The sequence below is a fragment of the Bacillus yunxiaonensis genome (assembly GCF_037104695.1).
Taxonomy (GTDB): Bacteria; Bacillota; Bacilli; order Bacillales; family Bacillaceae_G; genus Bacillus_A; species Bacillus_A yunxiaonensis.
In genome coordinates, this window is the sequence record NZ_JBAWSV010000004.1 from 230,686 (window position 1) to 288,356 (window position 57,671).

Below are 57,671 nucleotides of genomic sequence, written 5' to 3' on the forward strand. Positions count from 1 at the left end.
AATCCAAGAGCTTGGTTGGAAAATAGATACCGTAAAAGAATATATTATACGTTTGAAAGACGAATTGAGAGAAACAGGGGCACTTCATCGCACCATCTATATGATGCATCATGAAGTGATGATGCTTAGTCAAAAAGAACGAGATAAAACATTAACAAAAGAAGAACGTCAAAGAAAAATAGCATTAGATTACTTGCATCTTAAATTTGAACCACTTGATTACGTACCGTATGAAGAGGAAAGAGAACAGTACCTTTTATTGATGCAAGATGCATTAGTAGTGTCAGAGCGAAAATTACATAAGTGGGAAAAAGAAAAAGAACAATATGAAACATACTATTCTGCAAATATAGAAACACGTATAGGTATGTTCATTTTGTATGTGTTATTACTTGCAATACTTGGATATGCCACATATCAAGGAAATATTATCTTACAAGATCAACTTCCGACACGTAATTTGTAGAAAAACGTTGTCGAAATGGTAAGAACAGTTTATACAGGAATCCCTACTTCTTTGTAGAATATTACAAATATTATATTTTATAGAAATAAATGTAATATTTACATAAAGAAAAGGAGTAGGGTGTATGAAAAAAATGTGGAATATACTTGGAATTCTTATTTTCATGGGAATCACTAGTTACGGTTTAACCAAATTTTTTGTACACTATGCGAGTAAGCCGGTTGGTGTAGCGGCAATGCCGAAAGTAGAAGAAGTCAATGAGACGAAAGAAGTGCTACAATTTATTCGTACGACACACGAAAGTTATAACAACTTTTTAAATTATGGAAAAGCAGAAAAATATACAGATGGAGATTGGAATCATTTCATTAAATGGTTTCAAGAACAGGAACATTCTTTAAAAGATGTTGAGACAAAAGTGAAAAACAAGCAAATAAAACGAGATGTGAAACGAAGTTATGAAATTTTGAAAAAAGGGGTAGCAGCTCGTAATATTGAATATATCACTTATGCGCATCGTGTATATCATGACTTAGATATTATTGTAAATAAATATACAGGTGAAACGAATATTTGGGGGTATACAGAGTTTGGAAATGGGAAAGATGTGAAAGTAATAGAACAGGCATTACAAGCGCAGTAAAAAAGGCATACTTAGTATGTCTTTTTATTATTGATGTTACTTTAATATACAGTAACATTCTTCTCAATCCTACGAGGAATTTCTTAAAGGAGATAGAGGGTGTCATTTATCCCGCTATTCGGGGGCAGGAAGACCTCATCTCAAGATGGAGAGACAAGTACAGAAGATAGGGGAGGGGACACTGATTAAAGTTTCCTTAATGACGTTTTTCACAAAACCATCATGTTTATAGTGATTAAAATCACAACTCATATCTTTGATATCGTATACAATGGAAATAGTTAAGGAAATAGAGGAGTGGATAGTATGTTAAGTCCAAAAACAATTGAAATTGTAAAATCAACTGTACCGTTATTACAAGAAAAAGGTGTGGAGATTACAACACGTTTTTATCAAATTATGTTTTCTGAGCATCCGGAACTATTAAATATTTTTAACCATGCAAATCAAAAACAAGGGAGACAGCAGCAAGCATTAGCAAATGCAGTATACGCAGCTGCTAATTATATTGATAACTTAGCGGTGATCATTCCAGTTGTAAAACAAATTGGACATAAACATCGTAGCTTAGGTATTAAAGCAGAACACTACCCAATTGTTGGTAAATGCTTGCTACAAGCGATTAAAGAAGTAGCTGATGCCCCGCAAGAAGTATTAGATGCTTGGGGAGAAGCTTATGGTGTGATAGCTGACGCATTTATTGGTATAGAAGCAGAGATGTATGAAGAAGCTGCTGAAAAAGCAGGCGGCTGGAAAGATTTCCGTAATTTTATCGTTGTGAAAAAAGAAAAAGAGAGTGATGTGATTACATCCTTTTATTTAAAACCAGAAGATGGGGGAGCGCTATCTTCATTCTTACCAGGACAATATGTAAGTGTACAGTTAAATATTGAAGGAGAAACATATACACATAACCGTCAGTATAGTTTATCAGATGCACCTGGAAAGGATTATTACCGTATTAGTGTAAAACGTGAGAAAGGTGCAGAAGGTCTAGATGGAATGGTATCGAATTATTTACATGATCATGTAAATGAAGGAGATATTTTACCGTTAAGCGCACCAGCAGGAGATTTTGTACTGAATACTGATTCACAGTTACCAGTTGTATTGATTAGTGGTGGTGTAGGAATTACACCAATGATGAGTATGTTAAATACATTAATTGAGCAATCGTCAAACCGTAATGTATACTTTATTCACGGCGCGTTAAACAGTGATGTACACGCAATGAAAGACTATGTTGCAAATGTAGCAAAAGAGCATGAACAAGTAAAAGTATATACTTGCTACTCTAATCCAACTGAGCAAGATAAGAAAGTAAAAAATTATGATAAAGAAGGCTACATTGATTTAGCGTGGTTACAAACTATTATTCCTTCCAGCGAAGCGGATTTCTACTTCTGTGGACCGGTGCCATTTATGAAGCATATTCATGCAGCTTTGACAGAATGGGGCGTGACACCAGAGAATATTCATTTTGAATTCTTTGGGCCAGCAGCTAGCTTACAATAATGAAAAAAAACGAGGTGTTAACTCACCTCGTTTTTTGTTTGTTCTCGAAGTAGACGATTTACAGTTTCACGGCGGATGCCAATGAGTTGACCGATTTCTGTTTGGTTTAAAATTTCATAGATTGGAATGTCTCCTAAATATGTTGTAAACCATTTTTGTAAACGAAGTAGCCTCTCTTTTGGAGAAACGGTTGTAAGCTGATCAATACGCTCTTGCATCATTCGTAATTTTGTTTGCAGCTGAAGGGCGATATCGGCATAAGATTCGGGATTTGCATGTAATTGTTCATACCATGCGTTGCATAAAATTGGCTCTACTTCTGTCTTAATTAAAGCGATTGCAGTTCCATGATATTCTTTTGGAGAGATTAAAGAGTGGTGAGGGATCGTTTCACCTGGAACAATAATATTAAATAAAAAAGACGTGCCGTCTTCTTGGAAGCGAACTACTTTTAATAGACCGCTTTTTATAAAATATAGAGGGCCTTCCTCTCCTTGACGAAATAGTATTTCTCCTTTATGTAAAATCAATGTAAGCACCTCTTTATATATTGCTTTTCATTTTATTATAGAGGAATTGTTTGTATAAGACTATTTTTGTGAAATGCAGAAGCAATGTTATAGCTTTATTTTGCAATTTAGTAATCTCTTGCTAATGGAAATGTCAATTTATCTAAAAGAGCATTTCACATAAAGTCCATCAATTTTATTGACGAAATATATCATATTACAGTAGTATACTGTTTAGTGTGTATGTGTAAGGACGGTACTAGAAAGGAATATTTTTTAGGGGGCATACCATGTTAGATGAAAAAATGACTGATGTGAAGATTTCAACAGATGCAGTGATACATGTGGAAGAAATGAAGGGTGGAGTTGTTCTATCGGTCGAAATAGATGGACAAATCATTTATACGATGGCTTATGATGAAGAAACAGATAGTTATGCAGAATTATATGATAGAAACGATAAACGGGCAAGAAAAGTCCATGAAGATTTTATGGGATGGTCGCTTGTACACTGACGGAAATATAACAAGCCGAGAAATGCTTCTCTTTATTTAGGAGAGAAGCATTTCTCGGCTTGTTTTTTGTTTACCCGGCTAAGAGATCGCCACCTCAAGATTGAGAGAAAATCGTTGTCCAGCTCTAGCGGCTAGAATCTCCGGTCGTTTCGCCCCCTCGGACGAGGCAAAAAGCGCCTATCTGCCTTGGGTTCCAACGTTCTGCGGTTCTGGGCGAGCCGCTTCCGCTTTTCTACAGAAGATAGGTGGGGGATGGCAAAATCCCCACGGATGAAAGTTCCACTTTATAAATGTAAAACAATGAAATTGTATATATAATGTAATAATTACATATGATTTGCAACATTCACTTCTATATTGTTAGGGCATTGTAAATGTATATGTTGCTTTTTTTCGGTATGATAAAGCAAATGGGATTCTCCATCCCCTGCTAATGGAAGTTTCGCTTTAAGACCTCCACCTCAAGATTCAGGGAGGATCGTTGTCCAGCTCTAGCGGCTAGAATCTCCGGCCGTTTCGCCCCTCGGACGAGGCAAAAAGCGCCTATCTGCCTTGGGCGTGGGCGTCCTGTGATTCTGGACGAGCCGCTTCCGCTTTTCTACAGAAGATAGGTGGGGGGAACTGCTGGCATGCGCCCGATTGGTGACGGAAGTTTCACTTTATTTTTATCTACTAAATTCAGGATGAGTCTTACTGTACGTTAGAGTAGGATAAAATACAAAAGATGTAACAAATATAGGAGTGATTATCTTGAGGAATTTACGCATTTCTAACTTTATCTTACTTTGTGCCTGCTCATTATTATGTATTATGTTAGGAGTGTTTTTTTACACATGTATATAAAAGAAACGCATTCTAAAAGAATGCGTTACAAAATGGAACTAATAATCATACGTGCACCGAGAATGATTAAGGTAATGCGTAATAAATTGATAATAGCCTTACCGCTTAGTTTTGTATTAATATAAGCCCCAATTTTCCCGCCAATCCATGCTCCGGGGATTAACACAAGGGCATAGAGCCAGCTTACATTACCAAGTGAAATATGAGTTGCTGAATTTACAATTGCAGATAAAAAAACAATAAACATTGATGTAGCGACAGCGATTTGGGCTGGAAAGGCAAAGAGAAGCATCATCGCTGGGACTAATAGGGCACCTCCACCAATTCCAAATAAACCAGAAATAAAACCTACACCAAATGAAATAATGGTAGCAAGAAAAGGTGGAAACTGATAAAACATGGTCTCTCCTTCAGAAGTTGTAAAGGAGCGTTTAATAACAGAACTGTTTGAAAGGGAAAGGGGCTTCATTTTATCTTTTAGCATCAGTAAAATGGATACGAAAATAAGAAAAATTCCAAAGTATAAAGAGAAAGAATCTTGATTTAAAAATTTATTTGCCCATGATCCGATAATTCCTCCAGGACCACTCCCAATAAATAAAATAAGGCCACTTTTGTAATCAATTCGCTTATGCTTCATGTATGTGAGGGTAGAAGCCAAACCTGTAAATACAACAGTAACAATTGAAGTACCAACAGCCAATTGGGGAGAAAGAGTATGTAAGCTAATCAGTAGCGGAACGATAATGATTCCCCCACCAAGACCAACTAGACTTCCGATTGTACCTGCTAATAATCCAACAAATAATAGCATAATATATTCCAACTGTAACAACTCCTCTTTTGCAACAAATACATCATATATTATACAATGTTTTGAATCAGAATGACGTGAGTTCACAAAAAAGTCGTCTTCTACATAAGAAGACGACTTTTCTTTAGAACATAAGGTTTAATACGTAATAGCATAAAGCAGCTAATGAAGCTGAAATTGGGAGTGTAATAACCCATGTAATTAACATGCGTTTTGCTGTTCCCCACTTTACACCTTTTACGCGATGTGAAGAGCCAACACCTAAAATAGAAGATGAAATAACGTGTGTTGTACTTACCGGTAAATGAATGAAAGTTGCACCGAAAATAACAATTGATGATGATAAATCAGCAGCTACACCATTTACAGGGCGAATTTTCATAATTTGTCCACCGACGGTTTTGATAATTTTCCATCCACCAATAGAAGTACCAAGACCCATTGCAGTCGCACACGCCAATTGTACCCAAAAAGGGATATCTGTTGAAGTATGATAATTATTTGCGATAAGGGCCATTGTAATAATACCCATCGCTTTTTGAGCATCGTTTGTGCCATGTGTATAAGATTGCAATGCGGCTGTAAACACTTGGAATAAACGGAAATTTTTATTTGTTTTCGTCAGATTGAAATTTTTAAAGGAAACTTTAAAAATACTATATACGATAAAACCAATGACGAAAGCGATAATCGGTGAAATAACTAAAGCTTCAATAATTTTAATGAAACCTTTATAATTTAATGAACCAAAACCAGCAGCAGCGATAGCTGCCCCAGCAATAGAACCGATAATTGCATGAGACGAACTACTTGGAATTCCATAGTACCAAGTAATTAAGTTCCATGCGATAGCAGCAATCAGCGCTGCTAAGATAACGACACTACCATTTGGTAATGTAAATGGATCGACAATATCTTTTGTAATAGTTTTTGCTACACCCGTAAATGTCATTGCACCTAAAAAGTTCATAATAGACGCCATAAGAATGGCTTGTCTTGGCTTTAAAGCCTTTGTTGAAACAGCTGTTGCGATAGCATTTGCTGTATCATGGAACCCGTTAATAAAGTCGAAAGCTAGAGCACAAATGACAACTAAAACGGTTAAAATCAAGAGTGTATCCATGATCAAACTCCTTATGCGTTCTTCATAATAATTGTTTCTAAAACATTTGCTACGCTTTGACAGCTGTCAGCAACTTCTTCTAATTCTTCGTAAATTTCTTTGTATTGAATAATCTTAATTGGATCTTTCTCACGAGAGAATAGATGCTTAATAGCATGTCTACGAATATCATCACATTTTGATTCGTAATCTTTAATTTTGATCGCATTTGTACGAATATCGAGTAGTTTTTTATTGGACATCAACTCAATAGACGATGCAATTTCAATCGCACACTGATTAATTGCATCAACGAATTTAATCATGTATTCGTCTGCTTCTGTAATAGAATACATTTCAAATAGACCTGCACTATGATCTAATCCGTCTAATACATCATCCATACTCATTGCAAGTTGTAAAATGTCTTCACGTTCAATTGGAGTGATAAATGCTTTGTTTAATTCCATAATGATTTCGTGAATAAATGAGTCACCTTTTGACTCATACTCTTTCATGCGCATGGAGAATTCTTTTAAATCACTTGCGTTTTTAATTTTATACTCCACAAAAAATTGTGCGCCTTCTTTTAAATTTTCAGAGATATTCGTTAGCATTTCTGAAAATTTGTCTTTTTTCGATTTGAAAACCATATTGTTACCCCCACCAAAGAATAGTTATGTAAAGCATATTGGCTAGTTCATTCTATCAAAAAGCTGTCGGTTTTTAAAACATTTTATCGAAAAGTTTACAAAAACTTAACATTAGACAAGTTGAAAAATTAGTAATGTTAACACTTTTTTAGTAATTCTTGTACTTATAGAATGTCCTTTTCATACAAAAAGTATGAAAAGGACAGCTTAGACTTGACGAACTATAACGATATCAGAGAAAATTTGTAAAGATAAAGATGTTACTCATATATACATTTGAAAGTAAGGTAGAGGAAGTGAATGAATGAAGTTGAACAGCACTCAATTACAAAGTATACGAGAGTGGTTCAAAACAAGAAAAAAATTGCGAATAGTATTGTTGATTTTAGGAAGTTTTGGCTTATCTTTGTTTATCTTTGTAAACATTATGATTACAATTCAAGATATATCGGCATTAAAACATGCAGTACCTCAGCCAACAGTGATTTATGATGCAAATAAGCAAGTAGCAGCAAAATTGTCTTCTTCGAAAATGGAGGGAATTAAACGTAAAGATATCCCAGACGTTATGACTCAAGCTGTTGTTGCAGTAGAAGACCAAAAATTTTATAAGCATCGCGGCATATCTTATAGCGGAATTTTTAACGCTATCATTAAAAATATAACAGCAGGAGAAGTTGTTGCTGGGGGCAGTACAATTACACAACAGCTTGCTAAAAACGTATTTTTAACACAAGATCGCACGTTTTCAAGAAAATTCAAAGAGTATTTTATTACAAAGAAAATTGAACGCACATATACAAAAGATGAAATTATCGAAATGTATTTGAATCAAATTTATTTTGGTGAAGGAGCTTGGGGAATTAAAAAGGCTGCGAAGACGTATTTTGATAAAGAAGTCAAAGACCTGACGATTCCTGAAGCTGCCACCTTAGCTGGATTAATTAAAGCACCGTCTACGTATTCACCGTTTAAAAATTTTAATAAATCGATTACAAGAAGAAATGTTGTTCTTTCTTTAATGAAGGAACAAGGATATATTACAGACAAACAATTTCAAGTAGCGAAAGATGAAGGGCTTTCGCTTCACCGTGGTGTCGAAAGTCAATATAAGGGGAAATATCCTTACTATGTTGACTATGTTGTTCGTGAGGCAATGAACAAATACAACTTGACACAAAATGAAATTTTATCAGGTGGTTATCATATTTACACAGAATTAGATCCAAAGATGCAACAAGCGGCAGAAGATGTTGTGAATAATGATCATTATTTTCCAAAGACTACTTCTGATCAGATTATGCAAACAGGTGTCGTACTCATGAATCCCAAAACGGGTGGTGTTCCGGCGCTTGTAGGAGGACGAGGACCGTATCAATTTTTACAGTTTAATCATGCATCGCAATTAAAACGCCAGCCAGGTTCAACATTAAAACCATTAGCAGTGTATACACCAGCATTGGAACAAGGATATGAGGTTTATGATGTATTAAAAGATGAACCACTAGACATTAATGGATATTCACCGAAAAATAGCGGCAATATATACCATGGTAATGTGACGATGTATGAAGCACTTGCTAACTCCTATAATGTACCCGCTGTTTGGCTATTAGAGCAAATTGGTCTGGAAAAGGGATTGAAGTCTTTAGAACGTTTTGGTATTCCGCTTCAAGATAATGATCAATCTTATGCGTTAGCGCTAGGAGGGATGAGTGAAGGAACATCTCCACTTGTCATGGCACAAGCGTATGCGACCTTTGCAAATGATGGTGTACAAATGGAAGCACATGCGATTCGGGAACTTCAAGATAGTGAAGGGAATACAGTAGGGAAATGGTACAAAAAGGAAGTTCATGTTACTGATGAAAAAACGGCCCAAAAGATGACGTATTTATTACAAGGGGTTGTAGAGAAAGGAACGGGAGAAAAGGCAAAACTTAAATCTGTAGAGACTGCTGGGAAAACGGGTACAACACAACTTGTAGATGGCCCGAGCAGCGGTGCAAAAGATTCATGGTTTGTTGGTTATACACCAGAATTGGTTGCATCCATTTGGGTTGGCTACGATAAAACAGATAGCGAACATTTTGTTCCTGGTGGTAGTCAAATAACGACGACGATGTTTCAAGATATTATGAAAAAAGCAATTGGGCAGCCAAGTCAAAAAAACTTTGATTTGTCGCTTATACCAGAAGCTGAGTATACAAAACAGTTACAAACCATTGAAGAAGAAAAGAAGCGAAGAGAAGAAGAGAAAAAACGACAAGAGGAAGAAAAGCAGAGAAAAGAACAACAGGAAAATTGGATGAATAAAATAAAAGAATGGATTCCATTCTTTTAAGGAGTAAATCCCAGATTATAAAATGAGTAATCTGGGATTTACTTATATTTTTATTTTCTAGTACATGAGCCGTTATCGTCTTAACGGCGTTTTTTGCAACGTTTGCATTTCTTTTTTTGGTTGTTATCGCTATCGCTATAGCTATTGCGTGTTTCATTATCATCATTTTTATTATCATTATTGTTATTATTGTTATTGTTATCATTATTATCATTATTATCATTGTTATCATTATTATTGTTATAGTTCCAACGCATACTTTGAACATGGAACGTTGGTACATACGTAACCTGACCATCAACCTCAAGTAGAATATGATCTCTAGTACGACCGACAATAGTTCCTTCTATTTGTTTCGGACCTTGATTGAATTGAACTGTTTCTCCTTTTAGACGGTTAATAACACTTCCAAAACGGTTTCCGCTCACAATGATAGGGGCTTCATATTGGTTATTTTGGTTATTTTGATTGTTGTTTTGTTCATTATCATCTGATTCTTCAGAGTCATCTTCATATTGCTCGGCAAAGCCATTAATGTGGTGTAACGGATAGTAAACAACACCATCGTCATTTTGTACGACACAAAAATCATTTTGAACTTTTAATAATGTTCCCTCTGCTTTTTCTGGACCTCCTAAATTAACCTGAACGTTTGTGCCAATTAAATTTTTGTAATTTCTCATCGCATTTCGAGAATAATACGACTGATTGAACTGATTGTATGGATACATCATACATAATTCCTCCTTAATGTAAGTTCTCTCTCTTTAAATCATTTGTCGATATATGATATTCATCTTTGCAGGACAAGACCTAGGATACTTGACTAATTTATAAAAAATGTGCTTATACATAGAAACAAGCACCCTTTTAGATTAAGGGTGCTTGTTGAGTTGAATATTTATATTTTTATTTATACTGTGCTCGGTTTCGGTTAACGGTGTATAGGAGATGACGATGTTTCCTTTAGCGGTTGGCTCATAAGCAAGATCGTCATAGTATTGACCATTATTTTTATTATGGATTGTAAGTTCAATTGAATCGAGTTTTGCTTGTGCATATCTTTCTTTGATTTGCTTCGCAATTATTTCTAATTGTTTATACGAAGTGGCATCGGTAATCACCATCCCCTTCATAACAACCTTCTCTTTATGCGTATCATGCATTAGGGGTATATGATTTTGTTTTGTATATAGGATGTCATAGGGTACGGTACCTTCATTTGAGGCTGCTTTTGGTTTATTGTATTCTCCAATTAAAAAGAGTGCAAAACATAGCGTTATACATGACATAAAAATAATCCAAAAACGGATAGATGATAATACTTTCATCTGCATTCACCCTCGTTTCGTATAAGTTCTTACATATGTAGTATACAAAATGAGCGTTAAATTAACGTTAAGCTGCGGTAAAGAAAAGTAAAGAAAGAGAGTTTTGTGTGTAGAAAAACTTTTTTTCGGTTTGTTATAGTAGATTAAGAAGTTATAGGATGAAATTGTTAAGATTGTAACCGTATTTATAAAATGAGGCTTCTATCAGTGTGTGTAGAGTACTGCCGGCTAATGATGGACAATTAAATAACTCTGTAAGCCATATATCATAATATGTTTTTGAAATTTAGAGGTGGACAGGAGATGATATTCGGATGATTTCTATTGGGTTAACAGGATGGGGAGATCATAACGCTTTATATAGGGATGCATATGAAATGAAGCATAAACTACAAACATATAGTGAGCATTTTCCAATCGTAGAAGTAGATAGTTCTTTTTATGCGATGCAGCCTGCAAGAAATTATGAGAAATGGGTTTTAGAAACACCGCCAAATTTTTCATTTATTGTGAAAGCTTATCAAGGAATGACAGGGCATATGCGCGGAGAGACCCCCTTTGCAAATATTGAAGATATGTTTCATGCATTTAAAGAGTCAATAGTTCCTCTTCAAAAAGCAAATAAGTTAAAAATGGTTTTATTCCAGTATCCACCTTGGTTCGATTGTCAAAAGAAAAATGTGGACTTATTACGCTATACGAAAGAAAAGATGAGGGATATACCATGTTCATTAGAGTTTCGTAATCAGACTTGGTTTTATCCAGAATTTCGTAATCGAACATTGCAATTTATGAAACAAGAAGGTTGGATTCATACTATTTGTGATGAACCACAAGCAGGAATTGGTTCTATTCCAATTGTACTAGAAGCAACGCATGAACAGATGACCTTAGTTCGATTTCACGGGCGCAATGTACATGGGTGGCTGAATACAGGAGAGAATTGGAGGGCAGTCCGCTGTTTATATCGCTATAACAAACAGGAATTAGAAGAATGGATAGAGAGGTTACAAGAATTAAAAACAAAAACAAAGGAAATTTACCTTTTATTTAACAATAACTCTGGCGGAGATGCGGCAGATAATGCAAAACAAATGATGGATATGCTTGGAATTACGTATGGGGAACCAAGGCCTGAACAATTAAATTTATTCGATTGAAGTGAAAGAGTAGTAGGATAAAGTAGCATTTCTATTAAGTGGCTTCATCCTTCATTGATTGAAAGGCCTAATTAGGATAAAAAAAGAAAAACACTGTACAAACAGGGGGGAATGTACAGTGTTTTTCTTTATGAAAAAAGAGGGGTAACAATGTTACTGAGCGTTTGGTTGATTCATCAATTGTTGGCTTCGTAATAAATGATAATGGTTATCATTATCATTGTCAATGGTTTTTGTATCTTTTATCTTAAAAAATTTAAAGTTTACAAAAGGTTAATTTAATAATAACAGCGTTTACGTGATAATCATTATCAGTATTATTAAAAGGGGAGGGAATAGATGAAAAAACCATGGAAAATGATGACAACAGTTGCTGTTGTTTTTTCTGCTCTAATAATCAGTAAAACTCCCACCTAAATGAAAGAAGAGAGGTGGGAGTTAACTTTCCATAAGAGCTTGATTGATTCAACTAATAATCAGTGAAGAAAACGCTTACTAATCAAAGTTGAACTTTATCGCTGCTCTTTTTGTTGTACATATTTCTGTAAATCAAACGGTGTAATTTCTTGAATAAATTCTCTTGAAATAAGAGATTGAATGAGTGTGCTTTCGGTAACGACAGCACCTGTTTTCTGTTTGTGAGCTTGTTGTAATAATTGCAGTTTTTCCAATGTTTCTTTAGGTAATTCAATTGTTAGTGTGTTCATATTTCTCCCCCCTATTACTAGAGTATCACTAGAAGATAGGAGAAACAAGACAAGAGATAGATATATAAGATGGTAAAGAAAGCGACAGAGTTTCTCCTGCTACTTTAGGGCAGTAAGACTCCCAACTCAAGATTCTAAAAAAACAAGGAAGAGAGGTGGGAGATAACTGCTGGCATGCGCCCGATTGGTGAAACTTCCATCAGTGGGGGATGAAGAAAAAACCCCCACTGATGGAAGTTTCACTTTATTGGATTAAAAAAAGGTAACTATTCACAAAATAGTTACCTTTTTTTATATATTTACATTTTGTATGACTAAGCAATACCGATGTATTTTAAAGTTTTGGATGGAGTACTATGATCAAAAAAGTGTTGTAAAAATGCAATATCTACACCAGATTTGTAAGCACAGTATCCCCATGTCTTGCGAAGTGTATGTGAGCTAATCCCTTCTAAACCAACTTCTTTTGCTGCTTTGTTTAAAATGTACCAAGCATGTTGTCTTGTAATAGACTTTGTTCCTTTTTGAGATTTTAATAATGGTTCGTTTCGTTTCCATACTTTTCGCTCTTTCATGTATTGTTCGATAGTATGTTGTAATTCTTCACTTACAGCGAACCATTTATGCTTTTTCATTTTGTCATTATAGAACAAAATAGAATGACGAACATGTTCGTTTTCATCAATAACATCGCCAACTTTTAATTGTAAAATCTCGCTTACTTTTAATCCTGAATTCACAGCTAATACGAATAATAAAGCATCACGCTTCGATGATAGTAATAGTATATCTTTGATTTTTTCTAATTGTTTTTCATTTTGAATTGGTTGTCCTACTTGTTTCATTTCACGCACTCTCCTCTTTTATATGTGTAAAGGAAAGGATTAACTAGTTATTACTATAAAGGGAGTATGTGAATTTCATGTGAACTCCTCGTGAAATTAGAACAAATTATTTGACTTCTTTTGCTTTTTGTAAGTCGAAATAAAAGACAACACCATTTTCTTTATTATACACACCGTAATCGGCATGATGAAGTTCTAAAATATTTTTTACAATGGATAAGCCTAGACCTGTTCCGCCTGTATGACGGCTACGCGATGCGTCTAATCGATAGAAACGGTCCCATATTTTATCTAAGCTTTCTTCAGGAATCGGCGTACCGTTATTTTCAATTTCTATTTTTACCGTTTCTTCATACTCAATGACAGATAGCTTTACTTGTTCCCCAGTTGGTGCGTAACGAATTGCATTACTTAATAGATTGACGACAACTTGTTCAATGCGATTGCGATTTGCTTGCACATAAATAGTTGGATCTAATGCAAGCTCTACGTGTAATTTTTTTTCTTCGATACTAAATAATAGCTTTGTATAAACTTGTTTGATTAATTCTCCAATTGAAAAAGCTTCAATTTCTAATTTATATGTGCCAGATTCAAGTTTTGCAAGTTCTAGCATTTCGACAATAAGGCGGTTCATATTATCAGTTTCTTCTAAAATTACGTCGGTATAATACGTAGTATCTTTACTTACACCATCTTTAATACCTTCAGTGAAACTACGGATTACACTTAGTGGTGTTTTTAATTCATGGGATACGCCAGAGATAAACTCTTTTCTCGTTTTCTCTAGCTGTCTTTCTTTTTCAATATCTTGCTGTAGTTTTGTATTTGCTACATGCAATTTGTCAATTCGATCTTTTAAATTTATAGAAAGGCTGTTAATACTACTTGATAAGCTTCCAATTTCATCTTCTGTTGATATAGGAAGTTTTTCAGAAAAATCAAAGTTCGCCATTTTCTTTGTAACACGATTCATTTTAATAAGTGGCTTTGCAATGATTTTTGAGTAATAAAATGACAATAAAATAATGACAAGAAAGACGATAATTAATGCATATACGTAATAATCTTTCAAAACAAGCATAGCTTCATCAACGGGCTGCAGTGATGTCATAGCAAATGCAAATTCTTTTATTTCACCATTTTTAATAACGGGTTTAACAAAAACCTGACTTTTTACTTCATTTTCTCCGCCCATTGTATACGTCGTCATTTCATTTGTGTTTGTTTTTCCTAATGCGACAGAAAGTTCCCAGTGCTGAATGCCTTGTATTAATGCATCTTTATTTGTAAGACGAATATCAGTTGAGGTAGGAATGTGTAGTTTTGAAATAGTACCCTCAAATCTGTTAATACCAACACCAAATTCCTTTGTATATAAAGTTCTTTTCACATCTTGAAGTTGTATACCAAATTGCTTCAAATCTGAAATGATATTATCGTTTTGCCATATTTTGTTGTCGTTAGTAGTAATTGTAATAGGAATAATCATATCTTGTTTTAAGATACCTTGTACACTGATTTGATCATTAAGAGCTAATCTTAATTCTATAAACGAAGAATATTCATCGTTTGTGAAAATATTATTGAGTGGAATGAAATATGTTTTATTAGACTTATCAACAATTTCAATATGATAATTTTTATCATCTTTAATAATACCATTACGATCTAATAAGACGAGTTCAGCATTTGTTTTGTCATAAAACTCTTGTTTTAACTTTGAAAGCTCCTCAAATGACTGATCACTTTTTTCATATTTACTAACAAATTTTTCGAAAGATGTTTGGACGGTATTAATTTTTTTCTTTATATAAAATTTTTCTAAAAACAGTGATTGTCCAAGGAAAAAGAGTAAAAATGTCGCAGTAAACAATGCTGATGTTAATAGAAAAAGCTTAAACACAATACTTCTTTTTTTCACTTCTTCACCTCATAAATTGTAAATTCCATAATCGTCTTCTTATTATAGCAAACGAATAAAGAGAGTAGGAGAGGAAATCTGTCGCTTGCTGAGACAGTTTCTTTAAAAAAGTCATATACAGTGAAACTTCCATTAGTGGCGGAGGTCTTACCGTCCGCAAATAGCGGAATAAAAAAGAACTCGCCAGACGTATGACAAGTTCTTGTGAAAATTACGATTGAATTGCTGCATCTAATGCAATTTCAATCATTTCGTTAAATGTAGTTTGACGTTCTTCAGCCGTAGTTTCTTCACCAGTAAAGATATGGTCACTTACTGTTAAAACAGATAATGCGTTTACACCGTATTTCGCTGCTAATGTATATAGTGCAGTTGTTTCCATTTCAACAGCTAACACACCGTAATCGCCAAGCTTTTTCACCATGTCCATACTTTCACGGTAAAATACATCAGCTGTTAGTACGTTACCAACGCGAATATGTAAACCTTTTTCTACACCAGCATCATATGCCTTCTTTAATAAATCAAAGTTTGCACACGGCGCAAAATCAAATCCAGGGAATGTTAAACGATTTATGTTAGAATCTGTACAAGCAGTCATTGCAATAATAACGTCACGAACTTTTACGTCTTTTTGAATTGCACCGCATGTTCCCACACGAATCAAGTTTTTTACATTATAACTTTGAATCAGTTCGTTTACATAAATGGAAATAGAAGGAACCCCCATACCTGTTCCTTGTACAGAGACACGTTTGCCTTTATATGTTCCTGTAAATCCTAGCATACCACGTACATTGTTGTAGCAGGTTACATCTTCTAAAAAATTTTCTGCAATATACTTTGCACGTAAAGGGTCTCCAGGTAATAAAATAGATTCAGCAATTTCGCCTTCTTTAGCTCCGATATGAATGCTCATAAATATCCTCCTTGTTATGTAGCAATCGATATAAGCATTATATAGTGAATAATATCGATTAAGTAGTTTTCTCTTTGTAGTATACACGAAGTAGAGCGTTTTCAATAGTGCGTTTTCAATGGTGCATTTCTATTTATCCCGCTATTCGCGGGCAGTAAGACCCCTACCTTAAGAGTGAGAGAGAAGCGAGGAAGATAGGTGGAGAGAGTGTAAGATAAAATAATTGCACAAAAAAGAATATAGGTTAGATGTTTTTATACGTAAAATAATCTGAATTATGTTACAATTTACAAAAAGTAGATAGGTGATTTCGTGAAAAATCTTATAATAGGGATTATTACTTTACTTCTTATTGTTCTTGGTGGATTTTATATGAAAAAATATAAAAATAGCGAAGAAACAACCGCACAAATACAACAAGTGAAGTGGCAGCTTAATGATATCGATGTAAATAAAACCGCACATATTACATTTCAATTGAAAGATAACAAAGGGAATGAGATTCGCGGTGTAAACGATCATATTCGGATATTTATTGTGGACAAGCAGTTAGCGCGGTCGTATCAAATGAGGCCAACGTTTGCTGGTAATGGTTCATATAAAACCACGTATCAATTTAAAAAAGAAGGGGAATATACAATTTTCCTATATGAAGAAACAGGAGATACAACAAAACAATTTGCTGAAAAAAATATTATAGTAGGCAAGAAAGAAGAAAAAAAACAGAGGCCAATCGCTGTAGATACTGTATTGACGAAAAACATTGGTACTTACAAAACATCGCTTTTATTTCGTGCGCTTCATCCGAATGAAGAGGAAACATTAACGTTTCAATTTCAAATAGAAAAAGGCCAAAAACTAAAATTTCGCTCGAATACAGGAGAACGTGCTGCACTTCGCATAGTGGATGAAAAACAACAACATTTCTTATACGTTGTTCCTGCTAATGATGAAGGACAATTGCAATTTCGCGTTACGTTTCCGAGTGAAGGGATTTATAAAATATGGGGTACTTTTTATATAAACGGAAAGAAATATGAAGAGCAGTTTGTACTACAAGTTCAGGAACGAAAAAACAGCTAAGAAGTTAGCTGTCTTTTCGTTTTCCGATTAATTTTGTTACAGCGAGCATCGTAATTGGCAATGAATGATTCTTTCGAAATGCAAAATACTTCCCGCTCCACGCTGGTTTATATTTATCTTTGAAATGTCGTAAGCCGCTAAAGCTATATGTATAACGAACATTGTTGAAAATGGCTGCTGCGACGCGCTCTGACCAAAATGATTGTGCCGATAACCCAACGTTAGATAGAGGAGCCATTCCCATATTAAAGCAGTGGTAGCCATTTTCTTTTGCCCATTGGAATAAATGAATGAAAAGAGCATCCATAATTCCACCTGGTGCATCAGGGTAATAACGCATTAAATCAACAGACAGTTCACCATCTTGATATACGGGCATCAATGTTGTGAAGGCAATGATTTTACCATCGGCATCAGAAAGTGTTGCAACCGGCGCGCGGTTTACATAATCACGATCGAAATAGCCAAGAGAGAAGCCTTTCTCTTTTTTTCCTCCAAGCCATGCATCTGATACTTTTTTTAGTTCATCATACAACTCATCTGCAAATGGAGGGGTGTGAATCGCAAAAGTATAACCTTCTCGCTCGAAACGGTTAAAAGTTGCACGCAATCCAGCGCGTTTTTTACCGGAAATTGTAAATGTATTTAAATCGACAACCGCTTCTTCCCCCAGCTTGAAGAAGTTGTAACCAAAATCATGATATAAACTCATCCATTTACTTTCGATTTGATAAAATACACAAATATATCCGAAACGATCCGCTTCTGTTAGAAACTCTTCTAATACTTTACGAAAAGAAGATTGCTGTCCGATTGGATCCCCGAGTACAATAAGACGTTTACCTGTAGGAGAAAACTGAATCATTGCTTTTCCATCACTACTGAAAAAGAACTGCTTATCTCCTAAAAAACCGAGATGGCTTAGCACGTTCCCGCCATGTTCATCTAAAAAATGTTGCAGTCGTTTCGGATTGAAAGGTTGCCCGGGAAATTTACTTCGATAGCGATTTGCGATAATGGAACCAATTAGTAAAAAGCTTGGTACAAAAAAGGCTGCAGAAAATGCACTTCGTTGTACTTGTTTAATATTACGAACAACAAAATCAGGTTTAAACACTTCCTTTGCTTCCGCAAATAGTGTTCCTAGGTTTTTGTAGAGATACAATGTAATAAGTAAAAAGAGTAATAATTTTACTACATCTGAGAATGAAACCTCCACTTTTTCACGAATAAATCGTTTGCGAATCATATATAGTACAGCGAGTACAATGAGTAAGATGAAGGTTTCTTCTAGATCAATTCCTTTTAACGTATTAAAAATTGCGGCTCCGATTAGAGATACAGTTGTCATGTAGTAGGAGCGCTTCGTTCCATGATAAATGCCGCTTGATAAAATAACGAGCAAAATACCAAATGTTAGCGATAAACTAAAAGAAATCTGTATTAGGTATTTAGGAACTAAAATATGAAGTGCATGGGCGCGTTCAATACTTGTTGGAAAAACAGTGGAGAAAATCACCATGATTCCTGCAAAACTTGTTAACGCAGCAGATGCCCAAGAACCTAGCTTTCCTAAAAAATCACGCTGTAATGTCCAAATGACTCCAGTTGTTTCAAGGGCAGGAGCAATAAACGGTTTATCTTCAAATTTCTTTAGAGCAGCTCCTGTCATTTCAACCGCTGCAAAAACCAAACCGAGTCCAAATGGTAAAACATAATATACAAGGCGATATAATAACATAGCAGGAAGCAATACGCTTGTATCGAATCCATACTGTTCCAGTCCTGTTAAGAAAACAAGATCAAAGGAGCCGAGTCCTCCCGGGACAAGGCTAATAACACCAGCCAAAGCTGCAATGACATATACACCAAGAAACTTCTGGAAGTCTACTTCAATTCCAAATAGAAGTAAGATGACATACATAACGATACCCGCTGATACCCATTCTACTAATGAAACAAGTGAATAGAGGACAGTTGGATTTTGTTCTGCTTTTTCTGTTTTTCGTTTGCGATTTTTTATTTTTGAAACACCTATGTATAATGGAACAAAAAGAGCAAAAAAGATGAGAACCGGCCATAACCAAGGTTTTTCTTGTAAAACAAATCTTGTATCTAATACGCCGATGAGGCCAAGAAAGGATAATAATGCTAACCCATTAATAAAAGCCGTTGTCATCCAAGCGATACTTTTAATAAGCTTACCGTTCTCCTGTACATAAGGACGATATAACATTGTACGTATACCTGCCCCGATAAGACCACCGAATCCTATAAATCCATTTAATGTATTAGCAATCCAAGAAATGCGGAAAATCTTTCTAACCGGTATATCTGCTTGCAAATGCCGCAGCATAACATAGTCATAAAAGAACATTGTAGCAACAGCAAATACACCAATTGTAACGGCTAAGAAAAATCCACCAGGTGGAATGTTTTTAATCGTTTCAACTGCTTCTCGAAATGAGATGCCCGATAGTTCTTTTCGTGCTTGAAAAAATACAATTGTTAGTACAATAAAGGGGAAAATAAATTTTCCAATTTGTAACATACGTTTCCATGAAAACGGCATAAAGACAACTCTCCTTGTATAAGAAAACTGAGGCAATATTTTTATTATGACAAACTTCAATAAAAATAAAAAGAAAAATTCAATGAAAATTCAGTTGTATCTCCTGCATTTGTAAATATTTTCTATTAATAAATTGTAATTTTGATAAGTTGGATGAAACAGAGAAAGAAAAGGAGCTTTATATTTTATCCCGTATTAACGGACAATAATGCTGCATTTTAAAGGAATTTTGTAAGAATTTCATCTCTTTGAAGGAAATCCGCTTTTTAAAATCGAAAATCAAAACATATATTTCTGTGATATCGTTACGCTAGCTGATGAAATAAAGTGAAACTTTCATCAGTAGGGGTTTTTCTTTATCCCCACTGATGGAGAGCTCTCACTAATCGGGCGCATGCCAGCAGTTATCCTCCACCTATTTTCTGTAGAAAAGCGGAAGCGGCTCGCCTAGAATCGCAGGATGCTCGCGCCCAAGGGGGCGAAATGACCGGAGATTCTAGCCGCTAGAGCTGGAAAATGATTTTCTCTCAATCTTGAGGTGGGAGGCTTACTGCCCGCAAATAGCGGGATAAAAATAGAAGCAGCGAGCAGGAACGTTTTCATATAAATACACTAGAAGAATTTCGCGTATATTTTGAAGAAGAAACAACAATAGTAGTGCGTTTTGTAATGATGCTGCATCAGAAAAAATAAATATCAGCAGAATCAACTTTCAAATGGTAGGGGGAGAAACTAGTATGTCAAATTTAATGGTTGAAAATCAAACGCAGCAAGTCACTGTTTTTTTAGGAGAAGTAATTGAGGTTATTACAAAATATGTAAATAACCATACATTACCTTTATTGTTAGAAGAAACGCCAGAAGGTGATGAAGAGTATTTTGCTGGATTGTTAGCTTCAATTCGACGTTTACTCGTATTTTGCGAGGAAGGTTTAGATGCTTGCTGCGTATTAATAAATAATAAGCCGTTTCGAAAAAATGCCGCAGAAAGAACGTTATATAAAATCTATCATCAAGTGATTGCGGAGTTTTTTTCACCGAAAAATGATCATTGGTATGAAAACAGCCGTTCAGCTTATACAGGGAAGAATTCAATTGCATTTCAAAAACAACCTCCTTTTTCTATTGAACGAATGATTCAAGAGTTAGAAGGGAAATTTCAAATATTGCGTGAAGAGCTAGAATATTATGAGACAGATTATCAAACGAAAATAATACAAAAATATTAACTGTTGTAAGAAGCTAGGTGATTCCTAGCTTCTTTTGCTTTTTGAAACGTCATATATGCCTATACTTTCGAATACATTTAAAAAGGATAGCATTGATGGAGGTGTCATATGAGTCAGCAAGAAGTATTTACTGATTACTTTCATGAAGTTGAAAGCTGGTGCGAAAGTGTTCTACACGTATTAGATAACCGGGCAACGGAAGTATATGATGTCCATATGCTTGCATATAAAATTCAAATGTTATTAGATCGTATTAAAGAAAATGAATATGATTATGATGCGGAGTTTGTTTATGAAATTAGTGATGACGTTGAACATATTCAACATTATTTACAAGAGGCGTTAATGTCTGATTCAGAACAATATATATTATATGAAAGAAATTATGCAGAAGCTTCTGTACCAATTGGCGGACATACACTTCCACCGCTTCCGTATCCGTATAATGCGCTAGAGCCTTATATCTCAAGGGAAATTATGATGCTTCACCACGATAAGCATCATCGTAGTTATGTGGAAGGATTAAATAAAGCAGAGAAGATGATGGCAGAAGCACGAAGAACAAATCAATTTGATTTAATAAAGCATTGGGAGAGAGAAGCTGCCTTCCATGGTTCTGGCCATTATTTACACACTATTTTTTGGAACAATATGAAAAAAGATGGTGGTGGTAGCCCACATGGAGACTTATCACGGCAAATTGAAAAAGATTTTGGAAGTTTTTTACGTTTTCAAAAACATTTTACAGAAGCAGCAGCAAAGGTGGAAGGCTCTGGCTGGTCGATTCTCGTTTGGGCACCTCGTTCCGGGCGATTAGAAATTTTACAAAGTACACTTCATCAATTATTTACGCAATGGGATACAATCCCTTTACTAGTACTTGATGTATGGGAGCATGCATATTATTTACAGTATCAAAACCGAAAGGAAGAATATATTAAGAATTGGTGGAATATTGTCAACTGGGGTGATGTAGAAAAAAGGTTCCAAAGTGCAAAAGAACTTCAGTGGATACCATACTAGACGCATCGTGATGCGTCTTTTTTATTTATCCCGCTATTTGCAGGAAGTAAGTCCTCTACTTCAACTTCCATTCATATTTTAAAAGTCCAAGCATACACTTGTACAAAAAGTGCCGAAAAGGACGTGAATATATGCGGGGAAGATCGATCATGATTGCACTTATTATATTATGTGCAAGTATGTTGCCGAATGATACATATGCACAAATGAAGGATGTTAGTGCTCGTAATGCCGTTTTGATGGAGCAGCATTCGGGACGTGTACTATATGGAAAGTTAGAGCATGAGTCCGAAAAAATTGCCAGCATTACAAAAATTATGACCGCGCTTTTGGCAGTTGAATCAGGGAAAATGAAAGAAAAGGTATCAATTAGCAATACGGCTGTTCGTGTGGAAGGATCGGCTATTTATTTAAAGCCAGGGCAGAAAGTAACGTTAGAAGATTTAGTATACGGTTTAATGTTACGTTCTGGAAATGATGCAGCTCAGGCAATTGCAGAATATATTGGTGGAAGTACGGATGGGTTTGTCTATTTAATGAATGAAAAGGCCGCACAAATTGGAATGAAGGATACACATTTTTCTAACCCGCACGGTTTAGATGGGGATGGGACACATTATTCTTCAGCATATGATATGGCACAGTTAACACGGTACGCCATGAACAATGAGACATTTCGTAAAATTTTTGGAACGAAAACGTATCAGTCGCAAGCGTGGGATTATCCATGGAAAAATAAACATAAGCTTGTTACATCTATGTACGAGTATGCAACAGGAGGAAAAACTGGGTTTACGAAAAAGGCAGGACGAACACTTGTAACGACTGCATCCAAAGATGGGCTAGATTTGATTGTTGTAACATTGCAGGCTTCGAGTGATTGGGACGATCATATGTATTTATTTAATGAAGGCTTTAAACAGTATATATCAACTACAGTACTGAAAAAGGGAGTACTTTCTGAAATTCAAGACAAAAAGTATAAAAATCATGTATATACGAAAAATGATTTGTTAGTTCCGCTAACAAAAGAGGAGTTTAAAAAGGTCACATTAAAAATTGAATTTGATAAAACAGCCAAGGTAACAGATGGAGAGAAAGTAGGTCGTGCCATTGCTTATCTAAATGGAGAAGAAATTGGGGAGCGTAATTTATTTTATAGTAAACGAAAGCTTATTGCGACAACAGGTTTGTTTTGGAGCGATTTTAAAGAAGTATTTTCACAAATGTTAGGTGTGAAAACAGATGGTTAATCTTGTCTGGGCTGCGATGGCGTTAATTGGTATTGTGTATGCAATGTTTAATGGAACGATGGAAGAAGTGAATAAAGCGGTTTTTGAAGGTTCAAAAAGTGCTGTAACTATTTGTATTGGACTGATTAGTGTTCTTGTCTTTTGGCTTGGTTTAATGAAAATTGCAGAAGAAGCGGGACTATTAAAGAAGCTTGTTGCATTGTGTATGCCTCTTGTAAAAAAATTGTTTCCAGAAGTTCCGAAGGATCATCCAGCGATGGGTTTTATTTTATCCAATATGTGGGCAAACTTTTTCGGTTTAGGAAATGCAGCTACACCACTTGGGATTAAAGCAATGGAACATTTAAAAGAGTTAAATGGGGGAAAAGACTTTGCGAGTCGTTCTATGATAACATTTCTTGCCTTAAATACATCGGCTATCACGCTTATTCCCACTACGGTTATTTCAATTCGGATGACATATCATTCTGCAAACCCCACTGAAATTGTAGGGGTAACCTTTATCGCTCAAGTGCTATCTATGATTGGTGCCATTTGGATTGATCGTTATTTTTACCGAAGAAGAAGTAGAAAGGGGAAGAAATAATGAGTATCGTCAATATGATTTCTCTATGGGTGATTCCATGCGTGATTGGATTTATTCTATTATATGGGACGGTAAAAAAAGTACCGACATATGAGTCGTTTGTAGAAGGGGGAAAAGAAGGGCTTCAAATTGCTGTATCCATTTTACCATTTATGGTTGGTATGCTCGTTTCTATTTCCATTTTTCGAGCTTCAGGAGCGCTAGATGCAATGATTCATGTGATGAAACCAATGTTAGATATGATTCATGTGCCAGCAGAAATTGTTCCGCTTGCACTTATTCGCCCTATTTCTGGATCAGCAGGGTTAAGTATTACAACGGATTTAATTGCCACATACGGACCAGATTCATTTATTGGGAGACTTGCTTCCACAATGCAGGGAAGTACAGATACGACTTTTTATATTTTAACAGTTTATTTTGGGGCGGTTGGAATTCGGAAAATGGGTGATGCATTAAAAGTTGGTTTATTTGCTGATTTAATTGGTATTGTGTGTTCAATTGTATTTGTTTCACTTATGTTTCAGTAATAATGATTCATTTTTCATTCAAATTGGACTATAATACGTATACAGCCACTATTAAGAATGCGCTTAATAGTGGCTTTTTTATGGATTGTTTTTGACAAAAACGTGAACATTTGCTGTAAGCAAATGGAAGGAAGTGGACCATAATAAAGAAGAGAATCATATCACATTCCTTTATTAGCTTACAAAGTTGGCAATGTTGTTTATGGTAAGTAAGGGGCATTGTCTAATAGACTAGACAGTTGCCAAGTCCTTCTAATGAAGGTAAGATGAATTTGAGGTGAAGAAACGAAATGGAACGACTACAAAAGGTAATAGCACAAGCAGGTATCGCATCAAGAAGAAAAGCAGAAGAACTTATTCAACAAGGGAAAGTTAAGGTTAACGGCAAAGTCGTGACTGAATTAGGAACAAAAGTGAGTGTGCAAGATAAAGTTGAAGTAAATAACATTCCTCTTGAAAAAGAAACACCTGCCTACTTTTTATTATATAAACCAACTGGTGTTATTTCGAGTGTATCTGATGATAAAGGAAGAAAAGTGGTTACAGATTTCTTTCCAGAAATTCCACAGCGCCTTTTTCCAATCGGTCGCTTAGATTATGATACATCTGGTTTAATATTGATGACAAATGACGGAGACTTTGCGAATATTTTAATGCATCCAAAGTATAAGGTTGAAAAAACATATGTGGCGAAGGTAAAAGGTCCGTTAACTGGTGAAAAAATCCGTATGTTAGAAAAAGGTGTTATGCTTGAAGAAGGGAAAACAGCGCCTGCGCATGTGAAAATCCTTTCTTGGGATAAACGTAAAGAGGTTGCAATTGTACAATTGACAATTCATGAAGGAAGAAATCGCCAAGTGCGCAGAATGTTTGAAGCAATTGGCTGTAAAGTGATGAAATTAAAGCGCGAGCGATATGCCTTTTTAGAGCTAGGTAATTTACGCCCAGGAGATGCAAGAGAACTATCTCCTCATGAAGTAAAGCAACTTCGTGCCCTTGCTTCAACGAAACCAAGATAGTACGGAGCAAGAGGAATAAAGTGAAACTTCCATCAGTGGGGTTTTTTTATCCCCCACTCCTCGCTTCTCTCTCAATCTTGAGGTGGTGGGGGTCTTACTGCCAGCAAATAGCGGGATAAAGCTTCTATCAGTAAAGAAAGCTTTGCTGATAGAAGTGAAAATATAGAAAAGTTTAGTATGTGCTAAACTTCTTTATTCAGTTAGGGAAGGAGAGACACCGTGAAGAAAAATAGGTTATTCTTTCGTGTAATCATTTTACTCATATTAGGAGGCGCATTAGGTTTTACATTATATCAAAACTTTTTTGCTGATAAAGAGGAAGTGCAAGTAGGAAAAGAAGCGCCAAACTTTGTTGCTACTGATTTAGAAGGGAACAAGATTACATTAAAAGATTTAAAAGGAAAAGGTGTTTTCTTAAATTTCTGGGGGACATGGTGTGGACCTTGCGAAAAAGAAATGCCATATATGAATGAATTGTACCCTAAATATAAGGAAAAAGGCGTCGAAATAGTGGCGTTAGATGCAGACGAAACAGAACTTGCTGTGAAAAATTTTGTGAATCAATACGGACTGAAATTTCCGGTAGCGATTGATAAAGGGCAAGAAATTTTAAATACATATGGTGTTGGACCGTTACCGACAACGTTTTTAATTGATAAGGACGGAAAGATTATCGAAAAAATTACAGGTACACAATCTAAAGAACAAATGGAAGAATATTTAAAGAAAATTACTCCATAAATGAGAAGGGTATAGAAGATATATTCGTGCAATTGGTCAATCGAGGTACTGTATTTAATTTCAGTACCTATCAATAAAATTCTGATTATTCAGTGAAAGAAATTATGAAACATAGATACATAGAGAAAAGAAACGGCGGTGAGAGATTTGGAACAAATAAAGTGCGTTTGCGGTCATGTAAACCCAATCGGTACAATCTTTTGCGAAGCTTGCGGAAAGCCTTTTGAAGATGAGAAAGATACAAAATTATTAGATATGCGATATGAAGGAAGTGCACGGCGGTCTCTTACGCATACTAAAACAGTTGTGGATAAAATTTGGAGTTTTTTCTCTTCTGTAAAAGTTGGAGTATGGCTCATCGTTATTACACTTATCGCATCTGGAGTGGGGACGATTTTTCCACAACAAATGTATCTTCCACCAAATGTTACACCGGGGGAGTATTATGAACAGCAATATGGTTTCCTTGGGAAGATGTATTATCAATTAGGATTTGACAATCTATATAGCTCTTGGTGGTATATGATTTTAGTAGCATCTATTGGGATTTCTCTCGTTATATGTAGTCTAGATCGTGTTGTTCCTTTATATAAAGCGCTGAAAAAACAAAGAGTAACAAGGCATCCGAGTTTTTTGAAGAGGCAGCGGTTATACGGAGTAGCACTAGCAACGAAAGAAGAAATTGAATGTGTTAAGGAGAACTTGAAAAAGAAAAAATACAATGTGCAAGTGGAAAATGATAATATTCTAGCAGAAAAAGGACGCTTTTCTCGTTGGGGTCCATACGTAAATCATATCGGTCTTATTATTTTCTTATTTGGAACGATGCTTCGTTTTGTCCCTGGTATGTATGTAGATGAAGCGCTTTGGCTTCGTGAAGGCGAACTAAAAGAAATCCCGGGAACAGATGGGAAGTATTATTTGAAGAACGAAAAGTTTATTAAAGAAGTTTATGATAAGAATAAAGAAAATCAAGTATTTAATGATGCAATTGATCGAGTAGGAAATAAAATGATTCCGAAAAACTATCAAACAAACGCCGTATTGTATAAAACTGTTGGAAAAAATATTGCTGGCCAAAAACCAAAGCTTGAGAAAGTGAAAGAGTACAGTATTCGAGTGAATGAACCTCTTAAATTTGATGATTATGCTCTTTATCAAGTTGATTTTAAAGAAGGAGAATTTAGTAAAATGTCTTTCAATTTACAAAAGAAAGACAGCGGCCAAAAATGGGGTCCAATTACAGTTGACCTAACAAATCCAAAAGAAAAATACGATTTAGGAAATGGATATTCTCTTCATTTGCTAAGTTATTTTCCGGATTTTTATTTTGATGAAAGTGGCAAACCGAATACAAAAACGAAGATTCCTAATAATCCAGCTTTTGTCTTTAAAATGTTTACACCGGAAACGCCAAAGGGAGAAGTGAGCTTTGTTGGCATTCGACAAAATATAGAGCCAGAAGGAAACAATTTATACAAAATGTCTTTTGCGGGTGTAGAAACACGCAATGCTACAGCGCTTACTGTACGAAAAGATTTGACAATTTGGATTATAGCTTTGGGAGGATTTATTTTCATGGTCGGTGTGATTCAAGGTATGTATTGGAATCATCGCCGTATTTGGATACAACGTGTTAACAATGAATGGTGGATTGCTGGGCATACAAATAAAAATTGGTATGGTTTGCGAAAAGAGATAGAAAAAGTACTAGAAGGGACAAGCATTCCACAGCCAAATGATAAAGCCAATGAGAAGAAAATTAGTTAAGGTGGGGAGAGAGTATGGTAGAAATAAGTAGTAGTTTCTTATTTGCTGCTTTCGTATTGTATTTAGTTGCAACGTTGTTTTTTGGAGGTGCGATTAAAGAGAAAGGGCGGAAGTGGGCAAACATTGGGATAAGTATTACTATTTTAGGTTTTGCTGCGCAGTCGGTATACTTTGTTACGAGATGGATTGCATCAGGACATGCACCAGTTAGTAATTTTTTTGAATTTGGGACATTCTTTGGCATGATGATGGTTGGTGCATTTATTATTATGTATTTTATATATAAGACAAGCATCCTTGGCTTATTTGCACTTCCAGTTGCTATTTTACTCATTGCCTACGCAAGTATGTTTCCGAGGGAAATCACACCGCTTATCCCTTCATTAAAAAGTTACTGGCTACAAATTCATGTAACGACAGCAGCAGCTGGCCAAGCCATTTTAGCGATTAGTTTTATTGCGGGGCTTATATATTTACTGAAAAATGTGGATCAGTCAAAAAAAAGCAAGCAAACATTTTGGCTGGAAGCAGTTATTTTTTCGCTTGTTTGTGTAATTGGATTTATAGCAGTTACAACTGCGTTTTCAAGCGTAAAGTATGAAGCGAAATTCCAATGGATTGATAAAAATGAGCAGAAAGCAGAAATGGTGTACAATCTACCTGCTTTAGTCGGACCTCATGAAGGAAAATTAGTTACGGCTGACAAACTTGAGCCTGCTGTAGAAACACCTGCTATTATTAATGCGAAAAAATTAAATACAGTGATTTGGTCGATATTTATAGGAATAGGACTGTATATCTTATTAAGATTGATTTTACGTAAACGAGTGGCAGCGGCGATTCAACCAGTAGTACAAAAAGTGGATAGTGATTTGCTTGATGAAATTGGATATCGCTCTGTTGCAATTGGATTCCCAGTCTTTACGTTAGGTGCATTAATCTTTGCGATGATTTGGGCGCAAATTGCATGGACACGTTTTTGGGGATGGGATCCAAAAGAGGTTTGGGCGCTCATTACGTGGCTCTTTTATGCAGCCTTTTTACATTTACGTTTGTCTAAAGGATGGCACGGTGAAAAATCGGCGTGGCTTGCAGTAATTGGATTTGCAATTATTATGTTTAACTTTGTAGTGGTAAACTTAGTGATTGCAGGTCTGCATTCATATGCATGACAATAACTGAAGTTCAACAAATCTTGTTGTACAGCTTACTGTTGCGGTATAAAATAGGAAGGTGACTGTCACTTTCCTATTTTATTTTTGTTAATTTCTTTTCTTTTTTGAGAAAAACATGACAAAGTGTAGGCTGATTTTGTAAAATGATGTCGAGGAGAAATTATATTATTCAGGAAACATACATATTTTTGGAAAAAATATGAACAAATTTTATTATTTATGTGAAACATAATGCAAAGGTGAACTTTCAATCACGAAGGGTTTTGTCAATGAAAATGAAATAAGAGTAAGTTTAGTACGCTATCCCAATGGTAATGAGAATGTCTAACTCATAAGATGATAAGTTGGGATAACGCTAGCGTGCATCTGATTCGTTCAACTAATCTTTGGTAGAAACCAAAAATTTTAGGAAGTTTCACTTTAGTGAAGAAAGGTAGGTGTGAACCGTTGTGACATTTCTATGTACAGCGGGTTGCAATGGAAAATGAATTGAAGATTTTAATTGTAGATGATGAAGATCGTATTCGTCGTTTGTTAAAAATGTATTTAGAGAGAGAGCAGTACATCATTGATGAGGCTGACAATGGTGAGACGGCGTTAGAAAAAGCGTTGCAAAATGATTATGATCTAATTCTTTTAGATATTATGATGCCTGGAAAAGATGGTATTGAAGTGTGTAAAGGGATTCGTGAGAAAAAAGCAACACCGATTATTATGCTAACGGCAAAAGGAGAAGAAGTGAATCGCGTACAAGGATTTGAAGTTGGTACAGATGACTATATTGTAAAACCGTTTAGCCCGCGCGAGGTTGTCCTACGTGTGAAAGCGGTTTTACGTCGCTCAGTTACAACGACATTCTTTACGCAAGATACGACAACAAAAGATGTTATTGTATTTCCTCATCTCACAATTGATAACGATGCACATCGTGTTACAGCTGATGGTGAAGAAGTAAATTTAACACCAAAAGAATATGAATTATTACTATTTTTAGCGAAAGCACCTGATAAAGTATTTGACCGTGAACAGTTATTAAAAGAAGTATGGCAGTATGAATTTTTCGGTGATTTACGTACAGTTGATACACATGTAAAGCGTCTGCGTGAGAAGTTAAGTAAAAAGTCAGCAGATGCAGCGAAAATGATTGTAACTGTATGGGGGGTTGGTTACAAGTTTGAGGTTGTGAACGATTAATGCTTTGGAAAAGTGTAGTAGGTAAGTTATGGCTGACGATTCTCCTCCTTGTTTCTTTTGTACTTGGTTTCGTTGCTATTTTACTTTCACAGTTTTTTGATAATTATTACGTAACAACGGGAGAAACGAGGCTTACAAAGGTTGCAACGAGTGTTTCGGAATTAATAGAAGAGGGGGCGGATGAGCAGACGATAGAACATATCGCATATAAATTTGCTGATCCCCTTTCACGTATTATTGTTGTTAAAGATAATAATGAAATATCTGCCTCCCCTGCTCAACAAGGATTAGCAACATTAACACTAACTGATTTAAAAAATGACAAAGAGTTACAAGCGGTATTTACAGAACGTAAACATGTACAAAAGATTAAAAACGTCCCAGATGAAAAAAATAAGAAAAATCCTGAAAATGATATTATGATTGTCGGGGTTCCGTTAAAGTCGTCAAAAGACGGTGCGGTCTTTGTATATCAATCGTTACAAGTACCAAAACAAGGAATAGAAAAATCGACGGATTTTATCTTTTTATCTGCGGGAATTGCAATTATTTTAACAACGTTCTTTGCCTTTTTCTTATCAACACGGATTACAGCCCCACTTCGTAAAATGCGCGAAGTAGCTTTTGAAGTAGCGCGCGGGAAATTTGATGCGAAGGTACCAGCGGTTTCGCAAGATGAAATTGGTGAACTTGCAACAGCTTTAAATCAAATGGGGAAACAATTGAAGTTTAATATTAATGCACTGCAACAAGAGAAAGAACAGCTTTCTAGTATTTTAAGTAGTATGGCTGATGGTGTTATTACGTTAAATCAAGAAGGAGAAGTCGTTGTAATTAATCCGCCAGCAGAGCGTTTCTTACAAGTATGGTATGAAGAAAAAGAGATAGAGTTAAGTGTGAGTTTGCCATCTGAGCTGGTTGAACTATTTCATCTCGTTGTAGAAAGTGAACAGCAACAAGTGATAGAAATTAATTTAGAAAAAGGTAATTATGTTGTACTGATGACACCGCTGTACAATCAGACAAAGATTCGCGGTGCTGTTGCGGTACTTCGTGATATGACGGAAGAACGCCGTCTTGAAAAAATGCGTAAAGATTTTATAGCAAACGTATCGCATGAATTACGTACACCAATGGTTATGTTGCAAGGGTATAGTGAAGCAATTTTAGATGACATTGTTCAAACGAAAGAAGAAGTACATGAATTTGTGCAAATTATCTATGATGAATCTGTACGCTTAGGCCGTCTTGTAAATGAATTATTAGATTTAGCTCGAATGGAGAGCGGTCACGTAGAATTACATATATCGGAAGTAGATATTGTTCCATTTGTTGAAAAGATTGCACGGAAATTCCAAGGGATAGCAAAGGAAAAAGAAGTGCAGCTAGTAGTTGATTTTCGCACTTCTATAGAGAAACATTCTTTTGATCCGGATCGGATGGAACAAGTGTTAACAAATTTAATTGATAATGCTTTAAGGCATACAAACGCGGGCGGTAAAGTATCGCTTATTATTGATGAGAAAAATAATGGAATTGTATTCGAAGTTGAAGATTCTGGAGTTGGTATTCCGGAGGATGATATTCCATTCTTATTTGAACGTTTTTATAAAGCGGATAAGGCTCGTACACGTGGAAAAACAGGTGGTACAGGGTTAGGACTTGCGATTGCAAAAAATATTGTGCGAGGGCATGATGGTAAGATTACAGTATCGAGTGTAGTAGATAAGGGGACAACATTCTCTGTATATTTGCCAACATAAAGTGAAACTTCCATCAGTGAAAGGGGGCTTTATCCCTCGCTGATGGAAAGCTCTCACCAATTGGGCTTTTATGGGCAGTTAGGCCCCCACCTATCTTCTTCGCTTTTTTCTGAATCGCGAGGTGGGGTCTTACTGCCTGTGAATAGTGGGATAAATATAATGAAATAATGTGTGGATTTTTAAGCTTATCTTTTTGATAAGCTTTTTTCATGGAAACGAAAAGGAATGTTAATATAAGAGAAAAATGAAAAAGAGAAATAAGGAGAGAAAATATGAAGCTATACACAAAAACAGGAGATAAGGGACAAACAAGTCTTATTGGAGGACGCGTAGATAAAGACAACTTGCGTGTAGAGGCATATGGAACAATTGATGAGGCAAATTCATTTATTGGACATGCGATGACATTGTTACACGGTGAATTGTTTCAAGACATTTACCAAGAACTTGAAAAAATTCAGCATGAGTTGTTTGATTGTGGTGGGGATTTAGCGATTGTGAAGAGAAAAATTCCGTATAAAGTAAAAGAAGATATCATTACTTTTCTAGAAGAAAGGATTGATATATATATCCAAGAAGCGCCGCCACTTGAGCGTTTTATTTTACCAGGTGGAAGCCAAGGTGCAGCTATTATTCACATTGCTCGTACTGTTATACGAAGAGCAGAACGTTGTATTGTTTCATTGATGAAACAAGAGGAGATTAATGAATATGTGTTGCAATACGTAAATCGCTTATCGGATTATTTATTTGCAGTTGCGAGAGTTGTGAACGCTCGTTCTAATGTAAATGATGTAGAATATGAAAGAAGTGCGATTGTATTTCGAGATAAGGAGGAGAAGAAAGAGAAATAGGCTCTTTCTTTTTTTTGTATACTTTTTGCTATAATCAACCACAATAGAGAAAGTGTGGTTGTTATTTAGAAAACGGAGGATTTACAATGAAAGCATTAAAAATCATTTTGCTTTTCTTTTGTGCCTTTTTTATTGCACAAACAGAAGGTGCTGCGGAAGGAAAGCGGTGGGCATGGCCAGTAGAGGGGAGAATTAGCGATTATTTTGGAACGAGAAACGGAAAACATTTTGGTATTGATATTGCTGCACCGATTGGTACTTCAATAGCAGCTATGCAAGATGGTATTGTAACAAGATCTTATTTTTCTGATAGCTACGGACATGTGGTGTTTATTAAACATGAAGATTATGAAGCTGTATATGCTCATATGAATAAACGACTTGTGAGAGAGGGAGATACAGTTTCACAAGGGCAAAAAATTGGCCAGGTAGGAAATACAGGACAATCGAATGGTGCTCACTTACATTTAGAAGTTCATAAAGGGGCTTGGACGATAGCGAAAACAAATGCAGTGGATCCACTGCAAATAATTCAAGAAAAGCCTAACACGGTAGCCTCTGCCTCTGTATATGTCGTACAAAAAGGTGACACATTGGTCAGTATTGCTAGGAAGTTCGGTACAACTGTTGAAGAATTGAGAGTGAAAAATCATTTGCAAAAAGATATGATTTATCCGTCGCAAAAATTACATATTAATTGAAAAAGAGCTAGGAAGACTAGCTCTTTCGCTTGTTACCAAAAAATAAAGATACATGTAAATCCAGTAATGATTAAATAGCTATAATAATAAAACACTTTCGCTCGTGTTTTTTCTTTTGTTCTAAATAGCACAAGAGTAGGTTCAATAAGACCGATAACGAAACAAAGAAGACCGAGCAGCATACAGCCGAGAGACAGCGAATACAAAGCAATTTGAATTTGAAATGGGAGGATAAATTTTAATAAAAATGCAATAAGTACAGTATAGCAAATGGTCCCAATATACATATTCAATGTTGTATTAGATCGATAACCAGGCAGTTTTTTTAAAAATGGTCTAGAAACAATCTCTGTTTCTAAAGATGTATAAGTTTGAATAATTTTTTCTGCCTTTTTTCCTTGATGAAAAAGAGAAAGAATCCAATTTCGTTCTCCTTGAAAGACGAAATGAGTTTTTGTTAAATAATGATCAATTTTGACTTTTTTCCAGCTTTTCCATGGATGTCTTTCGCAAAGTCTTAGTTTACTGTCTGATTTTTTATCATATTGATATACACTAATGCCATCTTTATCAAAAGCAGCATAATATGTATCTCTTGAGAATTTACCTGAGTCAAGAGGACAATAGAACAGCAATTCCTTTTTTAAATAAAAGTATTCTTTGCGAAGATTTTTTTTCATAATTTCTCGAATAGGCAGTTTTTTTTCTTTACTCATGACATTTCCTCCACTGTAAGAAAATGCTGTTTTTCTTAACAATATCATATCTTATCACTTTCATGTATAAATGACTAGAGAATTGTGAGCAAAAAAGAACAAACACGAAAATTTGTTCTTTTTTGTCATATTATTTACTTATTGTTAGAATAGCATGCAATTATGAAGAGTAATTGGAAAAGAAGCATTTTCATTCACATTGTTTTAAATTTGTTGTATAATGATGTGGAAAATAGAATATCGGTCTATCTTCGGGGCAGGGTGAAAATCCCGACCGGCGGTGATGAACATGTATTTTTGTTCTAAGCCCGCGAGCCGTTAAGGCAGGATTTGGTGCGATTCCAAAGCCGACAGTACAGTCTGGATGGGAGAAGATGGAGGTTCGAGCGTTCAAAAAAGATAAATATTTGAACGTCTCTTTAATGTGCCTAAAATTTCTCCCTTTGCGTTTCGAACGCGAAGGGTTTTTTCATGTTAGAATATATTTAGGCATAGCAGAGCCTTTCCACTTTCCATGAGATGATCGATGGAAAAGGAGAGAGAAACATGAAACAAAAGAAGAGTGTAGTACAAATGATGAGCGTGGCGATGCTAAGCAGCATTGCGTATTTATTAATGATGCTGGATTTTCCACTTCCAGGGCTGCCGCCGTTTTTGCAAATTGATTTTAGTGATATCCCAGCATTAATTGCAGCCATTATGTTTGGGCCAATTTCAGGTGTAATTGTAGAAGGGATAAAAAACGTCCTGTATTATGGCATTCAAGGAGATTTAACGGGCGTACCTGTAGGAGAAGTGGCGAATTTTGTGGCTGGATGTCTCTTTATTCTTCCGGCATCTCTTTTATTCCGTAAGCATCGCACAGTAAAAAGTTTAACAACAGGATTAATGTTCGGAACAATTGTGATGACAGTAATTATGAGTGTATTAAATTATTTCATCATTTTTCCAGCTTACACTTGGTTCTTAGGTCAACCTGCTATGTCTAACGGTGCAATGCGTCAAATAATTGTAGCGGGAATTTTACCTTTTAATATAATTAAAGGAATTATAGTAACAATTATTTTTGTTCCTTTATTTTCTCGATTAAAAGTATGGGTATTTGCGAAAATGAAAAATGCATAAATAGAAGGTTTTGCATCAGTGGAAGCTTTTTCTGCTGATGCTTTTTTATTTCGCGTTAAAGGGCAATAAGAGTTTGTTTGATGGGAATGACCATTAAGTTTAGGGTGAGTGACTAGTGAAAGTTGCACTTCATAGAAGAAAATAAAGTGTAAAAAAATACCCCTCATTATTTGAAGGGTATTTTTTAAGTCAACAATAAGACTATTCAAATTTTAACGCGTCACCGTCGAATGCTTCATCTGCCACTTTGATAGAATCAGTTGGGCAGCCTTCGAATGCATCCATCATATCATCGATTAATACATCTGGGATTTCAACGATACCTTTGTTATCGTCTAGTGTTACGAATGCAATACCTTCATCATCGTAATCATAAATGTCCGGCGCAGCTGCTCCGCAAGCTCCACATGCAATACAAGTATCTTTGTCAACGATTGTGTATTTTGCCATTTTGTATACCTCCTAAATAATATGTATATGTATATAAGAACACTGATGAAAAATTATAACCTTATTGTAAAACGGTTTTTGAAACTTTTCAATACAAAATTACAATGATAATTCTTATCAATTGAGTATGTCAACTAATTTCTATAGTTGTACATAAAATTTTAAAAATATCTAAATAGGATGCATTTTGTTACAATGAAAGTAGAAGTAGACTGAAAGGGTGGAAGAAGCGTTGCAGCTACAATATACTGTATTATACTGTTTAAAACAATTAAAAGGTGAACGAACAGTTTCTTCTATTTATCACCTTTTAAAAGGGAAACGTTCTTCACAAACATTGCAAGATGGGAATATGTTTCATCTTTCCTTTTTGTTTAGTGTATATAAATCTTTAAGACGACATGATTATGATAAACAGATTGAAGCGTTATTAAACAAGCAATTTATTACATGTGTGCATGAAAATACTTACATTTTATCTGAAATGGGAGAGAAGCAAGTAAACGAATGGGAAGAACTCTTTTCTTTCCCGAAATATTTACACGGTTTGCAATACGGCGAACTTGGAGAGAGTTTTTGGAAAAGGCTATCTTTGATTGTGCAAACTGTATCTAATTTGCAACAGAAATATGTAAAGTTCCTTCCAATTCAGCAAGATACAGAAATCACGATGTGGGTAAAACAATTTATTATGAACTCTTCTGTTTCGAGAGGACAACTAGCGGAACAGCTATATAAAGAAATAAATGAAATATTAATGTATGCTACCTCTCTAGAAGCAACCATTTTCGTATATCGTTTAACAGGATACCACCGTATTGGTTATACAACAGATCAACTTGGAGATATGGTGAAACAAGATGCGTTTCGAGTATATCTTTTATTTTGGGGAACGATTCATTTCACCATTCAATATGTACAAAATCAACAGCAGAAGTTTCCGTTATTGGCACAAATTATTGCGTATCCGAATGAAAAAGCAGATTTATTTAGTATATCAACACAAAAAACATATCAACTATGGAAGCAAGGACGAACAATGGAGGAAATTTCTAGGATAAGAAAATTAAAACTTGCGACAATTGAGGATCATATTGTAGAAATTGCATTGCGTGAAAAAGAATTTCAGGTGGAGCAATTTATAGAAAAAGAAAAAATGAAACAAATACAGAAAATGATTGAGGAGTTGCAAACGCGGAAGCTGCGAGTTTTAAAGCAAACTGCTGGGGAGCATGTTTCCTATTTTGAAATTCGTCTTGTATTAGCGCGAGTAGGGGGATTACATGAAGCTTGAAGATATTTTATATCAGTGGTTTGGATACAGGACATTTCGGCCAGGGCAAAAGGAAGTCATTGCAGACTTATTAAATGGAAATTCTGTTGTAGCGATGCTGCCAACTGGAGGGGGAAAATCGCTCTGTTATCAACTTCCAGGGTTGATACAAAATGGAACGGTACTCATTGTTTCACCGCTATTGTCATTAATGGAAGATCAAGTTACACAGTTAAAATACATGGTGAAAAATCAAGTTATTGCCTTTAACAGCTTTCGAACAATGGCAGAGAAAAAAGAAGCTATGCGGCGATTGCATTCCTATAAATTTGTATTCGTATCTCCTGAAATGCTGCAATCAGATGTGTTTCTAAAAGAATTAAGAAAAATTCATATCTCTTTATTTGTTGTAGACGAAGCGCATTGTATTTCTCAATGGGGATATGATTTTCGAACAGATTATAAAAAGTTAGATCAAGTTATTGCATCGATGGGCTATCCCACGGTTCTTGCTTTAACAGCTACTGCTACGAAAGAAGTACTACAAGATATTATTGAAAGTTTAAACTTGAAAGATGTGAGGCAGCATTTATATTCGATTGATCGTCCTAATATTGCTATGAAAATAGAATTTGTACAAACCATTCAAGAGAAAAAAGAAGTACTGTTATCTCATGTGAAATATTTGCAAGGTCCTGGTATTATTTATTGTTCAAGTAGAGCTTGGACTGAACGTCTTGCAGCGTATCTACGCAGTGAAGGTATCGAAGATGTTGCGCATTATCACGGCGGAATGGAGCATGAAGAACGGATGTTAATTCAGCAACAGTTTATGAACGATCAACTTCAACTTGTTGTGTGTACAAGCGCATTTGGTATGGGAGTCAATAAGCAAAACACGCGTTATATTATTCATTTTCATTATCCGACAAATATAGAGTCTTATTTGCAAGAAATTGGACGGGCAGGTCGAGATGGAGAACCAAGCATTGCCATTTTGTTATGTAGTCCACTTGATCATGAATTGCCAATCTCCATTATTGAAGACGAATTACCAAATGAACAACAAATTCGCTTCTTATTTTCTTTATTACGAGAAACAGTGGCTCAGGCTCAAGTATTACCGTTAGAAGGGGTAGAAGAAATTTGTTATAATACAGCGGGATTGAGTGAACAACATTGGCGATTTATTCGATATCATTTTGAAAAGATGGATATCATACAACATAGGCAATTGATGATTGAGTCTTTGTCAGATGAAGCAGAGCAAAAGTTAATTACAGAAGTGAAAGCTCGGCTTTATAATAAATACGGTCAACTAGAGACGATGAAAGAATGGATGCGACGAACAGATTGCAAAAGAGAAGCGATTCTTTCCCAGTTTGGATATGTAAAGGAAACGCAGCCAAAAAATTGCTGTGATTATTGCGGAATTTATATAGAAGATTATAAAAAAAGGCAAGCAAGGCAACCTGTTTTCGACTATAATTGGGAAACGGAGTTACAATTGCTCTTCGGATTCAGAATGGAGGAATGATGGATATACGCAAGAAAAGTATTGAAGACATGAGTCTAAAAGAAATCCGACTTAATTTATATATTACGCAAGCGATTATTCTATGTATTGGAGCCTTGTTAGCTTATATATTATTTCCGAGTATAGATGCATTTCTAGATTTATGGAAATGGGATTTTATACCTATTCTTCTAATAGGTGGCGGAGTAGCTTGTATGATTGTTTTACTTGATTATATTGCGATGAATCTTTTGCCCGAATCATGGTTCGATGATGGCGGGATTAATGATCGTATGTTTCAAGGAATGTCTGTTTTCCAGGTGTTTGCAGTTACCCTTTTAATTGGAATAGCAGAAGAGTTTCTATTTCGTGGTGTGATACAAACATATTTTGGCTTAATGTTTGCGAGTATAATATTTGCAGTTTTACATATTCGTTATATTACTAAGCCGTTTCTATTTTGTTTTGTATTGATGATTAGTAGTGTATTTGGTTATGTGTTTCAATGGACTGGTAATTTACTGATTACGATTTTTGCGCATTTTTTAGTCGATTTCATAATGGGATTGCAATTAAGAAAGCAAGTAGAAGGTGGTGGTGACCGATATGGCGAAGCAGACAACAGAGTTTGAAGAGAACATGAAAGAGTCAACGGAAAAAGAAGGAGAGGGTTTACCGCCACGTAGTGAAGTTCATAAAGACAAGAAAAAATCAAAATTTAAAATAAAGCACTTTTTTGTTCGAATTTTAACATTATTATTTATTCTTCTTCCGATTGGTATTTTGTGGTATACGGAGCGTTACATTGAGGGGAAGAAAGCAGACTCAAGTGCTAATTCTGAAAAAAGTGCATTTGAAGTTATTTTTTTTGATTCAAAAAAGAAAAATAATGAATCGAATTCATCAGCAAAGACCTTTCAATTTCACACAGTGAAAGAGGGAGAAACGCTCGAAAATATTGCAAAGAAATATTTTCCGAATGAAGATGGGATAGCGATTATAAAGAAATATAATGAAGTACCAGAAGAGTTAGAACCAGGGCAAGTGCTAAAAATTCCGAAGAAGCCAGAACCAGAACAGAAAAAATAAAGTGAACCTTCCATCATTGGTACAGCTTACTGCCCGCGAATAGCGGGATCAAGAAAAACCTTCTACAGAAGTAGAGGGTTTTTCTTCACTTGCTGAGGTGATGTGTTATTATGTGGTTAGATTTTGTTAAGAGGAAAGATGGGGAAAGTGTATGACATGGGGATTACTAGGTTGTTTCATATTATGCATTGTGATTGTGTGCTTCGTTATGATGTATAGAGAAGCGATGCGTGATACATTGTTAGAACACACCGTATCATTTGCGGAGTTTCCAATGAGTTTTGGAGAAGTACGAATTTTTTTTATTTCTGATATTCACAGAAGAACAATTTCTAAATCCTTAATACAACAAGTGAAAGGGAAGGTAGATCTCGTTATTATAGGTGGAGATTTAGCTGAACAAGGGGTACCGCTAGCACGAGTAGTTGATAATATTAAAAGGTTAAATGAAATAGGACAAGTGTATTTTGTTTGGGGGAATAATGACTACGAAATTGATTTTCATGAATTAGATGCGTTGCTTCTTCAAAATGGAGTGAAAATTTTAGACAATACAGGAATTTTATTTGAATCAGAGGCTGGAGAAAAAATATGGTTATTAGGTGTTGACGATGTAGGTTTGAAACGTGATCGTTTAGATTTAGCGTTAGCAGATTGTGAAGAAGAGGGATTTCGTATTCTTGTGAGTCATAATCCTGATATCATATATAAATTAAATGGAACAGAAAATATTTCCTGTGTATTAAGTGGTCACACACACGGTGGACAAATTCGGTTATTTCATGCTACACGTTTTTTGAAAGGTGGAATTTATGAATATCCACAGACGACTTTATTTGTAAGTAATGGCTATGGAACAACACTTGTGCCAATGCGTTTTCGTGCTCCTGCACAAACTCATTTGATTACATTACAAAGAAAAGATTGACGTTGTTTTTTAAGGTGGGAAGAGATATGCCAAGTTCAATAGGTAAATATAACATTAAATTGGTTTCAAATATGCTTGGTATACACCCGGGAACATTGCGAGCTTGGGAAAGACGGTATCAAGTCATTGCACCGAAACGTAATAATGTTGGGCATCGATTATATACAGAAGAACATGTCCAAATATTAAAATGGCTTATTAACAAAGTGAATCAAGGATTTACCATTGGACAAGCGGTTAGTTTATTAGAAAATAACCAATTACAAAATCACAATTTATCAGAAATAGAATATAATAAAGTAGAACTTTTAGTAGACGATATCCTTTATTCTTTGTTAAAATTTGATGAAATACAAGCTCTTGAGTTACTGGATGAAGCTTTTAGTATTTTTTCTATAAATAAAGTGATTACAGATGTATTAGTAAAATTGCTTGTAAGGTTAAGAGATATGCGCTTGAATGAAAAAATAACAAGTGCAGAGGAACGGTATGCGACTTCATTTTTACGCTCGCGTATCGGAGTGATTTATCATAGTATGCCGATTAATACAGGACTACCAAAGGTAGTTTCTATATGCGCTCCCGGAGAATTATGTGAACTTGAATTATTTATTTTTACAACATATTTGCGCCGGAAAGGTTATCCAGTAACCTATATTGGGACAGGCATAGAAGAAATTGATATTGATGATGTAATCAAAAAAGTAAATCCTAAAATCTTGTTTATTTCTTGTACAATAAAAGAAAATGTAACGGCAAGTGTTCAGCTTGCAAAGAGATTACATGAACAATATGCAAACCTTTGTATTGGGCTTAGTGGTTTTGCTTTTGAATTTTCTAATGAAGAAAACAAAGAGGCTCGTAACTGGTTTGTTGGGCATACGAAAGAAGAATGGGATGAATGGTTAAAAATGTGAGAATGGTTGTTCGGAAAGAACCATCTATTTTCTGTTTCATATAATAAAAATTAAATGCAACGGTTGCGTAAGGAGGTTACGGGATGAGGTTGGAACGTTTAAATTATAATAAAATTAAAATCTTTCTGACGTTCGACGATTTGTCAGAACGTGGACTTACAAAGGAAGATTTATGGAAAAATGCGCCGAAAGTACAACAACTGTTTCGAGATATGATGCAAGAAGCGAATAAAGAGCTCGGCTTTGAAGCAGATGGTCCAATTGCGGTAGAGGTGTTTTCGTTACAAGCCCAAGGTATGGTTGTTATAGTTACGAAAGAGAATCAGGAGTCAGATACGGAAGAGGAATTTCAAGATGAATTCATTGAAATGCAAGTTACTCTTGATGAGAGCGAACATATACTATACGAATTTACTTCATTGGAGGATGTAATTGCATTAGCGGGCCGTTTATATAGTCTCGGAGTAACAGGTGGAAAGCTTTATACGTGGCAAAATCGTTTTTATTTATGGTTAGAAGAGGATTCTACTACGTTATTGAAAGAAAATATGATTGCCATTTTAGCAGAGTTTGGTAGCCCCTCCACAATTACAATTTATCGAATGATGGAATATGGAAAAGAACTTATGGCGAATGAGGCAATCGAGCAAATATATAAATATTTTATCATAAAAGAAAACCTCAGCTAGGTGATATAGTTGAGGTTTTTCCTTATATAAAATATTTATATATTATATGAAAAAATAATAGTTTTTTAAGTATTTCGCCTTGCTAAAAAGAATAAAAGGACTATAATGATATTGAAAACGTTTGCAAGCGATAAAAAGGTTTGTATATATTTGTTAGCGTTTTCTCTTGCATTCCTATTTTAAGAGTGTATACTAGGCAATGAAGGTTTACTAAACAAGTGAAATTACAGGGGGTTTACTTACTATGGTAGCCGAAAAGGGAGCTCAAACACAAACACAACAAAGAGAACAACATTTTGAATTATTGAATTCGACGCAAATTGTTATTAAAGAAGCCCTAGAGAAATTGGGTTATCCGAACGAGGTATATGAATTACTTAAAGAACCAATTCGTATGATGACAGTGAAGATCCCAGTTCGTATGGATGATGGAACTGTTAAAATATTTACAGGATATCGTGCTCAACATAACGATGCTGTTGGTCCAACAAAAGGTGGTATCCGCTTTCATCCAAATGTAACGGAAAATGAAGTAAAGGCACTTTCGATTTGGATGAGCTTAAAATGTGGTATTGTTGATTTACCGTATGGTGGAGGTAAAGGTGGTATCATTTGTGATCCACGTGAAATGTCTTTCCGAGAGCTAGAAAGATTAAGCCGTGGCTATGTAAGAGCAATTAGCCAAATCGTAGGTCCAACGAAAGATATTCCAGCTCCAGATGTATTTACAAATTCACAAATTATGGCATGGATGATGGATGAATATAGCCGTATTGACGAATTTAACTCACCTGGATTTATCACAGGAAAGCCGCTTGTATTAGGTGGATCTCATGGCCGTGAAACAGCGACTGCAAAAGGTGTAACAATTTGTATTCGCGAAGCAGCGAAAAAACGTGGTATTGATATTAAAGGTGCACGCGTTGTTGTACAAGGGTTCGGAAATGCAGGTAGCTTCTTAGCGAAGTTTATGCACGATGCAGGAGCGAAGGTAATTGCAATTTCCGATGCTTACGGTGCACTTCATGATCCAAATGGCTTAGACATCGATTACTTATTAGACCGTCGTGATAGCTTTGGTACTGTAACAAAATTGTTTAATAATACAATTTCAAATAAAGAATTATTAGAACTAGATTGTGATATTTTAGTACCAGCTGCAATTGAAAATCAAATTACAGAAGAAAATGCAGCGGATATTAAAGCGAAAATTGTTGTAGAAGCAGCGAATGGCCCTACAACGTTAGAAGCAACAAAAATTTTAACAGAGCGTGGCATTTTACTTGTTCCAGACGTATTAGCAAGTGCTGGTGGCGTAACAGTTTCTTACTTTGAATGGGTACAAAATAATCAAGGTTACTACTGGACTGAAGAAGAAGTAGAAGCTCGTTTAGAAAAAGTAATGGTAAGCTCATTTGATTCTATTTACGAAACAGCGCAAGTTCGCAAAGTGAATATGCGTTTAGCAGCTTATATGGTTGGTGTTCGTAAAATGGCAGAAGCAAGCCGCTTCAGAGGTTGGGTATAAACCGATTATTGATAAAGCAGACCGCAATTTCCTGTAAAGGAAGTTGCGGTTTTTTGTTGTAATTATATTGTAAGATAGAATGAAATTTCCATCAGGTTTCTTTCTCCTTAGTGGAAAGCTCTTACCACTCGAGCGCAGACTAGCTCATCTCCTTTGTTTTCGCTGGATTTTGAATGGAAGGCTTACTGCCTGCACATGGCTGGGTAAGGTTGAGGAAAGGGGAATGGGAATAGAAGGTGTGAATTGATCCGATGCAGCGAGTGGATGAATTAGAACAGAGATTAGAAGAAAAACAATCGGACAAGACAAGGCTTGTTCAGATACGATGGGAAGCATCTACCTAGGGTATAACGGGCAGTGATATCCCCACCTTAAAATATAGTGAAAGCATAGAAGTTAGGTGGGGATAAATTGCCCAGAAAAGTCCGATTAATTATTAATTAAGGACCGGTCATCGCATTTGCAGGGCATTAGTTGTATTGCTTATGAATTATATGAGTTTGTAAAAAACATTAAAGGAACACTTGTTCTAATAGAACATTTGTGCTATACTCTCCTTAGATGGAAAAAATGGAAACGAAATAAAGTGAACTTCTCATTAGTAGGGAGTTTCTTCATCCTTTATTGATGGGAAGCTCTCGCCAATCAGATAAAGGAGAGATTATAATGAAGACGACTGCAGAACAACGTTTTATGATGCCAATACATGTAATGGAGCGAGTTGAAGTTTTACGTAAGAAGCATGTGAAACGCTCTTCTTTCTTACATAGAGTGAATCGTTTTTTTGGTTTAGAAACGAAACAAGATGAAATTTGGTTTTATGGTTTTTATACGGTGGCAATAAGTATGCTATTATTTATGATATTTGTTTCAAATATGATGGATTTTCTGTTTTGATAATAATGTTTGCGATAGGGACACATCATCTGAATACATATAAGATTAGAAAGATAATTTTATTAGAGCGGAGATGATGTGAATGGCGAAGTTTCCTATACAGCGAAATTATATTAAACATGGAGGCTCTCGGCCTGGCATTCGACTTTCAAAAGTTCGTTTTATTGTCAGTCATGATACAGGAAATCCAGGCAGTAATGCAATTGGAAATCGAGACTACTTTAATGATGTGCAACCAAAAGCTTCAGCTCATACATTTATTGATGATAAAACTATACTAGAGATTATTCCGATTAATGAGGTAGCCTATCATGTTCGGTACAATGTTCCGACAGATAATGATATATATGGTTACAATGCTAATAGTGCAGCAATTGGTGTTGAACTTTGCTATGGTGGAAATATAAATTTTTGGAATGCATATACGCGTTTTACTTGGTATCATGCATATTTGTGCCATAATTTTGGCTTAAATCCAAAGACAGATATTGTTTCGCATAAGAAGCTTGATCCTGCTCGTAAAATTGATCCGGAACATGTATTAAGTAATCAAGGTATACCTTTTCGACAATTTTTAGCGGACGTCTATCGTATGTACGTATCGTATAGATGACAAATATATGAAAAATGAATACAATAAAGATAGGTGCCTACTGCTAAAAGTAGGTTTTTTCTTGTTTTGTAATTTTTTATTTGGATAGATAGAGCAGAAGACTAGGAGTTGAGCCTTATATGCAAAAGGAAACAGCGATTATTATCGGAGGCGGACCATGTGGATTAGCAGCAGCGATTGCTCTGCAAAATGTTGGGATTAATCCACTTGTAATTGAAAAAGGAAATATTGTTAATGCAATCTATAATTATCCAACGCACCAAACGTTTTTTTCTTCTAGTGAAAAGCTAGAAATTGGTGGAGTTGCCTTTATTACAGAAAATCGTAAGCCTGTCCGGAATCAAGCATTAGCGTATTATCGTGAAGTAGTAAAACGGAAACATGTACGTGTGAACGCGTTTGAACGGGTGGAAGAAGTAAAGAAAGAAGAGGGTTTCTTTTTTGTTCAAACAGTAAAGAGTGATGGTGAACAAGAGAAATATAAAGCAAAATACATCATTATCGCAACTGGATATTATGATAATCCTAATTATATGAATGTACCGGGAGAAGAGTTAAAAAAAGTAGCGCATTATTTCAAAGAAGGACATCCTTATTTTGATCGTGATGTTGTAGTAATTGGAGGGAAAAATTCAAGTGTAGATGCCGCATTAGAGCTTGTGAAATGCGGAGCGCGTGTGACAGTCTTATATCGAGGTCAAGTATATTCTCCAAGTGTTAAACCGTGGATTTTACCAGAATTTGAAGCGTTAGTTCGACAAGGTACGATAAAAATGGAATTTGGTGCACATGTAAGAGAAGTTACAGAATATACAGTCACATATACGGTAGGAAACGAAGAATATACGATTCCAAATGATTTTGTATTTGCGATGACAGGTTATCATCCAGATCATAGTTTTTTAACAAAAATGGGTGTGGAAATTGATTCTGGAACAGGAAGACCTCTTTATAAAGAGGAAACGATGGAAACGAATGTCGAAGGGATTTTTATTGCTGGTGTAATTGCTGCTGGCAATAATGCGAATGAAATTTTTATAGAAAATGGTCGATTTCATGGAGACGCGATTGCGAAAACCATTGTAGAGCGAGAACAGTAAAGATTTGTTAATAGAATAATGAAAACACCTTCGTCTAATTTTAACGTTAAGAATTAGACGAAGGTGTTTTTTTTGTTGCAATCGTATTTTAATGTCTAAACATAGCTTGAATCTTCGCTTGTTCATTTGTTACTTCTAGTCCAACGAGCAACTTAATACGTGCTTTTTGAGCATTTAAACCATATGTGAAGATGATGCCCATGTTTTTCAAATGTTTGCCGCCACCCTCATAAGAATATACATCTTGAACAATTCCGTTGAAGCAGCGGGAAACAAGAACAACTGGAATGCCTTTATTTATTAAACGTTGCAGTGCAGGAAGTGTGCGTGGCGGTAAGTTTCCTTGTCCAAGTGCTTCGATGATAATTCCGTCAACGGGAAGCTGCTCGATTGCAGATAATAACGTATCATCCATACCTGCATACGCCTTTAATATAACAATGTTTTTTGTAATTTGTGTAACCGCATATTTTTCATAATGTACTAATGCTTGGTGAAAGACAACACCGCGCTTCGTTACCATGCCAATTGGACCATATTGCGGACTTTGGAATGTTGCCACGTTACTTGTATGTGTTTTTGTCACATTCGTTGCACAGTGAATTTCATCATTTAATACGACAAGGACACCTTTTCCTTTTGCTTCTTCACTACTAGCAACTTTAACAGCTGACAAAAAGTTATATAAACCATCAGCACCTAATTCATTACTGGAACGCATTGCTCCTGTCACGACAATTGGTACATCAGCTTGTACAGTTAAGTCAAGGAAATAAGCTGTTTCTTCCAATGTATCTGTTCCGTGTGTGATGACAACCCCTTGCACGTTATCGTTCTTAACCTTCTCGTCAATCATGACTTGCAATTGCAGCATTTCATTTGGTGTCATGTGAGGAGACGGAAGATGAAAGACATCTTCAACAATTAAATCGATATCTTCTTCTAAATTTGGAATAAATTTTAAAAGTGGATTTTGCGCACCTGGTTGAACAACTCCAGTTTCTTTATCTTCTTCCATCGCAATTGTTCCACCTGTGTGTAAAACAAGAATTTTTTTCAATGCCTTTACCCCTCTCCAATCAATGAAAATACATTAAGAACATAACATGATTTGACCGAATCCGACAATGAAAAAGTATAAAACTTATAAGAGATTATCACAATAGAAATAAAGTGAAATTTCTGATAGTTGGGGGGTCATCCCTGGCGGTTGGTTAGTTGAACTAGTCAAGCTCATACAAGCAGCCATCTCCCATATATCCTCTTGTTCTTCATAATCTTCGGGTGCCTTTTAGTACGGGATAAAATGAAATTTTTGTGAGTTGGAAGCGGCCTTCTTCACTAATGGAAAACTCTCGCCATTCGAACGTATGTCAGCAGTTATTTATGACCTATCTGCTTTGTTTTCTCAAAATCTTGAAGTGAGAGTTTTACCGACGAAAAGTAGCGAGATAATAAGTAAAAGGAGATGTGGAATTTGAAGAAAATAGAAAAGATCTTAATTCGTATCCTTATTGGACAATGTCTTTGTTTATGTATTGTCCAATTACTTTTAACCCAAGAACATATAGCGAAATATTTATCGAAAGTGGTATATTATGAAGGGGTAACAAAAGGGGTTATGACAAAAATTTTAGAGGTGAATGAATAGCTTTTTTCATTTGCTTCTAAGAAGGATTATGCTACAATAGTTGAGGACTTGAAACGGAATAAATTGAAACGATTATTAGTAGGAGAATTTTTTTCCACTTCGATCGTTCAATCAATCAGGCTCTTACTGCCTGTTAATGTAAAGTGAAACGATTATGAGAGAAGCAGGGGAGGCGTACCTGCTTTTCCTTCTGTTTTTATAAGTGAAAAATGGGGTGTTACAATGGACAAACGAATTTCGATTGCAATTGATGGTCCTGCAGCTGCAGGTAAAAGTACGGTTGCCAAAATTGTTGCTAAAAAACTTTCTTATGTTTATATTGATACGGGTGCAATGTATCGCACAGTAACGTATGCGGCACTGCAGCAAGGTGTTGATATTGAGAATGAAGAAAAGTTAATGGAAGTCATAAAAAATATAGATATTAAATTTCAACATGGAGAAAATGTACAACTTGTCTTTTTAAATGGGCAAGATGTGTCAGAAGTGATTCGTACACCAGACGTAACAAATCGTGTATCAATTGTGGCAAGACATCGCCTTGTTCGTGAAGAAATGGTGCGTCGTCAACAAGCGCTAGCAGAAAAAGGCGGCGTTGTTATGGATGGACGTGATATTGGAACGCACGTATTACCGAATGCGGAAGTGAAAATTTTTATGTTAGCTTCTGTTGATGAACGAGCAGAGAGAAGACATTTAGAAAACACACAAAAAGGATTTTCTTCTAATTTAGAACAACTAAAAGAAGAAATTGCACGCCGTGATAAATTAGATTCTGAACGTGAAGTATCTCCGTTAAAGAAAGCCGAAGATGCCACGGAATTAGATACAACGTCTTTGTCTATTGAAGAAGTAGTTCAAAAGATTATGGATATTGTATCGGAAACGTTCGCAAAATAAGGGAAGAGGTTATCCTCTTTCCTTATTTTTTTCTTAAAACATACGATTCTTCTTGTTAATTAATGAGACAATTTTCTTGACAAATTTGCCGATTTGTTAGAAGTTAGTAAAAGAGGGTATTTTCTAAATATTTTACATACATGCAAATGGAAGCTATTGTTTCCATTTCGTATATACATAAAGATGCTTTGCCATTTCAGTAGGGAGGTATTTCCATGGTAGAAAAAATGAATGAAGAAGTTGTGAACACAAAGGCGTTACAAGTAGGTGATATTGTTACAGGTACAGTAACAAAAGTCGAAGACAAGCAAGTATTTGTGAATGTCGGGTACAAAACTGATGGCGTCATTCCAATTAGTGAATTGGCGAATGTCCATATTGAAAAAGCAGGCGATGTTGTAGAAGTAGAACAAACTCTTGAGTTAAAAGTAATTAAATTAGAAGATGATGATTTAGTGTTATCTAAGCGTGCTGTAGATGCAGAAAAAGCATGGGAAGTATTACAAGGGAAATTTACATCAGGTGAAGTATTTGATGTAACAATCAAAGATATCGTTAACGGAGGTCTAGTTGTTGACCTTGGTGTGCGTGGTTTTATTCCAGCTTCACTTGTAGAAGTACATTACGTTGAAGATTTTACTGATTATAAAGAGAAAACATTGGCAGTAAAAATTGTAGAATTAGATCGTGAGAAAAATCGTGTTATTCTTTCTCATAAGGCAGTGGTGGAACAAGAGTTAGAAATGAAGAAAAAAGCAGCGGTTTCTTCTTTAAAAGAAGGCGATATTGTAGAAGGAACGGTACAACGTTTAACTGATTTTGGAGCGTTTGTAAATGTTGGTGGTGTGGATGGATTAGTTCATATTTCACAAATCTCTCATGATCGTGTAGAACAACCATCCGATGTATTAACAGTGGGACAAACCGTAAAAGTAAAAGTTTTATCTGTTGATGCTGATACACAGCGTATTTCTCTATCTATTAAAGCAGCACAGCCAGGACCTTGGGGGAATGTTGCAAATCAAGTAAAAGCAGGCGATATATTAGATGGGAAAGTAAAACGTCTTGTTACTTTCGGGGCATTCGTTGAGATTCTTCCTGGTGTAGAAGGCCTTGTACATGTCTCGCAAATTGCAAATCGTCATGTGAAAAATCCGAATGAAGTACTAGCAATCGGACAAGACGTAAAAGTAAAGGTGTTAGAAGTTCATTCAGATGAAAAGCGTATTTCCTTAAGTATAAAAGAAGCGCTTGAAGAAAATAATGTAACAGAAGATTACAGTAAATATGAACCATCTTCTGATTCTGCAACATTTCAATTAAGTGATATTATTGGAGAACAGCTAAAAAAATTAAAGAAATAATGAGGGATACGTGTGGTAAGAGCAAAGCGTAAATTAGAACATATTGAGTATGCTCTTTCTACCGGACAGTCTCGTGCACATGGCTTTCGTGACATTGCTTTTGTTCATCAAAGTTTACCAAATATAAGTTATGAAAGTATATCATTTCAAACAGGAATCGGCGAACTTTCTTTAAGTTCGCCGATTTTTATCAATGCGATGACTGGTGGTGGTGGAGAGCACACACTACATATTAACGAACAACTAGCCCAGGTAGCGCATCAACATCAGCTTGCGATGGCTGTTGGTTCGCAAATGGCAGCTTTAAAAGATCCGAATGAAGCTGCATCTTATAAAATTGTGAGAAAAGTGAATCCGAATGGAATTGTTATCGCAAACTTAGGAAGCGAAGCAACAGTAGAACAAGCGCAGCGAGCTGTTGATATGCTTGAAGCAAATGCGTTGCAAATTCATTTGAACGTCATTCAAGAATTGACAATGCCAGAAGGAGATAGAGACTTTACAGGTGCATTAGAGAGAATCGAACAAATTGTAAAGTATTCTTCTGTTCCTGTTATAGTAAAAGAAGTTGGTTTTGGCATGAGTAAAGAAACAGTAGAGAATTTAGCCGGTGTTGGTATTTCTACTATAGATATTGGTGGTTATGGCGGCACAAACTTTGCTACGGTTGAAAATGAAAGAAGGCAGAGAATGCTTTCTTATTTCAATGAGTGGGGCATTCCGACTGTTTCATCTTTAATTGAAGCATCCTCTACACAAAAAAACCTCTCTATTATTGCATCAGGTGGTATTCAAACAGCACTTGATGTAGCGAAATCTTTAGCATTAGGAGCATCGGCTGTGGCGTTTGCTGGCCATTTTTTACGAATACTGATGAATGAAGGTATTGAGAAATTAATAGAAGAAATAGAATTATTACATACAGATTTACAGTTTATCATGACAGCGCTGGGGGTGCGAACAATCGCTGAGCTTCAACGAGTGCCAATTGTTATTAGTGGTGAGACATACCATTGGCTTACCCAGCGTGGGATTGATACAACAGTATATAGTAGGCGCTAAATGAAATGCATCTTAGGAAATCCTTTGATGGAGTTAAGATGAAGTTTCCATCAGTAGGAGGCCTATTATCCACGAATAGCGAGATAAAAATCAACCGAATGAATCAACCATTCGGTTGATTTTTTTTGTTTATAAAATTCATACAATGAGGAAGAAAGGAGCGGATGATATGAAAAAGTTAATTGAAGTGAGAGCGTTAGAAAAATGTTATGCACATTATAAAGCATTAAATGGTATTTCATTCGATGTAAGAGAGGGAGAAATTTTATGTTTCCTTGGGCCAAATGGCGCTGGGAAAAGTACGACTATTCATATTTTGTCGACCATTTTACAGTACGATGGAGGAGAAATTTTGTTTGAAGGAAAACATGTAAAAAAACATGCACGATATGTAAAGCGAAACCTCGGTATTGTGCCGCAGGATTTAGCGATTTATGAAGAAGTATCGGCGGAACAAAATGTAGCGTTTTTTGCTGCCCTTTACGGTTTGAAAGGAACGCAATTGCAACAAGCTGTAGATGAAGCATTGCAATTTGTTGGACTGCTTGATAAGAAAAATGAAAAACCGAAAACTTTTTCAGGTGGAATGAAAAGAAGGCTTAATATAGCATGTGCGATTGCACATAAACCAAAAGTTATTATTATGGATGAACCGACAGTTGGGATTGATCCGCAATCTCGAAATCATATTTTACAGTCAATCAAACAATTACAAGAACAAGGATCTACAATCATCTATACAACGCATTATATGGAAGAGGTAGAAGAGATATCAACAAGAATTATCATTATGGATCATGGTGAGATTATTGCAGAAGGAACAAAAGAAGCGCTTAAGAAACATATTGCAGATGAAGAACGTTATTTCATAGAATGTGAACATATAACAGCAGGTGTAGAAGAAAATTTTTTTAAAATTGAAGGGATGAAAGAAGTAACAATAAAAGATGGAATAATAGAAGTTGTAGTATTAAAAGGTGTGGAAAATTTGGATAAAATTATTACACTTCTTGTAAATGAAGGAATGAAAGTGAAAAATATTATGAGTGAAAGTGCAAGTTTAGAAACAGTATTTTTACAGTTAACGGGAAGAAAATTAAGAGATTGAAGGTGAAAATGATGAGCTTCTTTGTGTTATATAAACGTGATGTAGTTAATATTGTTATGAATCCAGTCCTTTTACTAACGAATACAATTTCTCCAATTTTGTTTATATTGATTTTTGGCTATTTAAGTAATGGGAGTTATGGAGAAAGTGGTATTACCTCTTATGATTATTACGGTGTTACGATTTTGATATATGGTATTTTGAATGTGTCTATGACTGCCTCTAATAGCTTTATGGAAAAAAGACTAAAAAATAGTAATTTACGAGTTATGTATAGTCCGATTCATCTTTCTTATCTATATTTGTCAAAAATTTTGGCTACATTTACTTTTACGTCTGTTTGCTATTTGTTTGTCATGTATGTGGCTCATATAGGTCTGCATGTAACATTTGGGGGAAAGAATGTTGGCTATGTCATTATAATCGTGTTGTTATTTAATTTTTTATCAGCGGTTATCGGCGTATTATTTTGCTGTATGTTTAAAAGTGAAGAAGTAACGAATAAAATATTAAGTTTGTTAAATAACGCTTTTGCAATTTTAGGAGGAGTATTCTTTTCTCTCGATGGACTCGGGGACACCGTTCGAACAATATCGTATATTTCACCGGTAAAATGGGTTATAGAATGTGTAATGAAGATTATATATGATCAAGATTTTAGCTTTTTTCTCACAACAGGAAGTGTGTTAATTGTGTTAACTTGTTTTGGGTTAGTTGGTTGTAAATTTCTATTTAAGGTGGAGGATTATGTATGAACGAGATTTTTATTGTTTTTCGTCATAATATCCGGCGAGCTATTAGTAAAAAGAATTATATATTGTTAACAATCCTCCTTACGTTTATTTCTATATCACTTGCTATTTTCTTTACTTCCAAATTTGAAATGAAAGGGAATATCGCTTATGTAACACAAGAGGGTAGGAGTAATATACATGTAGAAGGGTTTAATATTAAAAACACAAATAATATTCCAAGTATGTCTGAATTTGTAATGAAAAAATATGATGCAGCAGTTATTCCGAAAGAGAACGGACAAATAGAGGTAAAGACACTTAAAGAACATAATTTCAAAGAAAAAGTCGAGATGGTATTTCAACAAAAAAGCATTGGTTCGTTTCACCAAGACGAACTGAGAAAAGTAGGTACGAATATTTTAGGTTATCTTTGTATGTTTGTATTATTAGAGAGTATTATGTTTATGAGTTTTTTTACAGAAGATAAGGAAAATCGTACCTTTACCCGTATTGTATCTTCTCCTATACGTATTAGTAATTATTTATTTGCTCAGTATCTTTTTACATTTCTTATTGTATATGTTCCAACCTTTCTCATTTTAATAGTCGAAAAGGTAATGTTTCAGGTAGATATAGGATTCAGTTTTTTAGAATATAGTTATTTATTGGCTATCCTTGTTATGATTGCAACATCTTTTGCGTTATTTATGAGTACAATTATAGAAACTACTGATAATACAATGATGTTATCTTCTTCTATTATTGTTTTTACTTCTATTCTGTCAGGATCCTTTTTTGGTTTAAAACAAAATGACGGGATAGTTGATTGGTTTGTGCGGATTTTGCCGCAAAAACAGTATCTTTCGTTTATTGATGGAGTTGAAAATGGCTATAATGTAGCACGGTATGGAGGAGCAATTACGTATATATGTTTTGTTGTCCTGCTATTTTTTGTGTTAAGTATAATCATTTGTAAAAAACGAGTCCAGGAAGGGAGATATTGATATTTGCTATGCGAACCATATAAAATGGAAATAAAATGCATAAAGCAAATGATAAGGTGATGAAATGAAGAGAGAAGTTCACATCATTTCTACAAAATTAATGACTCCAACACCTCGGAAAAATTATGTTCGTAGAGAGAAACTGCTAAAAAAATTAGAAATACTGCACGATTATAAACTTGTAGTTGTAAAAGGTTCGGCTGGTAGTGGGAAAACTACTATACTATCTTCATTTGTAAAAGAAAATCCAGAGGTTGCAATTGTGTGGATTACTCTAGATAAAGAGAATAATAATGTATTTTCTTTTTGGTACTATATGTTAGAAAGCTTGCGGGTATATATAAAGGAAATAGAAGAGATTTTTTCTTTATTTCATATGATTATGCATAAGGATGATATGAAACGTATAATTGTTGCTTTGATTAATATATTAAGTACAAAAGATGATATTACGATTGTTATTGATGATTTCCATTATATAACGGATGTTGATGTTAATAAGACAATGGAATATCTTTTGAAGCATTCCTCAGAAAATATTCATATTGTTTTATTAACGAGAGAAGAACCTAATTTTTATGTAGGGGATTTTCTTATTTCAGGAAGATTATTAGAAATTGGAGAAGAAGAACTAAGGTTCTCAGCAGATGAAGGCTTTCAATTTATTAGATATACATTGAAGATGGATCTGAAACATGAAGTAGTTCATGATATGAACATGCTGGCGGAAGGATGGATTGGTGGTCTTCAGTTAATTGCTCTTGCACGCTCTTATCATAAAAATGATTGTATGCAGAATATGAAAGTGTTGAATAAATATATGATTGCTTATTTATCGAAAGAGATTCTAGAGGCACTGGAAGAAGAAGAGCAAGATTTTCTCGTAAAAACATCTATTTTAAGTTATTTTAATGAGGAAATTTGTGATGAATTGTTGGGAAAAAAAGATACAAAAGAGATGATTATACGCTTATTTCAAAAACATTTATTTATGATTAATATTGATGAGGATAGAGGAATATATCGTTATCACGCTATTTTTCAACAGTTTTTACAACATTGTTTTGGACAGTTAGAAATAGGTGTGCAAAAAGAGCTACGTTTACGAGCGGCAGAAGTGTACGAACGATCCGGTGATTTTGAGGAATGTATAAAACAATTATTAGAGATGCAATGTTATGAGGCTGCTTTGAGAAAAATTGAAAACCATGGGCAAAATCCACAGGGATGGAGCTATTTGCGACATATTCCGTTAACGTGTATTGTGCAAAATAAAGAGATGGCGTTTCAACTCATTTTTTACCATTATTGTAATATGGAGTTTGAGCAGTGCACAGAAATATTAAATATCGTGTACGAAGGGGAAAGTGGTCATCATCCTTGGAAGGTATTCGAATTTTGCAAGGCTTTAATTGAGGAAGAAAATTTACAATTGGATGTTTTGTTTATAAATGAAATTGAAGACATGGATATAAGTGATGTAACCAAGGCGATTATTTATGTAGAATTATCATTTTTTCTGTGGTTTCAGGAGCGAATCAAGGATGCACTATATGTGCTTGATAAAGCGTCTATGCTTGAGAAGAGAATGAAAAATCCATATGTCAAAATGGGCATTTTAAGTTCTTTATGTCAGATTAAAGAGGAATTAGGAGATTTAAAAGAGTGTGAGAGGTTATATAATCAGCTTTTTGAGGTGATTGAACAACATTCATTTTTATCAGCTCTCACAGTAACTTGTCATATTGGAATTACGGGTATTTATTTAAAGCGTTTACAATTGGAGAAGGCTGAAAAATCACTACAACATGTACAAGGTGACGAAGCTGCTTTAGGAAAAGCTTATTTATATAATGTAATGGAACTTCAATTTCTAAAAGGTGATAAGCGGCAAGCGAAAGAAACGATTCAAAAGTTACAAACATTTGATGCATATCAAAATGAGCTGTTTATATCTTCCTTACTAAAATATGCAATCCATGTTGATGAAGAATATGTGCAGCAACTAGATCAATTTGCTGTCATGTATCAACAAAAAAAAGAAAAAAAGAAACTACGAAATGAAGATAAAATATTATATGCTCAGATTTTATTGCAGAAAGGAAACATACAAGAATCGTTACAGTTACTTGATGAAATTGCAGAATTTACAAGGAAACATAAAATGAAAGTACTATTAATAGAAGCGTTATTATTAAAAGTTCTTATCTTAGGAAATGACATGCAAAAGCATAAGCGAGAGCTTTTAAATTTATTACGAGAAGCAGTTCATTATAGTTATGAAAATCACATTTTATTACCTTATACAAGGACAGATAAACAAATTCAAACATTGTTGTTGTTATTAAAAGAAGAACGATTGCAAGATTTAAATGAGAGAGAGAGGAAGTTTTTAAACACGTTATTACAGTTAGGAAATCATGATAAGGAGAATTTTATTTTAAGTAATAGAGAATTAGAAGTACTGAAGGTTCTTGCGACTGGGGCGTCAAATAAGAAAATTGGTGAACAGTTGTGCATATCTATTTCGACAGTTAAGACGCACATTATTAATATTTATTCAAAACTTCATGTATCCAATCGCGTTGAAGCAATAAAGAAAGCGACAGAAGAAGGGATTATAAAGTAAGTGTTAATATATGAAAATAAAGTAACAGCCAACATCGCGTTGGCTGTTTTTGTTTTAATGTTGATTTTGTTTTCGTGCTTGCTCTGGTGTATCGAATCCTGTTGCGCCCGGATATTGTAGTGACTGACTGCGGTCAGATTCTACACGTCGCGATTGTTTTAATTTTTTTTCTTGTCGATCTTTACCCATGGTGTCCCCACCTCCTTAGTACAAAGTGTTGCTGTTATTTTTAAAAATATGCAGCTGTAAAACAGGATTATTTTTCATGAAAAGTTCCCATAATGGAAATAATAGGAGGTGATAACTTGGAAGGAAGTTATTTTTATTTTTTAGCGTGGATGGGATGGATTGTTGCAACATTTTTTTTGAAAAATGATACGTTTAGACTTTATGTTAGTGTTGCCATTTTACTATTTATTAGTTGTTCGCAAACAATAATTTCAATTTCTTCTTTCACAATCTCAGCAAATGCTCTTTTGCTGGGCGGAATTTCATTTACTGGAATTGCATTATATTCAGTATGGAAAAAAATCTATACTTTACTTTGTGCGCTTATAATTGCAATGCTATATACAAGTTTTTCATTAATAGAATT

General features: G+C 35.2%; 56 protein-coding genes and 1 riboswitch (2 of these 57 only partly in view). Of the genes, 41 read left to right on the forward strand and 15 right to left on the reverse strand.

Going from position 1 to position 57,671, the window contains the following annotated elements; all coding sequences use genetic code 11:
• From WAX78_RS13300 to hmpA, 3 genes are all read left to right on the forward strand, one after another.
• On the forward strand, nt 1-466 hold the final stretch of the coding sequence (locus tag WAX78_RS13300) for a site-2 protease family protein (protein ID WP_336482739.1). Its footprint begins 632 nt before the window's first position; only the last 466 of its 1,098 coding nucleotides appear in the window; the start codon falls outside the window, past its left edge; it ends in the stop codon at nt 464-466.
• A 124-nt stretch (nt 467-590) separates the two neighbouring features.
• Nucleotides 591-1,109 (forward strand): hypothetical protein, encoded by a 519-nt coding sequence (locus tag WAX78_RS13305; RefSeq protein WP_336482740.1) that lies wholly within the window; start codon nt 591-593, stop codon nt 1,107-1,109.
• Between the two features lie 306 nt (nt 1,110-1,415).
• Nucleotides 1,416-2,624 carry an NO-inducible flavohemoprotein gene (hmpA, locus tag WAX78_RS13310; protein WP_336482741.1) on the forward strand — a complete coding sequence of 403 codons (1,209 nt, stop codon included), beginning with the start codon at nt 1,416-1,418 and terminating at the stop codon, nt 2,622-2,624.
• A gap of 17 nt (nt 2,625-2,641) precedes the next feature.
• On the opposite strand, the gene WAX78_RS13315 is transcribed toward hmpA, so the two are convergent.
• Nucleotides 2,642-3,154, reverse strand: a complete 513-nt coding sequence (locus WAX78_RS13315; RefSeq protein WP_336482742.1) for a Crp/Fnr family transcriptional regulator — start codon at nt 3,152-3,154, stop codon at nt 2,642-2,644.
• A 269-nt stretch (nt 3,155-3,423) separates the two neighbouring features.
• On the opposite strand from WAX78_RS13315, the gene WAX78_RS13320 reads away from it, so the two are divergent.
• Nucleotides 3,424-3,648 (forward strand): hypothetical protein, encoded by a 225-nt coding sequence (locus WAX78_RS13320; RefSeq protein ID WP_336482743.1) that lies wholly within the window; start codon nt 3,424-3,426, stop codon nt 3,646-3,648.
• An 868-nt stretch (nt 3,649-4,516) separates the two neighbouring features.
• Here WAX78_RS13320 and WAX78_RS13325 read toward each other — a convergent pair.
• The 3 genes from WAX78_RS13325 to WAX78_RS13335 all read right to left on the reverse strand — a co-directional run bounded on the left by WAX78_RS13325 (nt 4,517) and on the right by WAX78_RS13335 (nt 7,060).
• Nucleotides 4,517-5,317 (reverse strand): sulfite exporter TauE/SafE family protein, encoded by an 801-nt coding sequence (locus WAX78_RS13325; RefSeq protein ID WP_336482744.1) that lies wholly within the window; start codon nt 5,315-5,317, stop codon nt 4,517-4,519.
• A gap of 112 nt (nt 5,318-5,429) precedes the next feature.
• Nucleotides 5,430-6,428 carry an inorganic phosphate transporter gene (locus WAX78_RS13330; protein ID WP_336482745.1) on the reverse strand — a complete coding sequence of 333 codons (999 nt, stop codon included), beginning with the start codon at nt 6,426-6,428 and terminating at the stop codon, nt 5,430-5,432.
• 11 nt (nt 6,429-6,439) lie between these two features.
• Nucleotides 6,440-7,060, reverse strand: coding sequence for a DUF47 domain-containing protein (locus WAX78_RS13335; RefSeq protein WP_230573966.1), 621 nt, complete (start codon nt 7,058-7,060; stop codon nt 6,440-6,442).
• 304 nt (nt 7,061-7,364) lie between these two features.
• Here WAX78_RS13335 and WAX78_RS13340 point away from each other — a divergent pair, with 304 nt between their 5' ends.
• Nucleotides 7,365-9,404, forward strand: a complete 2,040-nt coding sequence (locus WAX78_RS13340; protein WP_336482746.1) for a transglycosylase domain-containing protein — start codon at nt 7,365-7,367, stop codon at nt 9,402-9,404.
• Nucleotides 9,405-9,484: 80 nt separating this feature from the next.
• Here WAX78_RS13340 and WAX78_RS13345 read toward each other — a convergent pair whose 3' ends face one another.
• Nucleotides 9,485-10,138 (reverse strand): hypothetical protein, encoded by a 654-nt coding sequence (locus WAX78_RS13345; protein ID WP_336482747.1) that lies wholly within the window; start codon nt 10,136-10,138, stop codon nt 9,485-9,487.
• Between the two features lie 141 nt (nt 10,139-10,279).
• On the reverse strand, nt 10,280-10,735 hold the full coding sequence (locus tag WAX78_RS13350; RefSeq protein ID WP_336482748.1) for a hypothetical protein: 456 nt from the start codon (nt 10,733-10,735) through the stop codon (nt 10,280-10,282).
• A gap of 314 nt (nt 10,736-11,049) precedes the next feature.
• Between WAX78_RS13350 and WAX78_RS13355 the strand changes: the two genes are divergently transcribed.
• Nucleotides 11,050-11,895 carry a DUF72 domain-containing protein gene (locus WAX78_RS13355; protein WP_336482749.1) on the forward strand — a complete coding sequence of 282 codons (846 nt, stop codon included), beginning with the start codon at nt 11,050-11,052 and terminating at the stop codon, nt 11,893-11,895.
• 512 nt (nt 11,896-12,407) lie between these two features.
• On the opposite strand, the gene WAX78_RS13360 is transcribed toward WAX78_RS13355, so the two are convergent.
• From WAX78_RS13360 to deoD, 4 genes are all read right to left on the reverse strand, one after another.
• Complete coding sequence (locus WAX78_RS13360; RefSeq protein WP_098309458.1) at nt 12,408-12,602, reverse strand: DUF3924 family protein; 195 nt, start codon at nt 12,600-12,602, stop codon at nt 12,408-12,410.
• A gap of 314 nt (nt 12,603-12,916) precedes the next feature.
• A complete protein-coding gene (locus tag WAX78_RS13365; RefSeq protein WP_336482750.1) occupies nt 12,917-13,447 on the reverse strand; it encodes a tyrosine-type recombinase/integrase in 531 nt (176 codons plus the stop codon).
• A 106-nt stretch (nt 13,448-13,553) separates the two neighbouring features.
• Complete coding sequence (locus WAX78_RS13370; RefSeq protein WP_336482751.1) at nt 13,554-15,371, reverse strand: sensor histidine kinase; 1,818 nt, start codon at nt 15,369-15,371, stop codon at nt 13,554-13,556.
• A 211-nt stretch (nt 15,372-15,582) separates the two neighbouring features.
• Entirely contained in the window at nt 15,583-16,290 is a 708-nt protein-coding gene (gene deoD, locus WAX78_RS13375) for a purine-nucleoside phosphorylase (protein WP_336482752.1), read from the reverse strand.
• 312 nt (nt 16,291-16,602) lie between these two features.
• Between deoD and WAX78_RS13380 the strand changes: the two genes are divergently transcribed.
• Nucleotides 16,603-17,373 (forward strand): hypothetical protein, encoded by a 771-nt coding sequence (locus WAX78_RS13380; protein ID WP_336482753.1) that lies wholly within the window; start codon nt 16,603-16,605, stop codon nt 17,371-17,373.
• Between the two features lie 4 nt (nt 17,374-17,377).
• Here the strand turns inward: WAX78_RS13380 and mprF are convergent, their stop codons facing one another.
• Complete coding sequence (mprF, locus tag WAX78_RS13385; RefSeq protein ID WP_336482754.1) at nt 17,378-19,945, reverse strand: bifunctional lysylphosphatidylglycerol flippase/synthetase MprF; 2,568 nt, start codon at nt 19,943-19,945, stop codon at nt 17,378-17,380.
• A gap of 737 nt (nt 19,946-20,682) precedes the next feature.
• On the opposite strand from mprF, the gene WAX78_RS13390 reads away from it, so the two are divergent.
• The 13 genes from WAX78_RS13390 (at nt 20,683) to WAX78_RS13450 (ending at nt 33,783) form a co-directional block, all read left to right on the forward strand.
• Complete coding sequence (locus tag WAX78_RS13390) at nt 20,683-21,174, forward strand: DUF3907 family protein (RefSeq protein WP_336482755.1); 492 nt, start codon at nt 20,683-20,685, stop codon at nt 21,172-21,174.
• A 108-nt stretch (nt 21,175-21,282) separates the two neighbouring features.
• Entirely contained in the window at nt 21,283-22,197 is a 915-nt protein-coding gene (locus WAX78_RS13395; protein WP_336482756.1) for a superoxide dismutase, read from the forward strand.
• A 131-nt stretch (nt 22,198-22,328) separates the two neighbouring features.
• Nucleotides 22,329-23,450: a D-alanyl-D-alanine carboxypeptidase family protein gene (locus WAX78_RS13400; RefSeq protein WP_336482757.1), complete on the forward strand. Its 1,122-nt coding sequence runs from the start codon at nt 22,329-22,331 to the stop codon at nt 23,448-23,450.
• The gene (locus tag WAX78_RS13405) at nt 23,443-24,036 is read left to right on the forward strand and encodes a nucleoside recognition domain-containing protein (protein WP_336482758.1); all 594 of its coding nucleotides are present in this window, start codon (nt 23,443-23,445) and stop codon (nt 24,034-24,036) included. The genes WAX78_RS13400 and WAX78_RS13405 overlap by 8 nt, the downstream gene beginning before the upstream one ends.
• Nucleotides 24,036-24,566, forward strand: a complete 531-nt coding sequence (gene spmB / locus WAX78_RS13410; protein WP_336482759.1) for a spore maturation protein SpmB — start codon at nt 24,036-24,038, stop codon at nt 24,564-24,566. Before WAX78_RS13405 ends, spmB begins: the two co-directional genes overlap by 1 nt.
• Nucleotides 24,567-24,856: 290 nt before the next feature.
• Nucleotides 24,857-25,585, forward strand: a complete 729-nt coding sequence (rluB, locus tag WAX78_RS13415; RefSeq protein WP_336482760.1) for a 23S rRNA pseudouridine(2605) synthase RluB — start codon at nt 24,857-24,859, stop codon at nt 25,583-25,585.
• 219 nt (nt 25,586-25,804) lie between these two features.
• Nucleotides 25,805-26,326, forward strand: a complete 522-nt coding sequence (resA, locus tag WAX78_RS13420) for a thiol-disulfide oxidoreductase ResA (protein ID WP_336482761.1) — start codon at nt 25,805-25,807, stop codon at nt 26,324-26,326.
• A 147-nt stretch (nt 26,327-26,473) separates the two neighbouring features.
• A complete protein-coding gene (gene resB / locus WAX78_RS13425) occupies nt 26,474-28,096 on the forward strand; it encodes a cytochrome c biogenesis protein ResB (RefSeq protein WP_336482762.1) in 1,623 nt (540 codons plus the stop codon).
• Nucleotides 28,097-28,110: 14 nt separating this feature from the next.
• Nucleotides 28,111-29,268: a c-type cytochrome biogenesis protein CcsB gene (gene ccsB / locus WAX78_RS13430; RefSeq protein ID WP_336482763.1), complete on the forward strand. Its 1,158-nt coding sequence runs from the start codon at nt 28,111-28,113 to the stop codon at nt 29,266-29,268.
• Nucleotides 29,269-29,748: 480 nt separating this feature from the next.
• Complete coding sequence (resD, locus tag WAX78_RS13435; RefSeq protein WP_253629103.1) at nt 29,749-30,465, forward strand: DNA-binding response regulator ResD; 717 nt, start codon at nt 29,749-29,751, stop codon at nt 30,463-30,465.
• Nucleotides 30,465-32,228, forward strand: a complete 1,764-nt coding sequence (locus tag WAX78_RS13440; protein ID WP_336482765.1) for an ATP-binding protein — start codon at nt 30,465-30,467, stop codon at nt 32,226-32,228. The genes resD and WAX78_RS13440 overlap by 1 nt, the downstream gene beginning before the upstream one ends.
• 272 nt (nt 32,229-32,500) lie before the next feature.
• On the forward strand, nt 32,501-33,082 hold the full coding sequence (locus tag WAX78_RS13445; RefSeq protein ID WP_336482766.1) for a cob(I)yrinic acid a,c-diamide adenosyltransferase: 582 nt from the start codon (nt 32,501-32,503) through the stop codon (nt 33,080-33,082).
• An 86-nt stretch (nt 33,083-33,168) separates the two neighbouring features.
• Nucleotides 33,169-33,783 (forward strand): peptidoglycan DD-metalloendopeptidase family protein, encoded by a 615-nt coding sequence (locus WAX78_RS13450; RefSeq protein ID WP_336482767.1) that lies wholly within the window; start codon nt 33,169-33,171, stop codon nt 33,781-33,783.
• Between the two features lie 32 nt (nt 33,784-33,815).
• Here WAX78_RS13450 and WAX78_RS13455 read toward each other — a convergent pair whose 3' ends face one another.
• Entirely contained in the window at nt 33,816-34,499 is a 684-nt protein-coding gene (locus WAX78_RS13455) for a hypothetical protein (protein WP_336482768.1), read from the reverse strand.
• Between the two features lie 243 nt (nt 34,500-34,742).
• Nucleotides 34,743-34,879: riboswitch (FMN riboswitch) on the forward strand.
• Between the two features lie 166 nt (nt 34,880-35,045).
• On the opposite strand from WAX78_RS13455, the gene WAX78_RS13460 reads away from it, so the two are divergent.
• Nucleotides 35,046-35,624: an ECF transporter S component gene (locus WAX78_RS13460; protein WP_336482769.1), complete on the forward strand. Its 579-nt coding sequence runs from the start codon at nt 35,046-35,048 to the stop codon at nt 35,622-35,624.
• A 201-nt stretch (nt 35,625-35,825) separates the two neighbouring features.
• Here the strand turns inward: WAX78_RS13460 and WAX78_RS13465 are convergent, their stop codons facing one another.
• Nucleotides 35,826-36,074, reverse strand: a complete 249-nt coding sequence (locus WAX78_RS13465) for a ferredoxin (RefSeq protein WP_336482770.1) — start codon at nt 36,072-36,074, stop codon at nt 35,826-35,828.
• 232 nt (nt 36,075-36,306) lie between these two features.
• On the opposite strand from WAX78_RS13465, the gene WAX78_RS13470 reads away from it, so the two are divergent.
• From WAX78_RS13470 to WAX78_RS13520, 11 genes are all read left to right on the forward strand, one after another.
• Nucleotides 36,307-37,368, forward strand: a complete 1,062-nt coding sequence (locus tag WAX78_RS13470) for a YpbB family protein (RefSeq protein WP_336482771.1) — start codon at nt 36,307-36,309, stop codon at nt 37,366-37,368.
• Nucleotides 37,358-38,884: a RecQ family ATP-dependent DNA helicase gene (locus tag WAX78_RS13475; RefSeq protein WP_336482772.1), complete on the forward strand. Its 1,527-nt coding sequence runs from the start codon at nt 37,358-37,360 to the stop codon at nt 38,882-38,884. Before WAX78_RS13470 ends, WAX78_RS13475 begins: the two co-directional genes overlap by 11 nt.
• Complete coding sequence (locus tag WAX78_RS13480) at nt 38,881-39,495, forward strand: CPBP family intramembrane glutamic endopeptidase (protein WP_413789196.1); 615 nt, start codon at nt 38,881-38,883, stop codon at nt 39,493-39,495. The genes WAX78_RS13475 and WAX78_RS13480 overlap by 4 nt, the downstream gene beginning before the upstream one ends.
• A complete protein-coding gene (locus WAX78_RS13485; RefSeq protein ID WP_336482774.1) occupies nt 39,470-39,952 on the forward strand; it encodes a LysM peptidoglycan-binding domain-containing protein in 483 nt (160 codons plus the stop codon). Before WAX78_RS13480 ends, WAX78_RS13485 begins: the two co-directional genes overlap by 26 nt.
• A gap of 151 nt (nt 39,953-40,103) precedes the next feature.
• Nucleotides 40,104-40,880: a metallophosphoesterase gene (locus tag WAX78_RS13490; RefSeq protein WP_336482775.1), complete on the forward strand. Its 777-nt coding sequence runs from the start codon at nt 40,104-40,106 to the stop codon at nt 40,878-40,880.
• A 26-nt stretch (nt 40,881-40,906) separates the two neighbouring features.
• Nucleotides 40,907-41,797 carry a MerR family transcriptional regulator gene (locus tag WAX78_RS13495; protein ID WP_336482776.1) on the forward strand — a complete coding sequence of 297 codons (891 nt, stop codon included), beginning with the start codon at nt 40,907-40,909 and terminating at the stop codon, nt 41,795-41,797.
• A gap of 83 nt (nt 41,798-41,880) precedes the next feature.
• Nucleotides 41,881-42,486, forward strand: coding sequence for a genetic competence negative regulator (locus tag WAX78_RS13500; protein ID WP_336482777.1), 606 nt, complete (start codon nt 41,881-41,883; stop codon nt 42,484-42,486).
• 244 nt (nt 42,487-42,730) lie between these two features.
• On the forward strand, nt 42,731-44,014 hold the full coding sequence (gene gudB / locus WAX78_RS13505) for an NAD-specific glutamate dehydrogenase (protein WP_336482778.1): 1,284 nt from the start codon (nt 42,731-42,733) through the stop codon (nt 44,012-44,014).
• A 663-nt stretch (nt 44,015-44,677) separates the two neighbouring features.
• The gene (locus WAX78_RS13510) at nt 44,678-44,911 is read left to right on the forward strand and encodes a DUF3961 domain-containing protein (protein WP_336483021.1); all 234 of its coding nucleotides are present in this window, start codon (nt 44,678-44,680) and stop codon (nt 44,909-44,911) included.
• Between the two features lie 82 nt (nt 44,912-44,993).
• Entirely contained in the window at nt 44,994-45,524 is a 531-nt protein-coding gene (locus tag WAX78_RS13515; RefSeq protein ID WP_336482779.1) for a peptidoglycan recognition protein family protein, read from the forward strand.
• A 119-nt stretch (nt 45,525-45,643) separates the two neighbouring features.
• Nucleotides 45,644-46,624 carry a YpdA family putative bacillithiol disulfide reductase gene (locus WAX78_RS13520; protein WP_336482780.1) on the forward strand — a complete coding sequence of 327 codons (981 nt, stop codon included), beginning with the start codon at nt 45,644-45,646 and terminating at the stop codon, nt 46,622-46,624.
• An 88-nt stretch (nt 46,625-46,712) separates the two neighbouring features.
• Here WAX78_RS13520 and WAX78_RS13525 read toward each other — a convergent pair whose 3' ends face one another.
• Nucleotides 46,713-47,684, reverse strand: coding sequence for an asparaginase (locus WAX78_RS13525; protein WP_336482781.1), 972 nt, complete (start codon nt 47,682-47,684; stop codon nt 46,713-46,715).
• A 417-nt stretch (nt 47,685-48,101) separates the two neighbouring features.
• On the opposite strand from WAX78_RS13525, the gene WAX78_RS13530 reads away from it, so the two are divergent.
• The 8 genes from WAX78_RS13530 (at nt 48,102) to WAX78_RS13565 (ending at nt 57,076) form a co-directional block, all read left to right on the forward strand.
• Nucleotides 48,102-48,275 carry a DUF5359 family protein gene (locus WAX78_RS13530; protein ID WP_336482782.1) on the forward strand — a complete coding sequence of 58 codons (174 nt, stop codon included), beginning with the start codon at nt 48,102-48,104 and terminating at the stop codon, nt 48,273-48,275.
• Nucleotides 48,276-48,497: 222 nt separating this feature from the next.
• A complete protein-coding gene (gene cmk / locus WAX78_RS13535; protein WP_336482783.1) occupies nt 48,498-49,175 on the forward strand; it encodes a (d)CMP kinase in 678 nt (225 codons plus the stop codon).
• Between the two features lie 215 nt (nt 49,176-49,390).
• Nucleotides 49,391-50,539, forward strand: a complete 1,149-nt coding sequence (gene rpsA / locus WAX78_RS13540; protein ID WP_336482784.1) for a 30S ribosomal protein S1 — start codon at nt 49,391-49,393, stop codon at nt 50,537-50,539.
• 12 nt (nt 50,540-50,551) lie between these two features.
• Nucleotides 50,552-51,601, forward strand: coding sequence for a type 2 isopentenyl-diphosphate Delta-isomerase (gene fni, locus WAX78_RS13545; protein WP_336482786.1), 1,050 nt, complete (start codon nt 50,552-50,554; stop codon nt 51,599-51,601).
• A gap of 169 nt (nt 51,602-51,770) precedes the next feature.
• Entirely contained in the window at nt 51,771-52,709 is a 939-nt protein-coding gene (locus tag WAX78_RS13550; protein WP_336482787.1) for an ABC transporter ATP-binding protein, read from the forward strand.
• A gap of 8 nt (nt 52,710-52,717) precedes the next feature.
• Nucleotides 52,718-53,464 (forward strand): ABC transporter permease, encoded by a 747-nt coding sequence (locus tag WAX78_RS13555; protein WP_336483022.1) that lies wholly within the window; start codon nt 52,718-52,720, stop codon nt 53,462-53,464.
• Entirely contained in the window at nt 53,461-54,447 is a 987-nt protein-coding gene (locus WAX78_RS13560; RefSeq protein WP_336482788.1) for an ABC transporter permease, read from the forward strand. The genes WAX78_RS13555 and WAX78_RS13560 overlap by 4 nt, the downstream gene beginning before the upstream one ends.
• A gap of 64 nt (nt 54,448-54,511) precedes the next feature.
• Entirely contained in the window at nt 54,512-57,076 is a 2,565-nt protein-coding gene (locus tag WAX78_RS13565; RefSeq protein WP_336482789.1) for a LuxR C-terminal-related transcriptional regulator, read from the forward strand.
• A gap of 54 nt (nt 57,077-57,130) precedes the next feature.
• Here WAX78_RS13565 and WAX78_RS13570 read toward each other — a convergent pair whose 3' ends face one another.
• Nucleotides 57,131-57,265: a YpzI family protein gene (locus WAX78_RS13570; RefSeq protein WP_098309423.1), complete on the reverse strand. Its 135-nt coding sequence runs from the start codon at nt 57,263-57,265 to the stop codon at nt 57,131-57,133.
• Nucleotides 57,266-57,381: 116 nt separating this feature from the next.
• Here WAX78_RS13570 and WAX78_RS13575 point away from each other — a divergent pair, with 116 nt between their 5' ends.
• Nucleotides 57,382-57,671: the beginning of a YphA family membrane protein gene (locus tag WAX78_RS13575; protein ID WP_336482790.1), read on the forward strand. It continues 310 nt past the right edge of the window; only the first 290 of its 600 coding nucleotides appear in the window; the start codon lies at nt 57,382-57,384; its stop codon lies off the right edge, out of view.

Coding starts and splice junctions, on each gene's coding strand:
- WAX78_RS13555 (WP_336483022.1), top strand. CDS start 52,718: ATGATGAGCTTCTTTGTGTTATATAAACGTGATGTAGTTAATATTGTT.
- WAX78_RS13360 (WP_098309458.1), bottom strand. CDS start 12,602: ATGAACACACTAACAATTGAATTACCTAAAGAAACATTGGAAAAACTG.
- WAX78_RS13350 (WP_336482748.1), bottom strand. CDS start 10,735: ATGAAAGTATTATCATCTATCCGTTTTTGGATTATTTTTATGTCATGT.
- rpsA (WP_336482784.1), top strand. CDS start 49,391: ATGGTAGAAAAAATGAATGAAGAAGTTGTGAACACAAAGGCGTTACAA.
- WAX78_RS13495 (WP_336482776.1), top strand. CDS start 40,907: ATGCCAAGTTCAATAGGTAAATATAACATTAAATTGGTTTCAAATATG.
- WAX78_RS13480 (WP_413789196.1), top strand. CDS start 38,881: ATGATGGATATACGCAAGAAAAGTATTGAAGACATGAGTCTAAAAGAA.
- WAX78_RS13390 (WP_336482755.1), top strand. CDS start 20,683: ATGTCAAATTTAATGGTTGAAAATCAAACGCAGCAAGTCACTGTTTTT.
- WAX78_RS13570 (WP_098309423.1), bottom strand. CDS start 57,265: ATGGGTAAAGATCGACAAGAAAAAAAATTAAAACAATCGCGACGTGTA.
- WAX78_RS13565 (WP_336482789.1), top strand. CDS start 54,512: ATGAAGAGAGAAGTTCACATCATTTCTACAAAATTAATGACTCCAACA.
- WAX78_RS13400 (WP_336482757.1), top strand. CDS start 22,329: ATGCGGGGAAGATCGATCATGATTGCACTTATTATATTATGTGCAAGT.
- cmk (WP_336482783.1), top strand. CDS start 48,498: ATGGACAAACGAATTTCGATTGCAATTGATGGTCCTGCAGCTGCAGGT.
- spmB (WP_336482759.1), top strand. CDS start 24,036: ATGAGTATCGTCAATATGATTTCTCTATGGGTGATTCCATGCGTGATT.
- WAX78_RS13450 (WP_336482767.1), top strand. CDS start 33,169: ATGAAAGCATTAAAAATCATTTTGCTTTTCTTTTGTGCCTTTTTTATT.
- WAX78_RS13340 (WP_336482746.1), top strand. CDS start 7,365: ATGAAGTTGAACAGCACTCAATTACAAAGTATACGAGAGTGGTTCAAA.
- WAX78_RS13455 (WP_336482768.1), bottom strand. CDS start 34,499: ATGAGTAAAGAAAAAAAACTGCCTATTCGAGAAATTATGAAAAAAAAT.
- WAX78_RS13550 (WP_336482787.1), top strand. CDS start 51,771: ATGAAAAAGTTAATTGAAGTGAGAGCGTTAGAAAAATGTTATGCACAT.
- WAX78_RS13490 (WP_336482775.1), top strand. CDS start 40,104: ATGACATGGGGATTACTAGGTTGTTTCATATTATGCATTGTGATTGTG.
- WAX78_RS13405 (WP_336482758.1), top strand. CDS start 23,443: ATGGTTAATCTTGTCTGGGCTGCGATGGCGTTAATTGGTATTGTGTAT.
- WAX78_RS13445 (WP_336482766.1), top strand. CDS start 32,501: ATGAAGCTATACACAAAAACAGGAGATAAGGGACAAACAAGTCTTATT.
- WAX78_RS13395 (WP_336482756.1), top strand. CDS start 21,283: ATGAGTCAGCAAGAAGTATTTACTGATTACTTTCATGAAGTTGAAAGC.
- WAX78_RS13335 (WP_230573966.1), bottom strand. CDS start 7,060: ATGGTTTTCAAATCGAAAAAAGACAAATTTTCAGAAATGCTAACGAAT.
- gudB (WP_336482778.1), top strand. CDS start 42,731: ATGGTAGCCGAAAAGGGAGCTCAAACACAAACACAACAAAGAGAACAA.
- WAX78_RS13305 (WP_336482740.1), top strand. CDS start 591: ATGAAAAAAATGTGGAATATACTTGGAATTCTTATTTTCATGGGAATC.
- WAX78_RS13560 (WP_336482788.1), top strand. CDS start 53,461: ATGAACGAGATTTTTATTGTTTTTCGTCATAATATCCGGCGAGCTATT.
- hmpA (WP_336482741.1), top strand. CDS start 1,416: ATGTTAAGTCCAAAAACAATTGAAATTGTAAAATCAACTGTACCGTTA.
- WAX78_RS13485 (WP_336482774.1), top strand. CDS start 39,470: ATGGCGAAGCAGACAACAGAGTTTGAAGAGAACATGAAAGAGTCAACG.
- WAX78_RS13515 (WP_336482779.1), top strand. CDS start 44,994: ATGGCGAAGTTTCCTATACAGCGAAATTATATTAAACATGGAGGCTCT.
- WAX78_RS13465 (WP_336482770.1), bottom strand. CDS start 36,074: ATGGCAAAATACACAATCGTTGACAAAGATACTTGTATTGCATGTGGA.
- WAX78_RS13365 (WP_336482750.1), bottom strand. CDS start 13,447: ATGAAACAAGTAGGACAACCAATTCAAAATGAAAAACAATTAGAAAAA.
- WAX78_RS13520 (WP_336482780.1), top strand. CDS start 45,644: ATGCAAAAGGAAACAGCGATTATTATCGGAGGCGGACCATGTGGATTA.
- WAX78_RS13440 (WP_336482765.1), top strand. CDS start 30,465: ATGCTTTGGAAAAGTGTAGTAGGTAAGTTATGGCTGACGATTCTCCTC.
- resD (WP_253629103.1), top strand. CDS start 29,749: ATGGAAAATGAATTGAAGATTTTAATTGTAGATGATGAAGATCGTATT.
- WAX78_RS13330 (WP_336482745.1), bottom strand. CDS start 6,428: ATGGATACACTCTTGATTTTAACCGTTTTAGTTGTCATTTGTGCTCTA.
- WAX78_RS13460 (WP_336482769.1), top strand. CDS start 35,046: ATGAAACAAAAGAAGAGTGTAGTACAAATGATGAGCGTGGCGATGCTA.
- mprF (WP_336482754.1), bottom strand. CDS start 19,945: ATGCCGTTTTCATGGAAACGTATGTTACAAATTGGAAAATTTATTTTC.
- WAX78_RS13475 (WP_336482772.1), top strand. CDS start 37,358: ATGAAGCTTGAAGATATTTTATATCAGTGGTTTGGATACAGGACATTT.
- deoD (WP_336482752.1), bottom strand. CDS start 16,290: ATGAGCATTCATATCGGAGCTAAAGAAGGCGAAATTGCTGAATCTATT.
- WAX78_RS13355 (WP_336482749.1), top strand. CDS start 11,050: ATGATTTCTATTGGGTTAACAGGATGGGGAGATCATAACGCTTTATAT.
- rluB (WP_336482760.1), top strand. CDS start 24,857: ATGGAACGACTACAAAAGGTAATAGCACAAGCAGGTATCGCATCAAGA.
- ccsB (WP_336482763.1), top strand. CDS start 28,111: ATGGTAGAAATAAGTAGTAGTTTCTTATTTGCTGCTTTCGTATTGTAT.
- WAX78_RS13345 (WP_336482747.1), bottom strand. CDS start 10,138: ATGATGTATCCATACAATCAGTTCAATCAGTCGTATTATTCTCGAAAT.
- WAX78_RS13500 (WP_336482777.1), top strand. CDS start 41,881: ATGAGGTTGGAACGTTTAAATTATAATAAAATTAAAATCTTTCTGACG.
- WAX78_RS13320 (WP_336482743.1), top strand. CDS start 3,424: ATGTTAGATGAAAAAATGACTGATGTGAAGATTTCAACAGATGCAGTG.